Here is a 57671-nt window from a genome sequence, read left to right on the forward strand (position 1 = left end):
CCGCGCCTGAAACGACCCTTTCATCCCCGGCCCCAACGCCGTCCGCAAAACCCACCCAAATCCCCGACATGACACCGAAATCGCCCGACACTATTTTCAATGACCCGGACCAATCCCAAAACCCTGACGTCGCACAAACCAAGCCGACGTCCGACCAGCCCGCTGACCCGACCGCGCCTGAAACGACCCTTTCATCCCCGGCCCCAACGCCGTCCGCAAAACCCAGAAACGATCCCACGCGCAGCCGTCAAACCGACAGCGCCATGTCCCGCGCTGACCACGCAAAACCCACCCGAATCCCCGACATCGCGGGTCAGCCAACCGACCCGTCAACGCCTGACAAAGCACTGCCCCCCGCGACATCCACAGCCCGGACACAAGACGCTGCCACGTCGCAACCCAGACGGTCCGAGATCGCGGAAACTGTCCAGGAAAACGACGCTCCAACGCTGCCGACCAGCGATGTTGCGGCTCATCGGACTGGCGCTGACGCCAAGACGGCTCCGACACAGGCTGGTCCACAGCCCCCAAATGCCTCGCCCGATAGCCCCCGCTTGCCAGCTACGGCACGGGCTGCACCGTCCACTGACCGGCTGCAAGACGTTCCGCTCGTTGATGCTCCGTCAGATGACGACCGCGCGTTGGCTGAACAGCGGATGCAGGCGCTCTTTGCCAAGGTGACCGGCGACACCTATTCCACCGTTGCGCCAATGCTTGATCTGGTCTGGTCCGTGCTGGGCACCGGCCCGCATGTCAACGCCACCGACCGGGCGCAGTTTTGGGCCCTCGCCGTTGGCGCGGCTGCACAGACGACGCCGACAGCCGAAGATCAGGATCATATCATTGCAACTTTTGTGATGGCGGTGCTGCCCCGCCCGGACCACCGGATCGGCGCCTTGCGGGCCGCGATTGCGCGGCTTGGCTATGCGACAGGCGGCATCGCGCCCGGATTGCGGCATCAGGCGCGCGCGACACTGACCAAGGTCCTCGATCAGCTCAATACCCCACCCGCCGCACCGACCAAAACGACGACAAAAGCGCCCGTTGCCCGCGCAACAGCCACCCGCGTGATGACAGCGCAGTCCGGTCTGGTCCTGTTTCACCCCTACATCGCCATGTTGTTCACCCGGATGGAAATTGCCCGTGACGCCCGTGGGATCGCCCATCAGGACATGGGGCGTGCCGCCGCAGCGCTGTGGTGGTTGGCGATGGGGGCCGGCGCGCCGCCGAAACCAGCGGACCCATTGGTCAACTGCCTGCTTGGGCTGGCCTTTCACACACCGGCCCCGCCCGTTGTCACGCTTGATACTGACACGCGCAGCCTGATCGACGGGCTGATCCAATCGGTGATTGCACAATGGGCGCGGCTGGGGGGCACCTCTGCGGATGGGCTGCGTGCTGCGTTTGTGCAACGCGCAGGTGTCCTGCGCCAGGACGAGGCCGCGACGATCCTGACCGTGACACCGGGACCTTATGACATGTTGCTTGATAGCCTGCCATGGTCGATCAATATGATCGGCCTGCCGTGGATGCCCACGCCCCTGTCCGTCAAATGGAGAGGCAGCGATGACTGATCTGACCCCCACCGCCGATATCCACGCCCGCGCCGTGATGACGGAAATTGATTGGCTTTCCGACGTGATCGCGGCACGGCTGCGCCACTTCTTTGGTGCCGGCGATGCCCCGTTTGCGCCGCCCGCCGCGCCAACCCTGCCCAAAGGTGCCGCGCTCACGGACCTGATTACCGAAGCGGGCCTCGATACCTCTGCCCGACTGGTCCTTGCACTGGCGCTCGCCCCCCAAGTGAACCCAGCGGCACTGGACCCGTTTTTCGTGCGCAATACCGCCATCGACCGGCTGTTCTCGGAATTCGGTGCGGCCCGTCAGGACGGCACCAGCTTCGTGCCAAGCGCGGTGACCGCGCTATTTCTGCTTGGCGGCGTGGATACCGCCCGGCGCATCGCTGCGATGACCCTGTTTTCGCCCGACCATCCACTGCGCCGGATCGTGGGCCTTGTGCCCGGTCAATCGCATGATCCTGCCGCCGTGGCCTCGGGCACGCTTTATGCAGGACCGTTGACGCTGCCCGCATTCCGGGTCGCGACCCTGTGTTCCGGTCGCGCGCCAGAGCCTGATTTTTCGCCGCAATTCCCGGCCAAACGGCTGCGCAGCGGCATGAAATGGGATGATCTTATCCTCCCCCGCGAGGTCAAGCACGGCATTGATCACGTCTCGGCATGGCTCGAAAACCGGCAAACCATCTTGCACGACTGGGGTATGGAATCGCGGCTGGGCGCGGGGTTCAAGGCGCTGTTCTACGGCCCGCCCGGCACTGGCAAGACCCTGACGGCCACGATGCTGGGCCAGCGGACCGGGCTCGAGGTGTACCGGATTGATCTGGCCATGGTGGTGTCGAAATACATTGGTGAAACCGAAAAAAACCTGAGCCAAGTCTTTGATATGGCGGAACAACGCGACTGGATACTGTTCTTTGACGAAGCCGATGCGCTGTTCGGGGCACGCGGCGCGACCAGTTCCGCCAATGACCGCCACGCCAACCAAGAGGTGTCATATCTGCTGCAGCGGATCGAGGAATGTAGCGGGCTGGTCATTCTGGCCACCAACCTGCGCAGCAATATCGACGAGGCGTTCTTTCGGCGCTTTCAGATGGCTGTCGGCTTTCCGAAACCCGACGCGGCACTGCGCACCGAACTGTGGCGCAACATACTGCGCAGCGTCCCGCTGCAAGACGACGTCGATATCGTCGCCATCGCACGGGATCATACCCTTGCCGGTGGCGCGATCAACAATGTAGTGCGACATGCGGCAATTTCGGCATTGCGCCGCAACGCCACCCATGTCAGCGCACGCGATTTACAACAAGCCATCGCAGGCGAGATGCGAAAAGAAGGACGGACAGGATGAACGGACAGCGCAATAAGCTGATCAAATGGATCGCGACAGCCACGGTGGCGCTGCTGCCCTCACTGGGGCATGCCGCATGCACAGACCTGCGCACCGCTGTCATCCCGCCAGATCAGGCGGAAATCGGGCTGATCCAACGTGGCCTGCAAACCGCACTTGAGGATTCCAACCCGCTGTTGGCGGACAACCGGTTCGGGGCCTATACGCGCGTTCGACTGGTGCAGTTCTGTGGGCAATTCCCGCTGCCCGCCACAACCAACAGCGTGACCGGCACCGTGACGCTGGCTCAGGAATACGGCGAACTGGCAGGCGCGGTGAATGACTGGAAAATCCTCACCAGTGACGCGGGTTTTGCCTTTGACGTTCTGCCCTCTGATGACACGGCGACCAATGCGGCCATTCTTCCGCTTGTCGGGCCACCCTATGTGACGGCAACCGCACTTCGCGGGATCAAGGGTGCCACCGATTGCGCGGAACTGACCAATGACACCCTCGACCAGACGGCCCGCGCCGGGCTTTTGGCGCTATCCGCGATCGACCCGCCGCGTTGGCCGGATGCCATGGCCGTCTGCACCGATCTGGATCTGCCCGGCGGCGCCAATGATACCCGCGCCGTGTTGCGCAGTCTGGGCTATTTCGAAACCATGCTGGCCAGCAGCGTCAATCAGATGCTGGCCCCCGACTTTGCCCTGTGGCTGGGCGAAGAGATTGGCACGCGCGGTCCCCGTCTGGTGGGCAGCGATGACGCCGTTGTTGCCTTGGTCGCCGAATATCGCGCCGCCAACAGACCCGCTGCGCCACGTGACTTCAGCGCGCTCTATCAAAACCGGCCCCCCTCATGCGGGGGTGCGCCACAGGGCACGATCATTGATTACTACAGCTTTGATCAGGCCGCACTGGATGGCCTTGTTGCGCCCGTGGATGTGAACGGCCTGCTGGCCGGATTGGCAGGTCAGACTTTTCCAACCGCCACAGCGCTCAAAGACGCGGTCAATACCGCGCTTTCCGGTCAGGTCAGCGCCTGCACCCTTGACCAGATCAACATCGCCATCACCAGTTCGGATAATTTCGGACAGGCTTATATGCTGAACGCCGAAAAGACCGCCAATCTGGCCTTGGTGGAAAGCTTCGCAGACAGCGAACCGGTCGTGGCGCCTTTTGTCGGCCTCAGCGCCCAAAGCCGCGCCGGGCTGCTGGCGGGTATCCGTGCCGCCCTGCAAACCGCGACACAGGAACGGATATTGGCGCAGGTCGACGAGGCCGCAACTCTGCTTGCCCTCGCCGCCGAACCGCTATCCGACACCTTTGATACCCTGCCCGAAGGCGTCCCGGCCTTTGAAGAGGTCCAGATCAACCCCACCATCGGCGTCACCGAAGCCACTGACAGCGCGATCATCGCCACCGTGCAGGACCTCGACTTTCGCGCGGCCCTTCTGGGCACCAATTTCGCACCTGCTCCGAACCAGGAAGTGCTCAAGGCCAATGCCCGCAGCGTGCTTCTGCCGCTGGCTCAGGCCAAGGTCACCGCAATCGTGAACCGCGACATGATCCAGTTGCAGACCGCCGTCGACGCATCATGGGCCCTGACCCCCACGCTCAGTGCCGCCATCGCCGCAGCGCCAGCCGTGACCGCCCCGCAAGACACCGCACCCGTCGCCGACGGGCCCACCGCACTCGATACATTGGCGGGCATCGAATATCCCAATCCCCGCCTGTTCGAGGCCGCATTGGCACAGCTCACACCACCACCCGCACCAAGTGTCGTCGCGGATATCCGCACCAGTGCCCGCCAGACGGCCGCCAATCCATCCGCTGATCGCAACACCGCGATTGCCCTGCCCGATTGCGGCTGCGTGTCCAGCCGCGAAATCCGCACGGAAGTCTATGGTTTCTACCCATTCTGGTTTGCCGCCCCCCTGATCGACGCCGCTCTCGACCCCGCCGCGGCACCCGACACGGCACCTGCGGGCCGCCAGATCGACTTTGGGCTCGTCAGCCGCGCCGCGTTCTACGGCCTCGAGTTCGCGATCAGCGACGGCCCGAACGGCGCGTTGGTTTTGCGCAATGAGGCCCAGTGGACCACGGGCCAGCGCAATTTCGTCAACGCCGCCCACCAACATCGCGCGCAGGCCGATCTGGCCGTGCAACTGACCGGGTGGGCCGATTGGAGCGATATCCAAATCGCCACGGCCGTGCAGAAAATCGTCACCCTGACTGCCCCGTTTCCACGCACATCCAGCAGTGACCTGCGCGCGCTTTGGGCGGAATTCCCGACGGTTCTCGACCGGCCTCAGGTCGACGCCGTGACGCTGATCATCGGCGGCTACGACGGGACTGCGATCGAAGCGCCCGGCGCGGCGCGGCTGGTTTCGATGGTCACCCTGCTCAAGTCAGAGCTGGCCGCGCGCGACCAGACCATCAACCTTGCCTTTGATCTGGTCCTGAACAGCGATACCGAAACAGCCCCGCTGTTTCGCGATATCCGGGCGGTCATGATCGGCGGACAGCCCATCGTCGACAAGGTGCTGATCTTCCTTGAACGCCCCACCACAAATGCCAAGAAACTGCTGTACGCCCGCATGGAAGCCGGCGCATTTCAAGGGATTGACCGGGCGCGCGTCCTGCGCCGGATCATTCCCGTCATTCCCCCATCGGGGCATGAAAACGTGCTGCAAAATCGCATTGCCGCAAACGGCGACACCCCGGTGGCCAAGCCATTTAGCCAATTCCGCGATGATCTGGTCTATTTCCAGAACAGCTTTGCCGGGGTCGGCTTCTGGCCTGCCCCCGATCCCGCAGCCCCTGACGCAAACGACATCAAGGACATTTTGGCTGACGAATGGTTCCGTCCCACATTGCCCGTATTTCTTGCGTCATTCGAAGATGACGTGGACAAAGCCTGTACCGTTATCTGCCCAAACCGCACCTATGTTGCGGCCGGACTGGCGTTGATTTTCGCGCTGACGGTCCTTTTGGTATGGCGGTCCTTCTACAGCGGCTTCGTCGACAAGCTGGCGTTCAAACTGGGGCTGGCATGGGCTGCCGGCGCCGTATTGTTCGCGGGACTTCTGGCGCTGACCGTGTGTGACCACACATCGCTTCTGGCGCCGGTCTTGCTGTTTAGCATGGTGGCCGGTGTGATCTTGCTATTCGGCTTCTACATTTATCAAAGCGCGCGCAACGGGCCAAAACCCTAGGTGTGATCAAGGAGACTTATGATGTTAAAATCCAATATATTTACCACGCTTCTGTCGGTGGTCCTGTCAGTCGCAGCGATGTGGGTGATATCTGACAGCTGGCAGCAGCAAGGCCGCGAGTTTTCGAACCAGACGGTCGTTATCCCCGATCAAGCCGCGCTTGACGTATTCATCGCCGATGAAACTGCGTCCGCAAGGGCGTCAAATTTCAACGATGTCGAACGGATTGATATTCCAACCGGCGTGTTTATTCAGTCGCTGGTCTTCAACTCCAGCAGTGATGTGAACCTTACCGGCTATGTCTGGCAAAAATACCCACAGAATTTTGAATATCAAAAAGGCGTGATCTTTCCCGAGGAAATAAAGTCCAACAGCACGATTTTGCGCCGGGAATACGCCGATACCGTCGTCCATGACGGTGAAACCTACGACCTGATCGGCTGGTATTTTGACGTGACCGTCAGGCAATCATTTGACTACCGCCGCTACCCGCTGGATTTCCTGACGATCTGGCTGCGCATGTGGCCTGCGGATTTTGAAAACGACACCCGGATATTGCTGGTGCCTGACTTCGCCAGCTACCACGACAGCACCGCCGCCTCGTTTGGTCTCGATGCCGATATTGTGCAGGGCGAATGGGATATCGCCGAAAGCTTTTTCAGCTATCAGCGCATCCCCTACGACACGACATTCGGCTACCCGGCCCGGGCCGAAGGCGACCTGTATCAGGAATTCTTCTTCAATCTCGGTGCCGACCGCAAGTTCATCAACGCCTTCGTGATCAATCTGGTGCCCTTGCTGGTCGTGGCCGTTCTGCTATTCGCTGCGGTCATGACCATATCCAACGACAAAGAACAGGCCGGGCTGTTCGGATCAAGCACATCTGGCGTGATCGGCACCTGCTCGGCATTGTTCTTCGTTGTTCTCTTGAGCCATATTCAGGTCCGCAGCATGTTTGCCGGGTCAGGATTAGTCTATATCGAATATTTCTATCTGGTGATGTATGGCATGGTGCTGGCGACGGCGCTGAACGCCTATCTGTTTTCGCTCAAACGCATGCGCAATCACTGGCTGCTACACTACCGCGACAACTACATCGCCAAGGTGACGTTCTGGCCCGTCCTGTTATGGAGCACGGCACTGATCACCGTCTCTATGCTCTGACCGATCCGGGATTGCGGGGGTGCCGCCCTGCAATCCCGGCCCCGGCAACCTGCTCAGTATGCCACCAAGACAGCAAATAAACGGCCCAAAGCCATTGCGCTCTTCCACACGATCAAAGAACGCTTTAAACGCGGCGTTGATATGGGCAAGGTAAACGCGATGAAGATATTCCCCTACCTGAACGGCATGGCGCGCGCGCGCGGACAGGCCAGCGCACAGTTTCTTGCCACTGAATTTCGCGCGGATCGGGGCGCGATCCCTTCCGTATCCCCTCTCTGATCAGGAATAAATCTGTTGTTCGAAATCTCCATCTATCAGCTGTTCATACTGGCCTCGGGGTCTATTCTTTTTGGCCTGTACCTGCTGATCAAAGGCGGTGACTGGATGATCGACGCCGCTGTGTTCGTGGCCCGGAAGACGGGACTTTCGCCACTTTTCATCGGCGCGACGATCATCTCTTTCGGCACCTCGGTCCCCGAGCTGTTCACATCCGTCAACGCCAACCTGTCCGGCTTTCCCGGCATCGCCCTTGGCAACGTGCTTGGCTCCAACGTGGCCAATATCTTGTTGGTCCTCGGGGCGACAGCCATGATCTTTACGGTAACAGCGACAGCCAGGGACCTGATCAAAGACCTCTCCATGATGCTGCTGGCCACCGCGATCCTCAGCTATGGCATGCTGACCAACGTGCTGACGCCGACCTTCGGCCTGCTGATGTTCGCTGTCCTCGCGGCCTTTGTGTTCTACCAATATAAAACCGACGGCATCGAAATCCCGCAAGATGACGATGCAGGCGGCGGAACCATCGAAACCATGCAAGCGGCCCTGCTGATCTTGGTCGGCGGCGTCGTTGCACTGGCCATTGGCTCTGAACTTCTGGTGCAGGGCGCGGTCGCCGCCGGCACCGCCCTTGGCGTCCCCGAGGCCGTCATCGGCATGACCGTCGTGGCGTTCGGCACATCCCTGCCGGAACTATCGACCTGTATCGCCGCCGCCCGCAAACAATCCGTTGGGTTGATCTTGGGTAATGTCATCGGCTCGAACACCTTCAACATCCTCTCTATTGTCGGCCTCACCGCGATCATCAAACCGCTGGCGGTCGATCCGGTGCTGCTGGGCATCGAACTTTGGGTTACAATCGGCGTCACAGTCGGCTTTTCGATCTGGATGCTGACCGTTGGAAAACTGAACAAACCCGTAGGGGTCGTGATGGTCTGCGCCTACGTTCTCTTTATCGCGTTGCAGTATCTCGCGCCGGAACTCCTCATCTAGCAGACACCGGGGGGCAATGCCGTGCTTGGAACGCCCCTTCGCTTGACGTGATGATGCGCAGGCCGCCAACTCAGGCGGCATATGACAGACAGGACCCCGACCTTGGCCATTCAGCCTAGCAAACAAACCGGCACTATCGTGGCCTTCCGGGCCGACCGGCTGGGCGCGCGTCTGATTGCGATGGTCAACACGCTGCGCCTTGCTGCGCATCTGGATGTGCCGGGCAAGATGTATTGGACGATCACCGGGGGCATTGGTGTCGAACTAAACGACATCAACGAATTATTTGATTCAGCTTTCACCGACAAGCTATTGGTCACAAAGGAAGAATGGGTCAAGTTCCGGCAGAAATCGACCAGCATCGCCGATCTGAACAACCGCAGCACCGACCAGATGCGCAAACTGCTCCAAAGCGGGCGCGACATCCGTGTCGAAACCGCATTTGGCATGATATGCCTGACCGACGAAGACCCCGCCGATGTCGCGCGCCAGTGCCGCGACATCTTCCTCGGGCTGCCCTTTGCGGCCCCGTTGATGCCCTTGCTGTCTGCGGTACGCCAAGACCTCGAACAGGCCGTCGCCTATCATATCCGGCGCGGCGATCTGGTGTCAAACGTGCAAGCCATGAACAAAAGCTGGCCACATAAATTTGTGCCAGAGGCCTACTACCACGCCCACATGGCCCAGGAAATCGCGCAGAACCGCACCGTCATCGTCTTTTCCGACGAGGCCGAGACGATCGCCACCGCCAAGGCAAAATTTCCCGGCCTCAAGACAGTTGATGACTACGCCAACACCGCCGGGCTGACCCAATCGGCGCGCGATTTCTTTGAGCTGTATGCCATGTCCGCCTGCGCCAAAATCATCGCCCCCGAGGCGTCTGCCTTTTCGACCACTGCCGCCGATCTTGGCGGTGCCGCCCGCGCGGATGTCAAAGCCGATATGCCCGACGCCCGGCGGGCCGCATGTTCCGAAGCGCTCTATCGGCAACTGCGCGATGATCCCGATGCACTTGGCGCCACCGGCATCGTCGGGCAAACGCTGCCACATGCCTACGGATACCTGCTCGAACAGGGCCGCACAGACGACGCACTTGCGCTTTACGACGGGTTCACCGCCCGCAACATGCCGATTTCGTTCCTCTATTCCCAGCAGATCGAATTGCTGCTGGCCAGCGAACGCTACGATGACATTCTGACATTCGCCGAAGGTCTCGAACGCCGCCCGATGCACAACAAACGCGACCGTGATCGTTGTTTGGTCGCTGTGATGGTCGCCCAGTCCAAGCGCGGTCAGCATGATGCCTGCCGCCGCACCATGCTGCAGGCCTTTGCCCAGTCACCGCAAGCCGGAGAACTGAAAAAGACCGTGCCGCGCCTGTTGCTGAACGGCGGGTTGGACGCCCATAATTTCATGCCCTACTCGGCGGATGTGGTCTTTGGCTTTGGCAAGCGGCTGGGCTTGCCCGGCGCGGACCGCCCCGAAGGCGTGATCTATGCCGCGCTCACCCCCGCCGGTGCCGACCGCACCCTTCCACAAGGCCGCAATGGCACGATCGAACCGATCTGGTGGGATTTCTCGCCATTTCTGAACGGCAATCCGGTGTCATTGTCCGAACGCAAGGGCCTGATGGGCGAAGTCGCCTCCGCACTCAAGGCGCGCGGCCCGAAGAACCTGTCGCCTGACGAGGCCAGCACCCTGGCCATGATCACCGCCCATCAAGGTCAGGCAAAACGCGGCATGGACATGTTGCAGGCCATCGGCCCCAGCGGGATCGACAACGCCATGGTGCAGCACCGCAGCAGCTATATCTGCCAGATGCTGCGCGACTGGAAAGGTGCCGCACAACACGTCCGCGCCGCGGTGCAAATATCCGACGCGCCCGGACATCTGGCATGGGCTGGTGTTGCGCTGTTGCGCGAACGTGCGGCCGCCGCCGAAACCCGCGACCTGCTCACCACCGCGATTGCCGCGCCGCTGCCATTCTTTGCGGTCCCGCTCGCCCTTGGCCAGCTTGAGAGGCGCGAGAAGAATTTTGATGCGGCCCTTGCGGCGCTCGATCATGCGTTCTTGTGTTTTCCAAACGCGACCGAGGTCCAGATGGAGCAAGCCGAACTGCATATGGAAATGGGCAACACCACCGAAAGCAAGAAAATCTTTCACCAGATCTGGCAGGATGACCGCTTGCGCCTGAAATCCTATCGGCAGTTCGCCCGGCTGTTGATCCAGGATGGCGAACTGGCAACCGCCCGCGCGGTGATCGACGAAGCATTGCTGCAAAAGCCCGACAGGCCGGATTTGCTGGCGCTGCGCAAGCAGGCTCAGTAAAGCGATTGCCGCCATGCAAACGTACGTACGCCGTATTTACAAGGTTTGTACGGGATATTTATTGCCGTGACTTAGCCCAATGCATACCCGGCGCCACGCACGGTGCGCAACGGATCACTGCCGCCATGTTGGGTCAGTATCTTGCGCAGGCGCCCCACATGGACATCGACCGTGCGCGTGTCAACATAGATATCGCGCCCCCAAACCCGGTCCAACAGCATATCGCGTGACCAGACCCGGCCCGGCTTTTCCATGAACGTCGTCAGCAACCGAAACTCTGTCGGGCCAAGTTTCAAAGGGTTTTCGGCGCGCGTGACCCGGTGCGTTTCGGAATCAAGCACGATGTCATCATAGGTCAGAACCTGCCCAACCGTCGCTGGCCGCACCCGGCGCAATTGGGTGCGGACACGCGCCATCAGCTCGGACACCGAATAGGGTTTGACCACATAATCATCAGCCCCGGTTTCAAGACCGCGCACCATATCAACCTCTTCTGAACGGGCCGATAACATAATGATCGGAATCCCACGCGTCTCCGGTCGCATCTTAATCCGCCGACACACCTCAATCCCCGATAAATGCGGCATCATCCAATCCAGAACAATCACATCCGGTGTGTCTTCATCGACGCAGAGCAGTCCCTCTTCGCCGTTTTCCGCGCGGGTCACCCGAAAGCCTTCTGCCTCAAGATTATAGGCCAAAACCTCGCGTTGGGCCGCCTCATCCTCGACAATCAGAACATGTGGTTGTTGTGCCATTTGCCTAACTCGGGTCCGTCACATACGCGGTTTTGTCGCCTTTTGGCCGCGCCTCTTCCGGCATCTCTCCGGTCACCAGATAGATCACCTGTTCGGCCATATTGGTTGTCAGATCACCCATGCGTTCAATGTTCTTGGCCATGAAATGCAAATGCATACAGGATGTGATATTGCGCGGGTCCTCCATCATGAAGGTTAAAAATTCGCGGAACAGCGCATTGTACATCTGATCCACTTCATGATCGCGCTGCCGGACGTCTTCGGCAAGCGCGGCATCGCCACGGATATACGCATCAAGCGTGTCTTTCAGCATCGCCTCTACCTCGCGGGCCATCCGCCGCAATGCAGCATCGGCACCGCTGACGGGGCTCATTGCGACCAGAACGCTTGTCCGCTTGGCGATATTTTTCGCGTAATCGCCGATCCTTTCCAACGACGCAGCCAAACGTAGCACTGTAAGAAGGGACCGTAAGTCTTTGGAAACAGGGGCTCGCAACGCAATTGTCCGCGCGGCCTCTTCATTTATCTGCAACTCAAGCGCATCAATGGCCTTGTCCGCCCTGCGCACTTCATCGGCCAGTTCCACGTCGCGTTCCGCCAACGAATTCGCGGCTTTCAGAATGGCCTCTTCGACCAAGCCACCCATTTTCATGATCAGGGTCGAAATGGCCTCTAGATCGCGGTCATAGGCGGATGAAATATGTTCGTTCATCGGTCTCTCCTTACCCGATTCGGCCGGAAATATAGCTTTCGGTCCGGGGGTCTTGTGGATTTGTGAAAATCTTGTCGGTGTCATCAAATTCGACCAGATTGCCCAAGTGGAAGAACGCCGTTTTCTGGCTGACCCGGGCCGCCTGCTGCATCGAATGTGTAACGATCACCACGGAATAACTTTGGCGTAATTCATCAATCAATTCCTCGACTTGCGCTGTAGCAATCGGATCAAGCGCGGAACATGGCTCATCCATCAGCAGAATTTCAGGCGCTGTCGCGATGGCACGCGCGATACACAGTCGCTGCTGTTGCCCACCCGAAAGCCCGGTGCCGGGCGAATCGAGTCGGTCCTTGGCCTCGTTCCACAAAGCCGCCTTCCGCAGCGAGCTTTCGACAATTTCGTCCAACTCTGCCTTGTTGCGGGCAAGGCCGTGGATTTTCGGGCCATAGGCCACATTGTCATAGATAGACTTGGGGAACGGATTGGGCTTTTGAAACACCATGCCGACCTTTGCCCGCAACTGTACCGGATCTACCTTTGGGTCATAGATGTCTTCGCCATCGATCCTGATATCCCCTATGACCCGGCAGATATCAATCGTGTCGTTCATCCGGTTGATGCAGCGCAGAAATGTGGATTTGCCACAGCCGGACGGGCCGATGAATGCGGTGACTGTCTTGTCCTCGATTTCCACCGACACGTCCTTGATCGCATGCATGTCGCCATAATAGACGTTGACGTCGGTCGCCTTGATCTTGATATCTTGCAGGCCGTTCATCGCACGATCCATATGATACATATCTTCCATTGATTGTGCCCTCCGTTCTTACCAGCGACGCTCAAAGCGGCGGCGTAAAATGATCGCTATGAAGTTCATCGTCATGAGGAACAAAAGCAGAATGATGATACCACCCCAAGCGCGTTCATAATAGGCAGGGTCGGCACGTTTGGCCCATTCATAAATCTGGGCCGGCATCGCAGAGTTGGGATCAAGGAAGCCTGACGCCACGCCATCGGGATAATTTGTGGCGATATAGCCGACCATCCCGATCAGCAAAAGCGGCGCGGTTTCACCCAGCGCCTGCGCCAGACCGATGATGGTCCCGGTCAGAATTCCTGGCATCGCAAGCGGCAGAACATGGTGAAACACCGTCTGCATCTTTGATGCACCAACCCCAAGTGCAGCATCGCGGATAGAGGGCGGCACGGATTTGAGCGACGCACGGGTCGAGATCACGATGGTCGGCAGCGTCATCAATGTCAGTGTCAAACCACCGACAATCGGGGCCGACTGCGGCAAATGCGCAAACTGGATGAACACCGCCAGGCCAAGGATGCCGAAAACGATCGACGGCACAGCCGCAAGATTCGAAATATTCACTTCGATCAAGTCGGTAAACCTGTTCTGCTTGGCAAATTCTTCCAGATAGATACTGGCGGCGACACCAATGGGCAAGGCAAGAACCAGCACCACCAGCATCATGAAAAGCGAACCAAGCATCGCAACACCGATCCCAGCCTGCTCAGGGCGGCTTTCGGATGCATCCAAACCGGTGATGAAATCCCAGTTGAATACACGTTCGACGGAGCCTTCGTCCACCATCAGATCGATCAGATCAAGGTGGGCGGCATCAAGGTTCTTGTCGCGCACCAGATCTTCGCGCGACACGCGGCCCTTGAGGTAACCATCCACCCGCGACGACGCAAGAAATCTGAATTCGACCGACTGGCCGATCAAGTCGGGGTTGGCAATGACGCGGTCGCGCACTATCGCGCCGACTGACGACGACAGAATCTTGTCAAGTTCGCCCTCTTCAACCGCGGTCTGCATATCGGCTGTCGCACGGATCAGCGCGTCCTTGATCAGCGGATTGTAGCCAAAGGTCGATACCTTCTTGATGTCATCGATATTGCGGTTGCCGTTCTTGTCGAGCCGCGCCTCGTCCAGTTCCACGTTCAGATTGACGAAGGTTTGCGTGAACGCAGGCGCGCCATTCTGCACAATTGCCCAAAGAAGGGCTAACAGAAAGAACACACCGACCAGGACGGCGGCCAGACCATAAGCCTTGAACCGGCTTTCGGCGGCATTGCGTTTACGGGTTCTTTCATCGGCCTTCAAAAGCGATTTGCCCTTGGCGGGACGACCGGCCATCGGTGTCGTGGTCGCATCGGTCATTCGTACTGCTCCCGGTATTTGCGAACGATGTAAAGTGCGGCGACATTCAGTCCCAGCGTTATGACGAACAAGGTAATGCCCAAAGCAAAGGCAACCAGCGTTTCAGGGCTGTTGAATTCCCCATCTCCGGTCAACTGGGCGACGATCTTGGCGGTCACCGTGGTCATCGCCTCGAATGGGTTCAATGATAGCGACGCCGCCGCCCCTGCCCCCAGCACGACGATCATCGTCTCACCAATCGCGCGTGACGCCGCAAGCAGGATCGCACCCACGATACCGGGTAGCGCGGCGGGCAGGATGACCTGTTTGACCGTCTCTGAATGGGTCGCGCCCAGACCAAGTGACCCATCACGCATAGTTTGTGGGACGGCATTGATAATGTCATCGGACAGTGACGACACAAACGGGATCAGCATAATCCCCATGACCAACCCCGCCGTCATCGCAGCGGTTCCGCCTGACATCCAGTTTACACCCAAAATGCCGTCGTTGCCAAAGACATCCAGCAGCAATGGACCGACAGTCAGCAGCGCAAACAGACCGTAGACGATCGTCGGGATGCCGGCCAGCACCTCTAGCATCGGTTTGGCGATGGAACGCACGGTATTGGACGCATATTCGGACAGATATATCGCCGCAAACAGCCCAATGGGCACAGCAACCGTCAGCGCAATGAAAGAAATGAACAAAGTGCCCCATATCAGCGGCAAGAAACCCAGATCAGACGCGCCGCCCCGACCGGAAAAGCTCGGCTCCCAGCGGGTACCAAAGAAAAAGTCTGCGGTGGGAAAGCTATCAAAGAAGGCCAGCGTGTTGAAAATAAGAGACAAAATGATGCCTACAGTTGTCAGAACTGCGACAGAGGCCGAAGCAATCAGCAGCAGCATGACTGCGCGTTCGACATAATTGCGGGCGCGGAAATCCTTGTCGGTCATCCGGTAGGCGATGCTCAGGCCGATCACAGCGACTGCAATTACCACAATTGTTTTCAGTATGGCACCCAAGCGCGCATAATCGCGGTAGTCTTGTGCAAGACGCAGCGTGCGCGCGTCGACATCGGACCCCAAAGCAACTCCTACCGCACCAAGGCGTTCACGAATATCGTTGCTGTCGGCGCTTAGGTTGCTGGCTTCCCCGTCGGACATCACGCCTTGGGACACTGCAAGATCCAGCCCATCAGCGACCCGTCGCACGTCAGCAAGAACCAGCGACCGAGCACCGCGATCTTCGGCCGTAGCCGCAGGCAATTCAGCGCCAATAACGCGGTCGACGACAATAGGCTGCACAACCAGCCAAGCCGCCAACACGACAAGCGCGGGCACAGCTGCGGCCAGTGCGGCGTTTATGCCATAATAATTTGGTAATGAATGCAGGGTCCGGCGATCACCACCACCCGATGCAAGCGCCCTCTGCTTGGTTCCGAAAAATCCTAGCACCGCCAGCACAAGAACAATCAGGAAAATGAACGTAGAGGACATGGCCCGGCCTTTTCAAAACGTCTGGCGCGCCACGCAGTCATTCAGACGGCGTGGCGCATTTTTTTATGATGACCGCAAAGCCATCTTATCAAAGAGATTACAGGGTCTCTTCGTTCACGATAGCTTCTTGTGTCGCTGACAGCTCTGGATCGGAAACCAGACCATAGTTGCTCAGCGGGCCGTCGGGGCCAGCGATTTCATCAGAGACGAAGAATTCTGCGAATTCCTTCAGGCCGGGGATCACGCCGATGTGGGCCTTCTTGATGAAGAAGAACAGTGGACGCGACACTGGGTATACACCAGCCGCAATGGTTTCTGTATTTGGCGCAACACCACCGACTGTCGCAACTTTCAGCGAGTCAGTGTTGTTTTCGTAGAAGGCCAGACCGAACACGCCGATACCGTTGGGGTTTGAGGCAATGCGGGCCAGCGTTTCGGTGTAGTCGCCATCAATGTCGACGGTGATCCCGTTGCCACGCACTTCGATACATGCATCTTCGGCGTCATCTTCGGACATGCCACCATCGATCATTGCCTGCATGGCACCGGTGGTTTCGCAACCCTGCATAAGAACCTTCTCTTCGAACACTTCACGTGTGCCGTGCTTGGTGCCGGGGATAAAGGCAAGGATGTCAACGGCAGGCAGATCGCCGTTGAAGTCAGCCCACTGTGTGTGCGGATTGTCGACGATCGCACCATCTACAAGCACCTTCGCACCAAGTGCATTGAAGATGTCAGCGGCTTCGAATGCGGTGAATTCCGGGCCATCAATCTGGCTGGCAAAGACGATCCCGTCATAACCGATGCGAACTTCAATGATATCTGTCACACCGTTTTCGGTGCAAAGCGCGAGGTCACTTTCGCGGATCGGGCGGGAAGAGTTCGCTATATCAATGGTGTTTTCACCGACACCTTCGCAGAACCGCTTGAGACCGGCAGAAGAGCCGCCGGATTCAATGACGGGTGTAGGGAAATCAAAGTTTTCGCCAAAGGATTCGGCAACGATGGCTGCATAGGGCAGCACCGTGGAAGAGCCCGCGACTTGCACATTGTCACGTGCAAACACAGCGGTTGCGGAAAGGGCGGCAAAGACAGCAGTTGTAGCAGTCAGTTTCATGATCGACATCAAAATACTCCAGTCAGTCAAACACAGGTTTCGCGCGAACCGCGTCACCATTGCGGCACTCCTATGATAGCGACTCTAACCTTCTGTGACATTTCTGTAAAAGTTTTATGACACTCACGACGTCGGCAAGAAAACCGATACGTTGGTCCCCTGCCCGACCTCGCTTTCGATCACGAACCGTCCGCGGTGCCGGTTAACGATATGCTTTACAATCGCCAGCCCAAGCCCGGTCCCCCCCACAGCCCGCGAGCGGTGACTATCGACGCGGTAAAACCGTTCGGTCAGGCGGGCAATGTGATGCGACGCGATCCCTTCGCCCCGATCCGCGACCGTAATTTGCACGCCTTCGCCCCGCAGCCGTTGATGGACCGTCCGTGTGGACAGCGTCACGCTGACCTCACCGCCTGCTGCGCCATATTTGATCCCGTTCTCAATCAGGTTGGTAAAGACCTGACTCAACTGGCCCTCATCGCCGGGTACGGTTTCTTCTGTCTGGGGCAAATGCAGCGCCACCTTCACCTGCGCGGCCTCAGCCTGCGGCCCCAACCCCTTGATCACCGAACGCAGTGCGGCGCCCAGATGGACATTCTCCCGCGGCCGCACGCGCTCTTCCACTTCGACCCGGCTGAGCGACAACAAATCATCGACCAGCCGGGTCATCCGGCTCGCCTCATGCGCCATGATCGCCAGAAAGCGGTCGCGCGCCGCCGGGTCATTTCGCGCAGCACCACCCAATGTTTCGATAAAGCCCAGCAAAGCCGTCAGCGGCGTCCGCAACTCATGACTGACATTGGCGACAAAATCACGGCGCATCTGACCGACATCCTGCGCTGCCGTCTGGTCTTCGAAGGAAAGCACAACATCGGCCTCCGCGCGCGCCACGACGACACGATAAATCGTGTCCCGTGCGCCATCGCGGCTGGTATATGGCGCAATCACCGGCGTGGTGCTGCCGCGCGCCACGGCAATCGCGTCCAGAACGGCGGGCTGACGCAATGCCGTAATATGGTGTTTGCCCAGCAAATCCCCGCCCAGAATGGCGGTCAGCGGCGGATTAATAGCCTTGATGCGATCATCGGGGCCGACGATCAGGACAGGCATTGGCAGGGCATGAATAACCGCGGTCAGCGCTAGGGGGGTCAAAATCGTGTTCCTCATCCTTGAACCATGGCAATGCTTAGTGCCGATCGCAGCCGAGCGCCAAATAAATAAATCCTTAACGGGCGGAACATTTTCAACACGCCCAGCGTTTATTAATAGCAAGATTACTCAACTAAAAATAACGTAAGAATTGAGGCAGACATGTCAGGGCCAGCAAACCGCGATCAAATCGCGCAGTATCAAGGCGGCTCAAAACATACGGCAACTACGACTTTGATCATCGGCAATTCAGCACGTTGGAAAGCTGAAGGCCGATTGATACCCCGTTTGAAAGGCTTCCAATTTGTCGACATCGGCGACCTGACGCCGCAGATCGTGAATGAAGCCAGCCCCGATATGGTCCTGTCGCCCTTGATTGGCGATGAATTTGATGCGGTGGATCTGGCGATGAAATTGAACGAGCTTAACTATTTGGGGCGCTACCGGGCGATTGCAAATGATGTGCCTGATGTCGAATTAATCAGGCGAGAAGTGTATGGTGTTGCACCCCAGCTCGACTTTGATCTGTTGATTATGCCGGAACAAAAAGCGGGCTGACACGCTAAACCGGTTTCAGACCATCGCGGAATCGGGCGGCATTGTCCTGATAGTGCAAGGCCGATGTCCGAAGGGCGTTGATTGCAGCGTCGTCCAGCGCCCGCACGACCCGGCCCGGAACCCCCATGACCAATGACCCATCAGGAATTACCTTGCCTTCTGTAATCAACGACCCCGCGCCGATCAGGCAATGTGCGCCGATGATCGCGCCATTCAAGACCGTGGCACCCATCCCGACCAGCGTGTTTTCACCTATTGTACAGCCATGCAGCATGGCCTTGTGGCCGATCGTACACCCCGCACCAATAGTCAGCGGAAACCCGATATCGGTATGCAGGACGCAGTTTTCCTGAATGTTACTGCCCGCACCCAGTGTGATCGGTTCATTGTCACCGCGCAGTGTGCTGCCAAACCAGACAGATGATCCCGTCTCAAGCACCACATTGCCGATGACATGGCAACCTGGGGCAACCCACGCATCCTGCGCCACATCGGGCGTCACGGTTCCAAGGGCATATAGGGTCATGACATATCTCCGAATTCGCTCTGCAATCTGCGGACGTGAGTCACAAGATCCGGCTGCTGCGACCGGCGCAACCGTTCGGCGCTAATGATGGTCTCGAGCTGTTTTTCAGTCGCCGACAGGTCATCGTTGATCAAGACATAATCATATCCGTCCCAATGGCTAATTTCATCCCAGCTTTTTCGCATACGTTTTTCAATGACGTCTGGCGCGTCTTGGCCCCGGCTGACCAGACGCCGATGCAGTTCCGTGATTGAAGGTGGCAGGATGAAAATCGACAGCACATGTTCTTGCAGTGCCGAATTACTGATCTGCTGCGCACCCTGCCAGTCGACATCAAACAAAACGTCATGCCCTGCTTCCATCGCCGCTTGCACCGGCGCTTTGGGCGAGCCGTAGTAGTTGCCGAACACCTGCGCATGCTCCAGCATCTCGCCATAGGCCACCTGCCGCTGGAACTCCGGCACGGTCACAAAGTAGTAATCCTTCCCGTCCACTTCGCCTTCGCGCGGGGCGCGGGTCGTGGCCGAAACCGAAAACCGCAAGCTGTCATCCCAGACGCGCAACAATCCAGCCAACGTCGATTTTCCGGCCCCAGAGGGCGACGACAGGATGATCAAAAGACCGCGTCGGGTCATTGCGTCACTCCACATTCTGAACTTGCTCGCGCATCTGGTCAATCACCGCCTTGAGGTCAAGCCCGATCGCCGTTAACGGCCCAAACTGCGCCTTTGCGCATAATGTATTGGCCTCGCGGTTAAATTCCTGTGCAAGAAAGTCGAGCTTGCGGCCCGTTGGTTTTGGGTCGGCCACCAAATCGCGGGCTGCCTTGACATGAGCCTGCAACCGGTCGATTTCCTCGGTCACGTCGCCCTTTACTGCCAAAACGGCCAGTTCCTGCGCCAGACGGCCTTCGTCGACCTCGGCGATATCGTCAAGCACACGGCGCATGGCGGCAACCAGATTGTCCCTGACGATCGGCGCTCGGGCTGTTGCGGCGGTCCATGCCGCAGCAGTCAGCGTGTCAATTTGCTGCAACTGATCCACTAGCACATCACTCAGCGCGGCCCCCTCAGTCGCGCGCATCTCGACAAAATCGGCAATCAACGGGTCAATGTCCGCGATCAAGGCCTGTGCCAACGCCCCGGCATCATCATCAACGGCCCCTGCAACAAGGACCCCCCGGTGGGCCAGCACATCAGCAGCGGTCGGCTGTGCGAGTGTCACCCCAATCGCCGAGGCGCGGTCCTGCACCGCATCCAAGGCACGCAATACGCTATCCAACTGAGTCGCATCAATCGCCGGCGCCCCGCCGCGATCATCGCGGGTCAGGCGCAGGTTCACCGTGATATTGCCGCGCCCCAAGGCACGGGTCAGCGCCGCACGCAATGCCGCCTCCAACCCTTCAATTCCTTCGGGAAGACGCAGGCGCAGATCAAGACCGCGCGCATTGACACCGCGCATGTCCCAATTCCATGTGATCAGACCCATGGTTCCGGTCCGGCTGGCAAATGCCGTCATTGATTGGATCATCGTCACACCCTCGTCGTTTCACTGCCCGCACCTAAAGCCAAAGACAGTGGCGGGGCAAGTCCGTCAAATTTTCGCAAATTAACCCATTAACACTTTGTTAAGTGAATAATGTCGTAATCTTTGTTAAGTTCTGTTCAGAGATACAACGGACTTGCACCCACAGGGGCAGCCACAGCGAATGTTGAGGTCACTATGAAAATCATCGAGGATACCCCGCGGCGGCGGCGCGCGGACCTGCCCGGTGCAGACAGCCCCGTACTGCAAAGCCTTGAACGGTATTGGCAAACCCTGCGCCATGCGCAGCGGATCCCATCGCGCAACGATATCGAGCCAAGCCAGATTGACCGCGCGCTGCCCTATGCGTTTATCCTGCAGCGCGTCGCACCCGGCATCGCCCGGATGCGCGTCGCGAGCCAGCAATTGCATGATATCCTCAGAATGGACGCGCGCGGCATGCCGATCAGTTCGTTCTTCTTGCCGCAGGCCCGCGCGCAAATCGCAACCTTGATTGAATCCGCATTTACCGAGCCGGCGATTGTCTGCGTCCCGCTGGATTCACCCGGCAGTCTGGTGCGTCCGCATCTGACGGGGACGATGTTGTTGCTGCCGCTGAATGATGCAAACGGCAAGACCACCCGGATTCTGGGTGCGCTTGTCACCGACGGGCAGACCGGGACACGCCCGCGCCGGTTTGAAGTGCCACGAGGTGCGATAATCCGCCACGAGCCGCTCAGCCTGCAACTGGCCAGCGTGCAAAGCATCCCACGCCCCACCCAACAAAAAGGGCCAGACGTCCAGCGCCCGGCCCTTCGTTTGATCGTCAATAACGCCTGATCAGACCGCTTTGGCCTGCTGCATCGTGCTGCGGCGGGTCGAAAGCTCTTCTGACACCAAGAATGCCAGCTCAAGCGACTGCGATGCGTTCAGACGTGGATCGCATGCCGTGTGATAACGGTCTGACAGATCCTCGTCTGTCACGGCGCGCACGCCACCGGTGCATTCGGTCACGTCCTTGCCTGTCATTTCGAAGTGAACACCGCCGGGGATTGTGCCTTCGGCATTGTGTACGGCAAAGAATTCACGGACTTCGCGCAACACCGATTCAAACGGCCGTGTCTTGTATCCGGTCGTCGATTTGATGGTGTTGCCGTGCATGGCGTCACAGGTCCACACAACCTTGGCGCCTTCTTCCTCGACCGCGCGGATCAAACGCGGCAGGTGTTCGCCCACCGACCCCGCCCCGAAACGGGCAATCAGCGTCAGCCGCCCGGCTTCGTTGTCGGGGTTCAGCGACGCCATCAACGATTTCAGATGCCCGGATGTCATTGTCGGACCACATTTCAGACCGATCGGGTTCTGCACGCCCTTGCAGAATTCAACATGGGCACCGTCTGGCTGACGGGTGCGGTCACCGATCCAGATCATGTGGCCAGACCCAGCCAGCCATTTGCCACTGGTCGAATCCAAACGGCAAAGCGCCTCTTCATACTCCAGCAACAGCGCTTCGTGGCTGGTGTAGAAATCAACCGTTTCCAGCGCATGGGCCGCCTCTTGGCGGATGCCGATCGCTTCCATGAAGGACAGCGTGTCGCTGATGCGTTCCGACATTTCACGATATTTTTCGGCTTCGGGCGCACCGGTAAAGCCAAGCGTCCAGCCATGCACCTTGTGCACGTCGGCAAAGCCGCCCGTCGAAAACGCGCGCAGCAGGTTCAGCGTTGCAGCCGCCTGCAAATACGCCTGCAACATCCGTTCCGGATCAGGGTTGCGCGCGGCTTCGGTAAAATTAAAGCCGTTGATGATATCACCGCGATAGCTGGGCAGCTCGATCCCGTTCACCGTCTCGGTCGGGGCGGATCGCGGCTTGGCCATTTGCCCGGCCATCCGGCCCACTTTGACCACAGGCACCTTGGCACCATACGTCAGCACCATCGCCATCTGCAACATCACCTTAAAGGTGTCGCGGATGCCGTTTGCAGCAAATTCCGCAAAGCTTTCGGCGCAATCGCCACCTTGCAGCAAAAACGCTTCGCCGCGGCTGACGGCACCCAATTGCGCCTTGAGCTTGCGTGCCTCGCCAGCAAAAACCAACGGCGGATAACTGGCAAGACGGTCTTCAACAGCGCTCAGCGCGGCTGCATCGGTATAGTCAGGCATCTGCACCCGCGGCTTTGCGCGCCAGTCAGATTTTTGCCAGTCAGTCATTGTCTCGCTCCGTTTTCAGTTTGGTTAGCGGTATCAGGTGCCCGATATAACGCGGAGACCGCCCCGGGCCAATGGCAAAGTTGCACATCATGCACTCTGGTCCGTTTTGACAGCTTGCGACCATGCAATAAACGAAAACCTTTGGACTTTCCGCTTGAACGCAGGGTCTAAACCTGTTGAGGTCCCGCGACAATCCGTCCGTTAGGTCCCGCCAAATGTCTATAGAACCACAAATTGTGGAAGTCGATCACGCTGGCAAGCCACGCCGCTTTGTGTTCGTGCTGATGCAAAATTTCACGATGCTGTGTTTCGCCAGCGCTGTGGAAAGCCTGCGCATTGCAAACCGAACCGCAGGTAAGACATTGTATAGCTGGAAAATCATCGGCGAAGGCGGCGGCGATGCCGTTTGTTCAAACGGCTGTGCTTTTCGGCTTGAGGATGACCTGTGCGAATTGGACCGCAACGATACCGTCATGCTGTGTGGCGGAATTGACGTGCAGAAAGCCACGACCAAGAAGACGTTGAACTGGCTGCGCCGCGAGGCGCGGCGCGGTGTGATTGTTGGAGGGCTTTGCACGGCGGGCTATACCATGGCCAAGGCTGGCCTGCTTGACGGCAAGAAAGCGACGATTCATTGGGAAAATCAAGACAGCTTTGCTGAGGAATTCGAAGATGTCATTCTGACGAAGTCCGTATTCGTCGTTGACGGAAACCGGATCACGACCGCCGGTGGCACCGCGTCAATCGACCTGATGCTCAAGATCATCGCCGACGACCATGGCGAGGATCTTGCCAATGCCGTCGCTGATACACTCATTTATTCTGCCATCCGCACAGATCAGGATACCCAGCGCCTGTCGATCCCGACCCGCATCGGCGTGCGCCATCCCAAACTGTCGCGAGTGATCCAGATGATGGAAACCAACATCGAAGAACCGATCAGCCCTGCCACTCTGGCCCATGATGTCGGCATGTCCACACGCCAGTTAGAGCGGTTGTTCCGACGCTATTTATCGCGCAGCCCCAAACGCTATTACATGGAACTCCGCCTGCAAAAGGCGCGCAACTTGCTCATGCAGACAGATATGACCGTGATTAACGTCGCGCTGGCTTGTGGCTTTGCATCGCCGTCGCACTTCTCGAAATGCTATCGGTCACACTACAGCACCACACCCTACCGGGAACGCGGAACGCAAGCCTCACGGCTGTCCGTCTAGCTGTCAAGAACGCATCGTCACATGATGCGGAACGCTGAAGGCTGACCCAACAGGCCGGGCCAACCTGACAACTGCGCGCCGTCGGCCCCATTTTTCGCATTTTGCAGCCAAATAGACCGCAGATTACCGCAGTTTAAGGCGAAATGCCCAAGCGTTGTGGCTTCACATCCCGGTACGCCCTGTTAATGTCTTCGCTAGGATAAAAAATATCCATCAGCGGAGACTAAAAATGAAAAAACTACTTTTGGCGACAACCGCCATGGCGATGATGACTGGCGCGGCACACGCGGCAGGTCATGCGGAAGACGTAAAAATTGGTGTAGTCCTGGGTTTCACCGGCCCCTTGGAATCCATTACACCAGCCATGGGCGCTGGCGCCGAGATGGCGATGGCAGAAGTGACGGCATCCGGCGCGCTGCTGGGCGGTGCGACCGTCACATCCGTGCGCGGTGATAGCACATGCATCGACGCAGGTGCGGCCACATCCGCAGCCGAGCGTCTGGTCACTTCCGACGGCGTGAATGCGATTATGGGCGCAGATTGTTCCGGCGTGACCGGCGCCATTTTGCAGAACGTCGCCCGTCCGAACGGCGTCGTCATGATCTCTCCGTCCGCGACATCACCGGGCCTGTCAAGCGCTGACGATGATGGCCTGTTCTTCCGGACAGCGCCATCTGACGCGCGTCAGGGTGTGATCATCACCAACATCCTGCAGGACCGCGGTTACAATGAAGTCGCACTGACATATACCAACAACGACTACGGCAAAGGTCTTGCCGATGCGTTTCAGGCTGCGTTTGAAGCGGCTGGTGGTACGGTCACAATTTCGGCAGCCCATGAAGACGGCAAGGCCGACTACTCTGCGGAAGTCGGCGCACTGGCATCTGCTGGCGGCGAAGTTCTTGTCGTTGCAGGCTACGTCGACCAAGGTGGGTCCGGCGTGATCCGTTCCGCGCTCGACACTGGCGCATTTGATACGTTCTACGTGCCTGACGGCATGGTTGGCGCGAAACTGAATGAAAACTTCGGCGCAGAGATGAACGGATCGTTTGGTGCATACCCCGGCACAGACAGCCCCGGTGCGGCAAAGTTCGTTGAATTGGCTGCCGAAGCCGGTTTTGACGGAACAGGCGCGTTTTCACCTGAATCATACGACGCAGCGGCCCTGATCATGCTGGCCATGCAGGCTGCGGGTTCGTCTGCCTCGGCCGACTTCAAAGATCACGTTTTTGACGTGGCCAACGCCCCCGGCGTGGAGATTTTCCCAGGTGAGCTGCAGAAAGGTCTCGAGCTTCTCGCGGCGGGCACCGACATCGACTATGTCGGCGCATCTGCTGTTGAATTGATTGGCCCCGGTGAATCGGCTGGTAACTATCAGGAAATCGAATTTGCCGATGGTGTTTATTCGACAATCGGTTTCCGTTAATCGGCCCACTTGACGTTGAAACGGCGCAGGCGACTGCGCCGTTTCCCAAAATAAACGCATAAAAAACTGCGTACCCCAGGGGGACGGACATGATCGTTGTTGAAAATCTGGTGAAAACCTTTGGTGGTTTTCGCGCTGTAGATGGCGCATCTCTACGGATAGAGGAAGGTACAATCACCGGTTTGATTGGCCCCAATGGTGCCGGAAAAACCACCCTGTTCAATGTGATAGCTGGCGTTCTTAAGCCAACATCAGGTCGTGTGACCATGTTGGGCGAAGACATCACCGGCCTGCCGCCGCACGCGCTGTTCCATAAGGGTCTGTTGCGCACCTTTCAGATTGCGCACGAATTTTCGTCGATGACCGTGCGTGAAAATCTGATGATGGTCCCCGGCAACCAGTCCGGCGAAACGCTGTGGAACACATGGTTCGGCCGTAAACGCATCGCTGAGGAAGAACGCGCGCTGCAGGCCAAAGCCGATGAGGTGATCGAATTCCTGACGATCGAACACCTCAAGGATGAAAAAGCGGGCAACCTGTCCGGTGGTCAGAAAAAGCTGCTCGAACTGGGCCGCACCATGATGGTCGACGCGCGCATCGTATTTCTGGATGAGGTCGGCGCGGGCGTGAACCGCACTCTGCTCAATACCATCGGTGACGCGATCATCAGGCTGAACAAGGAACGCAACTACACGTTTGTCGTCATTGAACACGATATGGATTTCATTGGCCGGCTCTGCGACCCCGTCATTTGCATGGCCGAAGGTCATGTGCTGGCCGAAGGGACGCTGGACGAGATCAAAGCCAATGAGCACGTCATCGAGGCGTATCTTGGCACTGGCCTGAAAAACAAAGACAAGGTGGGCGCATGACCCGATTTATCCTTACCATCCTGCTGGGGATGATCCTGGGCGCTGTTTTAACGCTTTGGTTTATCTACCAAAATTACGCAGATTCGTCAGAACAAGCGCTGATGCGCGACACGTTGACGACCTATCTGCCCTTCATGTCGGAGTACTTTAACCCGTGAGTGATCCATTTTTGATCGGCGAGGCCATGACCGGCGGCTATGGCAAAGGCCCCGATATTCTTCATGGTTGCACGATTGCAGCCGAAAAAGGTGAAATTGCCGTGATCGTTGGCCCCAACGGCGCGGGTAAATCCACTGCGATGAAGGCTATCTTCGGAATGCTGAACGTCAACAGTGGCGCTGTGCGGCTGGACGGTGAGGATATCACCAAACTCACGCCGCAACAGCGGGTTGTAAAGGGTATGGGCTTTGTCCCGCAAACCGCGAATATCTTCACCTCGATGACGGTGGAAGAGAACCTTGAGATGGGCGCCTTTATCCGCCGCGACGATTTTCGCGATACGATGACACAGGTCTATGACCTGTTTCCTATCCTGAAGGAAAAACGCAATCAGCCCGCCGGAGAGCTTTCGGGCGGCCAGCGGCAACAGGTGGCTGTCGGTCGCGCGCTGATGACCAAACCAAAGGTGCTGATGCTGGACGAACCTACTGCGGGCGTCAGCCCCATTGTGATGGACGAACTCTTTGACCGGATCATCGAGGTTGCCCGCACCGGCATCCCGATTCTGATGGTGGAACAAAACGCCCGCCAAGCGCTTGAAATTGCGGATAAAGCCTATGTTCTGGTCCAAGGGCGCAACGCCCACACCGGCACTGGCAAAGAGCTATTGGCAAACCCCGAAGTCCGGCGGAGTTTCTTGGGCGGATGATGAAAAAAATTAACAGTGCGAATATGACAACGCCAACGCCACTGGGGACCTGCACATGGATTTCTTAAACGCCCTTGTGGCTCTTGCCAACTTCGTCATCGTGCCGGGCCTTGCCTACGGTGCCCAGCTTGCCATCGGCGCATTGGGCGTGACCCTGATCTACGGAATTTTGCGATTTTCGAACTTTGCACATGGCGACACAATGGCCTTTGGCACCGCCATGACGATCAAATTCACGGGCCTGCTTCTGGCGCTTGGCATTACATTTGGCCCCTTGCCGACGGCCCTTCTCGCCCTGCCCTTTGGGATCGCGGCAACCTGCCTGCTGGTCTTGTTCATTGATTGGCTGGTCTACCAGTTTTACCGCGACCAAAAGGCATCGCCGGTTATTCTGGTGATCGTGTCGATGGGTGTGATGTTCGTGATGAATGGCGTTGTCCGGTTTGCCATCGGGGTCCAGGACATCCGTTTTGCGGATGGCGAGCGTTTTATAATAACTGCCCGGGACTTTAAGACGATGACCGGCCTCGACGAAGGTCTTGCGATCAAGACCACACAGGCGATCACAGTGGTGGTGGCTGTTGTGGTCGTCGCGCTTCTGTTTTGGTTTTTGAACAAGACCCGCACCGGTAAATCCATGCGGGCTTTTTCGGACAATGAAGATTTGGCGCTGCTGTCAGGTATCAACCCCGACAAGGTGGTCAAGGTCACCTGGATCCTCGTCGCAGCACTCGCCACGACCGCCGGAGTGCTCTACGGGCTTGATAAGTCTTTCAAGGCCTTCACCTATTTCCAACTTCTGCTGCCTATCTTCGCGTCGGCCATCGTTGGTGGCCTTGGCAGTCCGTTGGGTGCCATCGCAGGCGGCTTCGTAATCGCCTTCAGCGAGGTAACGATTACCTACGCATGGAAAAAAGTGCTGGTTTATCTGATGCCAAGCAACCTTGAGCCGGACGCGCTCGTTCAGTTGCTGTCCACCGACTATAAATTTGCCGTCAGCTTTGCGATCTTGATTGTCGTATTGTTGTTCAAACCGACCGGCCTTTTCAAGGGACAATCCGTATGAACCCCGCACTGAAAAATTCCCTTCTTTTCGGCTTTGTCGGTCTGCTGATCATTGGCACCGGTATGGTCCAAGGCTGGAACTCTGCGCTCTTGATCGTGAACATGGGCCTGATTTCGGCCATCATGGCGTTGGGCGTAAACTTGCAGTGGGGCTTTGCCGGCCTGTTCAACATCGGGATCATGGGGTTCGTGGCTCTTGGCGGGCTTGCCACGGTTGTCGTGGCGATGCCGCCGGTAGGCGAGGCATGGTCCGCAGGCGGCCTGCGGGTGATCCTTGGCTTGATGATGGGCGCGGGCACTGTGATTGCAGCGGTATTTGCGCAAAAACGTCTCAAGGGGCGCAGGCGCACCTTGGTCACCATTGCTATCCTGATCGTTGGTTTTTTCATCTTTCGAGCTGTATTTGACGGCGGTGTGAACGCGATCGAAGCGGTTAATCCTGCATCAACCGGCTATCTGGGCGGGCTTAACTTCGGGGCGCAGATGCGTGCGCCAAGTGATTTGCCGCAACCCGATCTGTTCATCCTGCTCTCTTGGCCCGTTGGCGGCCTGTTTGCGGCTGGGGCTGCCTGGATCATTGGCAAAACCGCACTGGGTCTGCGTTCTGACTATTTGGCGATTGCCACCTTGGGGATTGCCGAAATCATCATCGCCGTGATGAAGAACGAAGACTGGCTCGCGCGCGGCGTGAAGAACGTGATCGGCCTGCCACGGCCCGTCCCCTACGAGGTCACACTCCAGCAAGACCCTTCGTTTGTTGAACGCGCCGCAGGTCTGGGGCTTGATCCGGTAACGGCCTCAACACTCTATACAAAGCTTGGCTATGCGGTCTTGTTTACCATTGTCTTGCTCATACTGCTTTGGCTGGCACAAAAGGCCCTCAACAGCCCGTGGGGCCGGATGATGCGCGCGATCCGCGACAACGAGGTCGCGGCCGAGGCGATGGGCAAAGATGTGACCGCACGCCACCTGCAAATTTTCATTCTTGGCTCTGCGATCTGTGGCATTGCGGGTGCGATGATGACGACGCTGGACGGTCAATTGACGCCGGGCACCTATCAGCCACTGCGCTTTACCTTCCTGATCTGGGTGATGGTTATCGTCGGCGGCTCTGGCAACAACTTCGGTGCGGTGCTGGGCGGTTTTCTGGTCTGGTGGCTCTGGGTTGAGGTGGAACCGATCGGGCTTGGTCTGATGAACCTGCTCAGCAGTGGCTTGGAAGACGGCAGTGCGCTCAAACTCGGTATGATCGAGTCGGCGGCACACATGCGGCTCCTCACGATGGGCGTGGTGTTGTTGCTGGTACTGCGATTTAGCCCACGCGGGTTGATCCCCGAACGCTAGCTTGTTCTTACCGTCCGCCTTGCTACAAGGGGCGGACGGGAAACATGGGGAACAATATGGCACTGATCTTTCGCTGGCTGGTGCGGCTGGCAACGACTTTGATCGTTCTGTCCGTTGCGGTGTTTGTGCTGGGCTATTATTTCGCCGCGCGATCCTTGCCCGATTACAACGCCCAAAGCACCGTCGCTGGCATTGGTGCCCCGGTCGAGATTGTGCGCGACAATGCAAATGTGCCACATATCTTTGGTGCCACTGATGATGATGTCTATTTCGCGCTTGGCTATGCCCATGCACAGGACCGCCTTTGGCAGATGACAATGCTGCGGCGCACCGCACAGGGCCGTCTGTCGGAACTGTTTGGGACGCGCACGGTCGGTATTGACGAAGTCCTGCGCCGCTTTGACTTGTACACGCTCGCCGTGTCGTCGGTCGCGGCACAGGATGACCAGACCAAAGCGGCGCTGACAGCCTATTCCGGCGGCGTAAATGCCTGGCTCGCCGAGGTGAACAACGGCGCGCGCGGTCGCGGTGCGCCGGAAATGTGGCTATTCAACCATCCCATTGCGCCTTGGCAACCCGCCGATTCCCTTGCGATTCTGAAACTGATGGCCTTGCAATTGACGTCGCATCTGGAAAATGAAGTCTTGCGCGCGCGGACATCGCTGCTGATCGGGAATGACAGGCTGAAAGACATCATGCCTGATGATCCGACCACCGGGGTTGCGGCACTGCCTGCCTACGCCAGCCTGATACATGACGTACCGATCTATGCCGAAAACACCCGTATGCCATTTGATCCGCTCTCGCCGATCAAGCCTATTGAACTCGCTGGGGCATCCAATGCATGGGCTGCCAATGCCCAGCGATCCGCGCGCGGTGCCACGCTTTTGGCGAATGATCCGCATTTGGGTCTGACGGCGCCGACAATCTGGTATCTTGCCCGGCTAGAGCTGTCGTCGGGCGGCGTTATCGGCGGGACCATTCCCGGCATGCCGGTGGTTTTGTCGGGCCGCAGCGCCGATCTTGGTTGGGGTCTGACATCTGCTTACGTTGACGATCAGGATGTTTTGATCGAGGAAGTCAATCCAACCAACCCAAACGAATACCGCAGCCCCGATGGTTGGGTTCCATTTCGCAGTCGTGACAGCATCATCACCGTCAAAGGCGCGCCCGCCGTGACGCTCCGCTTGCGGTGGACCGCCAATGGGCCTGTGATGCCCGCCAGCCAGTTTGACCTTGGCACGATCACGCCACAGGGCCACGTCACCGCTATCGCCTGGAGCGCACTGTCAGACCGCGACCCCAGCATGTCATCGGCCATGGCGATTATGCGCGCGCGTACTGTCGACTCTGCGATTGCTGCGGGCGAAACCTATATTGCGCCAGCGCAGAATTTGACCCTTGCGGATCGCAACCGGATTGCCATGAAAACCATCGGCGCCCTGCCCGCACGCGACGCCCAGCATCAAAGTCAGGGGCGGTTCCCATCATACGGGTATTTACCTGAAAACCGCTGGCAGGGCCGGTTTCCCTATAGCGCCAATCCAGAATTCAGGGACCCCGAAGGCGGCATTATCGGCAATACCAACAACAAAACGGTCGACCGGCCCTTTCCATTGCATGTCTCGTACCGCTGGGGCGACACGCAGCGGGTCAATCGTTGGCGTCGGCTGATGCAGGCACGCGAAGTACATACGCGCGACAGCTTCATCGAGGCGCAGCTTGATACCGTCAGCTTTACCGCGCGGAGCCTGCTGACATTGATGGGGGCCAACCTGTGGTACACCGGCGACGCAGCACCCGACGGAACGCCCGAACGACGGCGCCAGATCGCGCTTGATCTGTTATCAGCCTGGAACGGCGAGATGAACGAACATTTGCCAGAGCCCCTGATCTACGCGGCGTGGCTCCGCGAATTTCACAAACGGCTCATCCGCGATGAACTTGGGCCGCTTGCGCCCGAATTCACCCATGCCGACCCTGTGTTCATCGAGCGGGTCCTGCGTGACATCGACGATGCCGACGTATGGTGCGATGTCATCCAGTCGGCCCCGGTCGAGACCTGCACAGACATCGCCCGGCAGTCGCTGGACGATGCGCTGATCTGGATCATGGAACACCACGGCGCCGCGATAGAGGCAGTGCGCTGGGGCGACGCCCATCAGGCCACCCATGACCACCCGGTTCTGGGTGACACGCCGCTGTTGAACTGGTTCGTGAATATCCGGCAATCCACCAGTGGTGGCGATCACACATTGCAACGCGGCCGGACATCGGGCACCGGCCCTGCTCCGTTTCAGAACGTGCACGCCGCCGGATATCGCGGCGTCTATGATTTCGCCGACCCTGGCAGTTCTGTTTTTGTGACGGCAACCGGTCAGTCGGGCCATCCGCTGTCGCGCTACTACGACAATCTTGGCGAACTGTGGCGTCGCGGTGAATATATCCCGATGTCGCTTGATCCTGAACTGGCACGTGCCGCAGCCGTTGGTGTGACATGGCTACGGCCAGCCAACTGATTGTTCGTCTCCGTTAACGATTACGTAAGGTTTTTGCCGCTATTCATGTCTGACCATGCGTCAGTCATTGCTCATCCCCAAAGCCATTCCTTGGTTCGCGATCAGGCGGACCTGCGATTATGTGCTGAAACCGGGCGCAATCATGGTGGCTATCCATCTCCTGACATTTTTGTTTGAAGCTATTATCGTTGGGCCTGAGCATATGCTGCCGTTTGGCCAGCGGTTTTTGTTGTCCAACCTTGTGGCGGCACCGTTTGTTGGGGTCGCTTTCGTGCTTTTTACGTATCTGGATCGTCTGCAGCTAAAACTGGCCACGCTGGCCATGACCGATTTCCTGACGGAACTACCGAACCGCCGTGCCTTTCTTGAAAGAAGTACCGAAGCGGCAAGCGGCTACCTGCTTGTCATCGACGCTGATCATTTCAAGCTGATCAACGATACATACGGGCACGCCGCAGGTGATGCCTGCCTGCAGGCCATCGCGGACCAGTTGCGCAACATTACACGCGACACTGACATCATCGGTCGGATCGGCGGTGAAGAATTCGCTTCGTTCCTGCCCAATGCCACGGAACGGCAGGTTAGCGCCTTGGCCAAACGGCTCACCAGACCAATTATCGTTCCCATCGAAGACCATCCAATTCCGGTGAAACTGACGTTATCTTTGGGCGCCTCACTGCGGCGCAAGGACGAGACGAACGAAAACGCATTTAAGCGCGCGGATAGTGCACTTTACGTCGCCAAGAACACCGGTCGGGGTCGGTTGGTATTTTGGACCCCGGCCATGCAGGAATGCGCGGCCTGATCGCACCTACAACCGCGCAAAACGTTCCTTTTGCAGCGCCGTCCAAAGCACTTTGATGACATACCCATCATCGGTCGGCAGTTCGTCAGTGACAATACCCGCGTCAAACAGCCAAGCCCGCTTGCGCCCCTCACCAAAACCGATGGTCAGCACCTCTGCGGTACGCGGGTCCCGCAACTTTTCTGATATCGCATCAAGGAGCGCATCAATGCCTTCACCTGTCACTGCAGAGGTCGCAAAGATCGTATCTTTACGCTCAGCCGTGACAACAACAGACGCCCGGTCTTCATCGTCCAACAGGTCAATCTTGTTCCAAACCTCCAGCATTGGGGCGTCTTCCGGTACACCAAGACTGCGCAAAATCGCAGTGACATCCTGTGCCTGCTCATCACTTTGCGCGTGACTGATGTCGCGGACATGCACGATCAGATCGGCATCCAAGACCTCTTCCAACGTGGCGCGGAATGCAGCGACTAGTTCTGTCGGCAAATCGCTGATGAAACCCACCGTGTCGGACATGATCACCTCATCTCCGGCAGGTAACACGATCTTGCGCATCGTTGGGTCGAGCGTCGCAAACAGCATGTCCTTGACAAAAACATCTGCCCCGGTCAGCCGGTTGAACAAAGTGGATTTCCCGGCATTGGTATAGCCAACAAGCGCGACGATCGGGAACGGCACCTTGGCACGTCCCGCGCGATGCAAAGCCCGCGTTTTGACAACCTTGGCCAATTGCCGGCGCAAACTGCCCAGTTGGTCATCAATTGCACGGCGGTCCGCTTCGATCTGTGTCTCGCCGGGGCCACCCACAAACCCCAATCCACCGCGTTGGCGTTCAAGGTGGGTCCAGGCACGCACCAGACGCGTCCGCTGATAAGACAGCGCCGCCATTTCGACTTGCAACACACCTTCAGACGTCCGCGCCCGATCACTGAAGATTTCCAGGATCAACCCTGTACGATCCAGCACCTTGACGCTCCAGGCTTTTTCAAGGTTCCGCTGCTGCACCGGGCTGACCGGGCCGTCGATCAGCACCAGTTCCACCTCGGCTTGCGACATCGCCAGGCGCAGCTCTTCTATCTTGCCTTTGCCAAATAACATGCCGGCACGCATGCGCGGCAATCGCACGACCGTGGCCCCCACAACCTCTAGGTTGGGCAGCGCGGCGGCAAGCGCCACAGCTTCTTCCAGCGCAGGCTCGGATGCTCTGCGGCTTTGGTCGGACTTGAGCTCGGGGTGCAGCACCCAGGCCCGTGTTCTGGGCCTATCGTGTTCCATGGCGATTATTCTTCGCCTTCATACAGGCTTATGGGCTGAGCCGGCATGATTGTCGAAATCGCACTCTTATACACAAGCTGGGACTGACCATCGCGGCGCAAAAGCACACAAAAGCTGTCAAACCACGTGATAACACCCTGCAATTTCACACCATTAACCAGAAAGATCGTCACAGGCACCTTCGTCTTGCGGACATGGTTCAGAAAAGCATCTTGAAGATTTGCCTTATCGGCAGCCATAACGGACCCCTTTTTTTGTTCTTGCGGCCGCGTATCGGCCCCCCGTGTTCATCTTGTAGTATGTCGCGCCCTTTCAGGACTTTCCAGCCCAAAATAACTGCGTTCTTTCAGGGCACTACCGACGCCAGATTTCGGGATTAAACAGCGCGATGATTGCCAGCGTTTCAAGACGTCCAAGCACCATCGCTGCGGCAAGGACAATCTTTGCTGCATCAGGGATGCCGGAATACGAAATCGGCGTCTCAGCCGCGACAGCGGCCAGTGGCCCCGTGGTCGACAGCGCCGAAACAGCCAGCACCATTGATGTCTCAAACTGAACACCCGTCAGCGACAGCAGCAGCATGACAACAGCAATGCTGATCGCAAACAGCATAAAGAATATCCAGGAAATATAGGCACCCTGCTTGCGAATCCGTCGCGCCTCACGGCCACCACCACCAACGGATGAAGGATGCACCAACCGTTCCTGCTCGCGCTGGCCGTGCCGGAAAAGCGCGTAGATACGCAGCAGTTTCACACCGCCTGCCGTGGTCGCCACACCGCCACCAATCAGGGCCAGACCGATCAGAAACAGGCCCGGTGTCTCAAGTCCGGACCAGTTCGCGGCCCCGCCCCAGTAGTGCGATTCAAAACCTGTGGTCGTCAGAAACGACGTGACCGTAAACAAGGCCCCCCAAAGCGCCTGCCAACTGGCACCTAGGTTTGTTCCCGATGGACTATCAGCGGCACCGACAAAGTGCCTGATGAACAAAAGGGCCGTCACAGACCCGATCAGGAAGATCGCTGTCAAAAACTCCGGGTCGCGGCGCAGTCCCTGCCCGGCCTCGCCAATCAAACCACGGCTGAACGTCAGTCGTGAAAGCGCAAATGCGAAAAAGACAAAGACCAACAGTTCGCCCCAGAACCGCGATGCTGCGTAGTAAAGACCCCCAATCGGCGAGATCCCCGACGTCGAAAGCGTCGACATCGCATGGCACAGCGCGATGTACGGAAACTCGCCCATGATGACCAAGCCGACCCAAAGCAAAAACGTCAACCCAACATAGATGGGCGTCAGCGACAGCGTGTAGCGCACCATCCGTTCAGACGGATCAGCAATGCGTGCGATTTGCGTGAACGATGTACTGGACCCTTTGCCGATATTGGTCGTCGCGCGCACCTCAAAACCACCAAGGTTCATGGGCGCAAAAATCGACACCGCCGTCACCCAGACCAACAAGCCGCCCAGCCAACCCACGAGCGCCCGCCACAAGTGCAGTGAGGGGGTCAGCCGACCGGCGTTCTCATAGACAGAGGCCCCCGTGGTGGTGAAACTCGATACCATCTCAAACCACGCATCAAGATAGGTCGTATTGCCGACGGCCTCATAGAATGGCACCGCGAATATCATCGGCAATAGCGTAAAGGCGGACAGCAAACCGATTAATTGACTGCGCGCGACGTTTTGCGGTGCATATCCGGCCGTCGTCAAACCAACAATCAGCGTCAGGATTGAAAACAGGATAAACCCATAGAAGAACACGCGCATTGTGTTGAAGTCTTCCATGATGGCGCCGTGGATTGCGGGCACGATCATCGCAATCGCGCCAAGTCCCATCAGGACCACGAAAAAAGGCAGGCGCGTGATCCAACCCATCAGAAAAAGTCTATCGTGACCTGCAAGAGCCGTTCAACTTCGGGCACATCGTCGGCCATTGCAAAAATTGCAATCACATCCCCCTCGTCAATCCGGGTCTCGGCAGTGGGCTTGACAACTTTGCCCTGCTTCATGATCCCCCCGATCAGCGTTCCTTCCGGAAACGCGATCTCTTTAATCTTTTGCCCTGCGATGGGCGATGTGCCCAGCACTTGCGCTTCGATCAATTCCGCCTCGGCATCACCGATCGAATAAACGCCGCGCACGCGACCATGCCGGATATGGCGCAGAATTGAACTGACCGTAGTGGCGCGTGGATTGATATATGCGTCAATATCCAGCGGCCCCATCAGTGGCACCAAAGTTGGATCATTGATCAGGCAAATCGCCATCTTGCAGCCCATTTCTTTGGCCCGAACCGATGCGAGCAGGTTCGTCTTGTCATCATCGGTCACCACCAGAACAGCATCTGCCGTGGAAATATTCGCTTCTTCCAACAATGCACTGTCAAGCCCGTCACCATGCAATACGATTGTCCGGTCAAGGGCATCTGCGGCGCGTTCCGCACAGTCCCGCTGCTTTTCAATCATCTTGACCCGGACACGGTCGGTGCGCGCTTCGAGCGCCTTGGCCACGCCCAACCCGACGTTTCCGCCACCGATAATCACAATCCGCTCTTGTTTCGACTGGGTTTTTCCGAAAATCTCCAACGTGCGGGTCATATCCTCGGTATGGGTAAAAATATAACAATCGTCACCGGGGAATATCTGGTCACCCGCCGAGGGAACAAAAAGCGCGCCATCACGGCGGATGCCGACAACGATCGCGCGTAATGTCGAAAAGAGGTCCGTCAACTGCCGCAACGGTGTGTTGATCACCGGGCAGTCGTCGTCAATCGTGATCCCCAAAAGCTGCGCGCTGCCTTCCAGAAAGCTTTCCGTGTCGAACGCCGCCGGTGCTGCAAGCCGCTGCAACGCGGCTTCGGCCACCTCTTTTTCAGGTGAGATCACAACGTCAATGGGCAGGTGTTCGCGCCGATAAAGATCTGAATAAATCGCATCTAGGTAACTTTGGGCCCGCAGCCGTGCGATCTTGCGCTGGATCGAAAAGACCGAATGCGCGACCTGACAGGTGACCATGTTCACCTCGTCGGAATGGGTCGCTGCGATGATCATATCGGCGTCACGCGCGCCTGCCCGCTCAAGCACATCGGGGTGGCTGGCGAAACCAGAAATCCCCTGCACATCCAGCGTATCGGTCGCGCGCCGCACCAGTTCTGGGTTGTTGTCCACAACAGTGACATCGTTGTTTTCGCCCGATAGGTGGCGGGCAATCTGCCAGCCCACCTGCCCGGCACCACAGATGATCACTTTCATTATGCTTCGCCTTCAACATAGGCGACACGACCGCCCGCTTTATTTGTCGTCACGACACCTAACGACTTCAGCTTCCGGTGCAATGCCGAACGTTCCATTCCCACAAACGACGCCGTGCGGCTAATATTGCCGCCAAAGCGATTGATCTGCGTCAGCAAATATTCACGCTCAAACAGCTCGCGGGCTTCACGCAGCGGCAGGGTCGCAAGCCCGCCGGCCAGCAAAATCCGCCCCTCTTCGCCGCCAGACTCATCCGCAGCCGGCAGCTCTTTGGCGCAGATTTTACCGGTACTTTCTCCAAGGATAAGAACACGTTCGACAACGTTCTTCAACTGGCGCACATTGCCCGGCCACAGCATTGTCTGCAATAGTGCACGGGCGTCATCCGCCAATGCCCGCAGTGGCAGGCCCTGGACTTTGTTGAACACCTCAATGAAATATTCTGCGAGAACGGGAATATCCTCGCGCCGTTCGTCAAGCGAAGGCACCGGAATTGGAACGACGTTCAAACGGTTATATAGCTCTTCGCGGAACGTCCCGGCTTCAATAGCCATCGGCAGGTCGCGGTTCGTGCTGGAAATCACCCGCAGGTCGACCTGTATCTTGTCCGTCCCCCCGACCCGCTGAAACCGCTGATCCACCAGCACACGCAGGATTTTCGACTGGGTACCGATCGGCATGTCAGCGATTTCGTCAAAGTAGATCACGCCGCCGTTCGCCTCTTCCAGCAGTCCCGGCTCGATCCCGCGCCCGCTGTCCTCGCGACCAAACAACACCTCTTCCATGCGGTCAGGCGCAATCGACGCCGAATTCACCGTGATGAACGGGCCCGAAGACCTGTTCGAATGGGCGTGGATATAGCGCGCAGCGATTTCTTTGCCTGCGCCCGCTGGTCCGGTCAACATAACCCGGCCATTGGACTTCGTCACCTTGTCCAACTGCGATTTCAGCGTCCGGAACGCGGCACTATCACCCAGCATCTCGGTGGCGACCACTTCGCCACGTTTGAGTTCAATATTCTCCCGGCGCAGGCGTGATGTTTCCATCGCCCGCCTGATCACCACCAACAGCTGGTCAATATTGAAAGGCTTTTCGATGAAATCATAGGCACCCTGCTTAATCGCGGCGACCGCGATCTCGATATTGCCATGGCCCGAGATGATCACGATGGGGATGTCCGGATGGTCGCGCTTGACCGATTTAAGAATATCAATCCCGTCCATATTGCTGTCTTTCAGCCAGATATCCAGGATCATCAATGCAGGCGGCACACTTGCGATCTGCGCCATACATTCATCAGATGTCCCGGCAAGACGGGTTGTAAATCCTTCATCTTGCAGGATATCTGCAATCAGCTCTCGGATATCGCGTTCGTCATCGGTGATTAGAATATCGCCCATCATCGCCCTCATGCTGGTATTTTCGTGGCCTGCGCGCGCGCTGGCGCCACAGGAAGTTGGATCATTGCACAGGCACCGGCATGGTCCTGCCCTTCGAATATTTCTGCGTCGGTCAGCGTCAGCGTCCCGGCGTGTTCTTCGATAATTTTCTTGACAATAGGCAGGCCAAGCCCGGTGCCCTTGTCTCGCGTCGTCACATAGGGTTCGAACAGCCGCGCGCGGTCTTCGGGCAGTCCGATCCCGTTGTCTTGTATCGTGATCGTGACATGCCCCCCGCTTTGGGTCATCTGCACCCGGATCTGCGGCTGATAGTCCTCTGTTCTGTGTTGTCCGGCATATGTTTCGGTGGCCTCACCGGCGTTTTTGATCAGGTTGGTCAAGGCCTGACTGATCATCGTCCCGTCCAACTCTGCCAGCACCGCCTCTTTGGGCAGATATGCGGCAATGGTCACATCGGGCAAACCCGCCATCTGCAAGGCAACCGCGTCGGTGACCAGTTTGGTCAGATCACTCATTGTCAGGTGGGGCTCGGGCATCCGGGCGAATTTTGAAAACTCATCAACAATACGTCGCAGGTCATTGGTTTGACGCACAATAATATCTGTCATCTGCTCCAGCTTGTCGGAATCTGCACCGACCTGCCCGCTGAACTTGCGCTTGATCCGTTCTGCTGACAGCTGGATCGGGGTCAGCGGGTTCTTGATCTCATGCGCAATACGCCGCGCGACATCCCCCCAGGCGGCCATCCGCTGCGCGCTCACCAGATCAGTCACATCATCAAAGGCAACCACATATCCTTCAAGCGCGCCATCGGCATTGCGTCTTGGCGACATGCGCACCAGCAGACTTTCCTGCTGCCCCTTACGGACCAGATTGATCTGATCCTGCACGCTCTCGCTTTCCGCGCTGCGCACCCGCTCGAACAAGGCGGCAAATTCGGGGATCGCCACAGACAGCGCATTATCGGCCTGATCATGGCCCACCGATAACAACCGCCCGGCTGATGGGTTTACAAACGTCACCCGCCCGTCTTCGTCCAGACCGACAACCCCAGACGTCACCGAGCTGAGCACGGAGTCAAACAACCGCCGCCGACGTTCTGTCAGTCGATTGGTTTCCAACAGCTCGTCACGTTGCCCCTTCAACTGGCTGGTCATCTGGTTAAAATAGTGGCCCAGCTGTGAAATCTCATCGTCACCGTCATCCTCGATCACCCTGACATCAAGATCACCCGAACCCACCCGTTGTGACGCCAGCACAAGGCGTCCGACGGGCCGCGCCAGACGCTCGGCAAACCATAGCCCCAGCCAAATCGCGACAAGGATCAGGATCACCGCAAACCCCAGATAAAGGAGGCCAAACTGGAACAGCAACTGGCCCTGTGCCGTCGCCAGTTCTTCGTATTGGACGACGGTTTCCGTCGTATCGTCAAGCAAAGACAGCACATTGCCATCGACCTGACGCGTGACATAAAGATATCGGTCCCGAAACGCGGAAAGCGGGATCAACGCGCGGAATTCATTGTTCTCTAGGTCCTCGACAATGACCAACCCCGTGGCGTCAGCCTGCGCAAACACGGCGGGGCCGGGGCGTTCATAGGCAAATTCATACGATCGCGCCCCGCGGGCCGCAATATTGCCCAGACCATCAAGCACAAACGCTTCACTAAGCCCGCGTTCGATCTGGGCCTGCACATCGCCCAAGGCCCGGCGGACCTCTCCGTCATCCATGAAAAGGTTGGCCTGACGTTCATTGTTCAAATACCCGGCCAATGCACGCCCATCGCGGGTCAGCTCCTGGCGGTGCTCTTCTTCATAGGCTTGGGCGGTTGTCAGCGACGTTCGCAACACATTGCCAACCGGCTCTGAAAACAACCCATCCAGCGCGACCGAGATCAGCAACACAGAAAACACCGCGACCAGCACCGTCGGGATCAGCGCCGACAGGGCAAATACCCCCGTCAGCCGCAGGTGCAACCGCGACCCGGCAGATTTGGCCCGGCGTGCCGCGACCATCCGCGCCACCTGTCGCATCACGACAGCCGCCACGATCAATACATAAACAAGGTCCGCCAGCAGCACGAGCCGCAGTTCCGGCGATGATGCACCCCGGCCCAGCAGTCCCACGACTGCATATGTCAAAACGGCCAGCGCTGGCCCCAAGACCATCAGACCGACGGTCAGCGCGCTTTGCACATGGCGCTGGCGTTGCCAGCGACTAAACCGCGTTAAATTCAATCCCATAAGGGTACGGCGCACGCGCAAGGACCTGTCATTGGGGCGGGGTCACCCCCACGATACCGCTAATTTTCCATGATCCTGCCAAAGCAGTGACGCAATGCGGTCACGGTTCTGTTGCGGTTTTACATCAATTTGCGGCGGCGTGTCACGCGGATATCAAGGTCTGTGATCTTCTTGCGCAGGGTATTTCGATTAATACCCAATAAATCGGCGCATTTCGCCTGATTTCCGCCTGTTGCGTCCAACGCAATTTCGATCAATGGCCCCTCAACTTCCTTAAGTATCCGATTATACAGCCCCGGCGGCGGCAGCACACCCCCGTGCAAGTCAAAGTAGCGGCGCAAATGCTTGCCGACGCTTGCCGACAGTTTTTCACCCTCACTGCCCGACCGCAGCGGCTCAATCGCGGGCTGATTGCCCAAGACGGTTTCGACCTCGGACCGGGTGATTTCCTCTTCTGCGGACGTGAAAACCAACCGGCGCACCGCGTTTTCCAACTGGCGTACATTGCCCGGCCAGCTATAGGCACGCACCAAATCAAGCGCCGCATCGCCAAACCGACGTACCGGCGCACCATCGCGTTCGGCCCGTACCAGAAAATGTTCTGCCAAAAGCGGAATGTCGTCGACCCGTTCGCGCAATGACGGCACATCGACCGTCACCCCACTCAGCCGATAGAACAGATCCTCGCGAAACCGCCCCTCCTCCATGCGCGCCATCAGGTCCGACTGCGACGTCGCCATGATCCGCGGTGCGTTGTCGCCCAGACTATCAAGCATCCTGACGATCCGCGCCTGCGCGTCATCCGTCAAATCGCTGACCTCATCGAACAGAATCGACCCACCCTTGGCACGGCTCAGCACCGTCGAAGGCCCGTCCATCCCCGCAAGATCGCCCGCCGATACCACGATAAACGGCAGGCTGCGCCGATCGGAAAAATCATGTACCGCCCGCGCGATCAGTGACTTGCCAGTTCCGCTTTCGCCTGTAATCAAAACCGCCAGCTGCGTGTTCATCACCCGTGCAACCAGCCTGTACAGCGCCTGCATGACAGCCGTGCGGCCCACCAGCGGCAGGTCGCCCCCCTGCTCTGTTGCCCTGATATCCGGGCTGCGGGTGGTCGGTGCGCGGCGTTTCACCTCAAGCGCGCGGGCGGCGCGTTTCATCAGATCGGGCAGGTCAAACGGCTTGGGCAGATAATCATACGCCTCTGCTTCTGCCGCTTGAATGGCTGTCATGATCGTATTCTGCGCCGAGATCACAATCACCGGCAGTCCAGGGCGCGCAGCGGCAATCAATGGCAATTGCTCAAGCCCGTTTCCATCGGGCATCATCACATCTGATATCACCAGATCGCCTTTCCCCTCTTCGACCCAACGCATCAGCGTGACCAGCGAAGACGTGGCATGCACCTTGCACCCTGCGCGCGTCAGCGCCTGGGTCAGTACCGTCCGGATCGTGCGGTCGTCATCTGCAACAAGAACGGTCCCGTCCATTAGTTATCTCCTGTCTGAATGTCTTTGGGCGCCAGTGGCAGCGATATGCGAAATACCGTGCGGCCCGGCACGCTATCCACGGATATCCAGCCACCGACATCGCCGATCAGCTTTGACACCAGCGCAAGGCCCAGCCCCGTGCCGTTCTCCTTACCCGATACAAAGGGTTCAAAAATATCGTCGGCGATATCACGCGGCAGGCCCGGCCCGTCGTCGATAATCTCAACCTGCAAAGGCAGACGCGCCTGCGTGCCGTCCGACCGCCGCACCCGCAACGATGCGTCATAGAATGTGTGCAGCCGGATCGCACCACCGTGCTTGTTCGCCTCGGCCGCATTCTTGAGAAGGTTCAGGAATACCTGTAACAGCTGATCCCCATCCGCCATCGTCTGCGGCAGCGACGGGTCATATTCCTCGATGAACAGCATATGTGCACCAAAACCGACCGCCGCGGACTGCCGCGCACGATCCAGCACATCATGGATATTGACCGGTTTCAGAACAGGCGGGCGCAGATTGCCGAATTGCTCTACCTGCTCCAACAGCTTGACGATCCGGCGGCTTTCTTCGACGATCAAATCCGTCCATTCCTGATCTTCCGTGCTCAGCCCCATCGACAACAATTGCGCGGCCCCGGTGATCCCGGCCAGCGGGTTCTTGATCTCATGGGCCAGCATTTCCGCCATACCAATGGCCGATTTCGCAGCCTTGCCCGAAGAATGGTTCTGATTGATGCGGCTGGCAATCTCGCGGGGGCTGATCATCACGATCATCGCCCCTTCTGCCCCCTGCAGCGGCGCGAACTGGATATTGCACAGCATCGGTGGCCGCTCACCACTGCCCACATCCACATCATTCACAAACAACGAAGTACGGTTTTTGCGCGCCCTTGCAAAAGGTGCCTCAAGCGGCGCGTCGATCATCACCTTTTCCCAAAGCCGTTGGCCGGTCAGCGTCTTGGCCGACAGATTCAAGAACGTCTCTGCGGCCGGGTTGCTGGACACGATCAAATCATCACAGTCCAGCAGTAATGCCGGGACCGGCAGCGATGACCACAGGGCGGTATCAATAATCATGCCGCAGCCTCCGCGCACAAGGCATCGGCAAGATCACGCAGCACGTCGCGCGGATTTGCATGGGTCAGAATTGCCTTGCGCAATCCCGGCGCGGTTGCTGCATCGTCCATGTACCACCCCAAATGCTTGCGCGACACTTTGCGCCCCATTTCTTCACCGTAAAACGACAACATCGCCTCGTAATGCCCGCACACCATATCAATCAAATCGGGGCCGTGCGGCACATTTGGCGCCTGCGTGCCATGCAGCGCTGCGGCCACCTGCGCCAAAACCCAAGGCCGCCCCTGCGCGCCGCGCCCGATCATCACGCCATCCGCACCCGACAGGTCCAACGCTTGCCGCGCGGTGCCCGCATCCACGATATCGCCATTGGCAATCACAGGGATCGTCACCGCGTCCTTGATGGCACGGATCGCCGCCCAGTCAGCAGAACCTTTATAAAACTGGCACCTTGTGCGCCCATGAATGGTGACCAGCTTGATCCCTGCGTCTTGTGCCCGTCGCGCCACATCTGCGGCGTTCAGACAATCATCGTCCCACCCCAGCCGGGTCTTCAGCGTCACCGGTATATCAACGGCACTCACGACCGCCTCGATCAATGTCAGCGCATGGTCAGGCGTGCGCAACAGCGCCGACCCTGAATACCCATTGGTCACCTTCTTGGCCGGGCACCCCATGTTGATGTCGATCATCGCCGCACCGTTTGCCGCAACCATACGGGCCGCCTCGGCCATCCAGTAGGCCTCGCGACCTGCGATCTGCACCGCCGTACCGGCCTGATCGAACCCCAACTCTGCCCGCTCGCGGACGCCGGGTTTGGCCTGCACCATTTCCTGACTTGCGACCATCTCGCTGACCACCCAGCCCACACCAAAAGACGCAACCAACTGGCGAAAGGGCAAATCAGTAATGCCGGCCAATGGCGCCAGCGCGACTGGCGGCCGCAAGGCGAGGTCGTCAAGGAAAAGCGATTCTATTTTTGCCAACTGAATAATCATTCGCCTAAGGGGTGTGCGTTGCAGTAGACCTAGGGCGGTTTGGCAAAATCTACAACGAAACCCGGCCGCATAAATTCTCAAAAAATAGCATATGCCCATTAATTAGGCATATTGCGCGTTAAACTGACGAATTGCGCCGCCGCGCCCACCGCCCTACACCTGCTGATACGCAACAACGGGCATCCCATGATCACAGCCGCCATCATCGTCGCCGCTGGCCGCGGCACCCGCGCCGGAGGCGACGTCCCCAAACAATGGCAACAGCTTGGCGACCGAACCGTTGCCGCCCACGCGATACAAGCCTTTGCCGACCACCCCGGCATTGACCGATTGGTCCTTGTCATCCATCCTGATGATCGCCCGCCCATCCTTGGGGCGACAGTCGAAATTGTCATCGGCGGGGCGACGCGCCGCGAATCCGTTCTTGCCGGACTGACGGCAATCGAAGGCACGGTTGCGCGCGTCTTGATCCATGACGCGGCCCGCCCACTGATCAGCGCGCCGATCATCGACCGCGTCCTGGCCGCGCTCGATACGCACGCCGGTGCGGCCCCCGCTGTCGCCGTGACCGATGCGCTGTGGCAAGGCGCCGATGATATGGTGACCGGCGTCCAGAACCGCGACGGTTTGTACCGCGCGCAGACACCGCAAGGGTTCCACCTTGCCCCGCTCCTTGCCGCGCACCGCGCCAATGCCAATGAAGCCGCCGATGATGTCGCGGTTGCACGCGCTGCGGGGCTGGACGTCGCCATCGTGACGGGCGATGAAGAGAACATCAAAATCACCACGCCGGGTGACTTCGCCCGCGCGGCCAAACTGATGGGACTGGGCATGGATGTCAGATGCGGCAACGGCTACGATGTGCACCGCTTTGGGCCGGGCGATCATGTTTGGCTTTGCGGCGTCAAAGTGCCCCACGATCGCAGCCTGCAAGGCCATTCGGATGCAGACGTCGGCATGCATGCGGTGACAGATGCCATCTATGGCGCGCTGGGCATGGGCGACATCGGCCAGCACTTTCCACCGTCAGATCCCCAGTGGAAAGGCGCTGCCAGTCACATCTTCCTTGACCATGCCGTTGCCCTGGCCGCCCAACACGGCTACCGGATCAGCAACGCAGACTGCACTCTGGTCTGCGAATACCCCAAGGTTGGCCCGCACCAAACCGCAATGAAGGCGGCCATGGCGCAGATCATCGGGATCGGTGCCGACCGCATCAGCGTCAAGGCCACGACCTCGGAACGGCTGGGCTTTACCGGTCGCGGCGAAGGCATCGCATCCATTGCAACAGTAACACTGGTGAAACCATGACCCATCTGATCGCGACCTTCTTTTATGTCGGGCATATGCGCCCCGCCCCCGGCACATGGGGATCGCTCGCCGCATTGCCCGTCGCATGGGCAATCTATATCGTCGCGGGCCCCTGGGGACTGGTCGCGGGGGTTTTCGCCTCTTTCCTGCTTGGCCTCTGGGCCACACAAAAAGAGACCCACGGCAAAGACAACCATGACCCGTCTGAAATCGTCATCGACGAAGTCGCGGGCCAGTGGATTGCGCTTTTGCCGCTGGCATTTGGGGCCGCCAATAACGATGTCGCAATGACAGCGCTTTGGCCGGGTTGGATCGCGGCCTTTGCCTTGTTCCGCTTCTTTGACATCACCAAGCTTGGCCCCATTGGCTGGGCCGACCGGATGAACGGCGCGATGGGCGTGATGCTGGATGATGTCATCGCAGGTGTGTTTGCCGCCATCGGCGTTCTGGTGCTGGCTGGCCTTTACCACGGTCTGATGTGATGGGCGCAGACGCCCTCCTGCGGGCCGCCAAAGTGCGCGGCGTCATGATCGCCACCGCAGAAAGCTGCACAGGTGGCATGGTTGCGGCAGCGATCACCGATATCTCCGGCAGTTCGGCGATTTATGACCGGGGTTTCGTCACCTATACCAATGCAGCCAAGATGCAGATGTTGGGTGTTCAGGCTGCAACGCTTGATGCACACGGCGCCGTATCTGAACAGGTCGCGGCAGAAATGGCCACAGGTGCGCTGCGAAATTCCGACGCCCACATTGCCGTTGCCGTCACCGGCATCGCGGGCCCCGGCGGTTCCGCGCATAAGCCCGAGGGACGCGTTTGTTTTGGCATCGCCACACGTCAGGGCGTTCACTGTGAAACAATCGACTTTGGCGCGCGCGGACGCGCCCATGTGCGCCTTGCCGCAAAAGATCATGCGCTCCACTTGCTTCTGACCGCCGTAGATTCACTGGCGCCCAGAGATTAGGCAACTGGCCGGAAATACGCCCTAGATTACTGCATGATGCGAATTGCAACAAAGATAGGCGGCCTCAGACCCATTGGCCGCTTTTCTCAGCACATCGAATCCCTCCTAACCCCATCAACGAAAAAACCCAAATCAGGAGGGGACTATGAACGGAGCGGATACCGCGTGGATCATCGTGGCCACGGCGCTTGTTTTATTCATGACATTGCCGGGGTTGGCGCTGTTTTACGGCGGGCTTGTGCGCGCGCGCAATGTGCTCAGCGTGTTTATGCACTGCTACGCCATTGCCTGTCTGATGAGCATTTTGTGGTTCGCCTTTGGCTACTCCATCGCCTTTGGCAGCAGCGGCAACGCATTCTGGGGTGGTCTGGACAAGATGTTCCTGTCCGGCATCGACGCCGACACGCTGGCGGGCACCTTGCCTGAAATCCTGTTCTTTGCGTTTCAGATGACCTTCGCCATCATCACCCCTGCCCTGATCGTCGGTGCTTATGTGGAACGAATTGGCTTTGGATTTGTCCTGCTCTTTTCATCGCTTTGGATGCTGCTTTGCTATGCACCTGTCGTGCATTGGGTCTGGGGGGGCGGTTTTCTGGCTGATGGCGGGATATTTGGCGATACCGGCGTCAAGGACTTTGCCGGCGGTATCGTTGTCCACCAAACCGCCGGTCTCGCGGCGCTGATCCTTGTCGTTTTTCTTGGTCCTCGGCGCGACCCGTCCAAACCGCCGCACAATCCCGGCATGGTGATGATCGGTGCGGCAATGCTTTGGGTCGGCTGGTTTGGCTTTAACGGCGGCTCACAACTGGCAGCCGATGGCGGGGCCGCAATGGCAATCACAGTCACGCATCTTTCGGCGGCAGCGGCCTCGCTGACATGGGCGCTGTGGGAACGTGTGAAGTTCGGCAAATCGTCGCTCGTCGGCCTTGTCACTGGCACGATTGCCGGTCTTGCGTCAATCACACCCGCGTCCGGCTTCGTCAGCCCGGTTGAGGCGCTGATGATCGGCGGCATCGCAGGTATCTTGTGTCAAGAAGCCGTGGCGCTGATCCGCAGCAAAATCAAAATCGACGACACATTGGACGTTTTCGCAGTGCACGGCGTCGGCGGTATCTTCGGAACGATCATGATCGCGGCCTTCGGCGCAGGGTCATGGGTTGCGCAACTGGGATCACTGGCAATCGTGGGGGCGTTCACGGCGGTCGTGACCGTCACCCTCATCTTTATCTGCAAGGCGATCACGCCCATGCGCGTTGATCAAGAAACCGAAGTCATGGGCCTCGACATCACTGTCCATGGTGAACGCGCTTACGAATTCAACAGCTAGTCACGCCCAAGAAAAGCAGTCAGGTCGCCAATATCGCCTGACTGCACTGCGGCCCATAAATCATCCGCCAAGGCCCGCCCGACCACGGCGCGGGCCTTTTGCGTCAACCGTTCCGCGCGCTGGGCCAGTGGCAAAGGCACGTTCAAATCGTGGAACGCCTCCTGCGTGGTCCCATCAGAAAACCGCGCCGTCACACGCGCCTGCATCTCGGTCAGGCGATCATCGTCCTGCACCGTGACCCGATCCCGCAACGCAATCAATGCAGGGTCATTGGCCATGGTGTCGCTAAAGTTCGCGATACGTGCCGTATCAACGCCGGACAGACACATCGCGGCGGTCATGGCATAGGAGAATTTACACTCCAACCCGGTCCGTGGCGCTGGATTGTGGCACACAGTCAGCCAACGCGGATGGGTCGCAACGGTCACTGTGTCAATCTCTCCGGTGATCCCCGCAAGTGCCTCCAGCATCGCGTGCAAGCCATGGCAGCAGGCGTGAAACTTGTGACTGATACGGGCAATTTTCCAAATTTCTGACATATCCCATGCGGCCATATCAGCCCGCCCGGCATGGGTCGCGCCAAACCCTTACAGCCCCGACAGCCCGGCCGCGTCCGATGTCATCCCCGCCTGCGCCCATAGCGCCGCCTCGACCCCGCACCGCGCGGCAAGCCCGGCATTCAATGGCTTGCCCATCGTGCCAAACTGCCCTTTCAACCCCGACGCCCCCGTCGCGGCAAGGCCAATGGCGTGCCGGACCAAGGCAGGCGCAAGCCCTGACATCCGTGCCGCAGCCACGCAGGCCCCAAAAGCCCCTGCCGTCGCCGTTTGGTGAAATCCGATCTGGTAATGCCCGCGCCCCAGCCACAGCCCCACACGTACCGCCGCCTCCGACCCGACAACGGCCGCCTCAAGCAGGTCAGCGGTCTGTTGCACCGACGCAGCCCCAGCCATGGCAAGAACTGTCGGAAAAATCACCGCAGAGGTATGCCCGATATGATCAAAATGCGTATCATCGTAGTCAAGCGCGTGCCCGATCGCGCCATTGATCAACGCGGCCATCGGTGCGGGCGCGCGGCCACCTCCCACGACTGACGCGCTATTTGGCTGTTCATCATGCGAAAGCTGTGCCCGCAGCACACGCGCCACGGGTTCATTCCGTCCCGCTATGGCGCACACGGCCCAGTCAAACAGACACAGCCGCATCAGGTCCGTTGGCCCGACGCCGCCCTCGCCTTGGGACAGACGGATAAGATGCTGTTCAATACTCATGCATAAAGCTCGGACGCGCGGCGTTCAAATGACCGCACAACGCGCTGCATCGCATCGTTGAAAAACATTCCGGCAGCGCCCTGCAGCAACCGATTGCGAAACGCGAAATCGACGAAAAACGATACTTCACAACCGCCCCCTACATCCTTGAAATTCCACTGACTTTCCATGTGCTGAAACGGCCCATCCAGATATTCCGTATCAATCCGCTTGATCCCCGGCCACAGCGTGACCCGACTGCCAAATGTCTCCCGGAACACTCTAAAGGAAATAACCAGATCGGCCAGCATCACCTGCTTCTCGCCCGCATCGGTTATGCTGCGAATGCGCGCTGCCGCCGTCCACGGCAGGAATTTAGGATAGCTGGCAACATCAGCGACCAGATCATACATCTGCTGGGCAGTATATGGCAGAAACTTTGTCTCGGAATGGGTCGGCATAAACGGTCTTTCACGGGTGACTTCACGCACGGATGTCGTAAACTCTGCCCAGAAAATCAACCCTTACCTGAATCCGAGGCCCACATGCCGCAACGTCCCTATGTCATCGACGAAATGATCAGCGCCAAGGCGATTGCCGCAAGGATCGAAGATCTTGCGCGCGATATTCGCGGTGAATTCGCAGGTACCGACAAACTGGTCGTCGTCGGACTGCTGCGCGGTTCTTTCGTGTTTATCGCGGATTTGGTGCGCGAACTTGATCTCCCCGTGGAAGTCGACTTCCTCGAGGCATCAAGTTATGGCAACAGCACCGAAAGCAGCCGAGAGGTGCGTATTCTCAAAGACTTACGCGGTCAAATTGAAGGACGCGATGTGCTGGTTGTCGAAGATATCGTTGACACTGGCCACACTCTTTCGCACGTCACTCACTTCCTCAGCACCCGTAACCCGGCCCGTCTGCGCACGATTGCCCTGCTCGACAAGCCCGCCCGCCGCGAGGTCGATTTCAAGGCGCATTGGATCGGCTTTGAAATCCCCGATGAGTTCGTTGTCGGCTACGGCATCGACTTTGCGCAGCGCAATCGTAACCTGCCGTACATCGGCAAGGTCCGGTTCACCGATGACAGCCCATAAACCCGGACTGGCTTTTTGCATGTCAAAACTGGTCCCCGCACTGTGCTCTTTGTCTTCGATCTCATGGAATAATGCAGGAATTACGTCACAAATTTCATCAAATTGCCGCGTCACATGTAATGCAATTCCGCTGGCCCGTGACCTGCCGATCACCGGGGATTCTGGCGTCAAATCGCGCCAAAGGAAACTTCTTTTGAAATTGGCGCAAAATGATCGCCGAAGGGACAGCGCGTCCGCAGGAACACATGATACGGCGCGGTCTCGGTGTGAAACTTGGGCAGGGCTAACTTTTGCGCGCCCCGCCCCAGTTTCTCAATTCCGCGCACATCCCTAATGCTGGATTTGGCCGAGCTTTTTCAAGCGCGCCTCGCGCAGGCGCGCAAAATCTTCTCCAGCGTGATATGATGACCGGGTGAGCGGGGTTGCCGACACCATCAAAAAGCCTTTGCCAAATGCGGTTTTTTCATAGGCCGCAAATTCCTCGGGGGTGACGAAACGGTCAACCCTGTGATGCTTTGGCGTCGGCTGCAGGTACTGGCCGACAGTCAAGAAATCAATGTCGGCAGCGCGCATATCTTCCATCACCTGAAGAACGGCTTGTCGATCTTCGCCCAGCCCGACCATAATTCCGGACTTGGTGAACATTGTCGGGTCCAGTTCTTTTACCCGCTGCAACAAGCGCAGAGAATGGAAATAGCGCGCGCCGGGCCGCACCTCGGGGTACAGCCCCGGCACAGTCTCCAGATTGTGATTAAACACATCCGGCCGCGCGGCGACCACGACTTCCAGCACCGCCGGATCGCAACGGATAAAATCCGGTGTCAGAATTTCAATCGTCGTACCCGGTGACTGGCGCCGCACCGCCCGAATAGTCTGGGCAAAATGTTCCGCACCACCATCTTCGACATCGTCGCGATCAACGGATGTGATCACCACATGTTTTAGCCCCAGTTTTTTCACAGCATCCGCGACGCGGCCCGGTTCGAATACATCAAGCGCCTCGGGCGGCTTACCGGTCGCGATGTTGCAGAACGTGCAGGCACGGGTACAAACCTCGCCCATGATCATCATCGTCGCGTGGCCCTGCGACCAGCATTCTCCCACATTGGGGCACCCGGCCTCTTCGCATACGGTGACCAGCTTGTGTTCACGCATGATATCGCGCGTCGCTTTGTAACCGTCCGACGTCGGCGCCTTTACCCTGATCCAATCAGGTTTCTTGGGCTGCGGCGCATCCGGACGGCGCTGCTTTTCCGGGTGGCGTTGCGCGGGGATTTTAAGGTCGCGTGCGGGCATGTCGGCCTCCGATAGCTGTTGACCTTGTGTAGCCCCGCGAATGTCCAATGTCCAACGGTCACGCGATCATGCATGACGGCACTGCAGCCCATGCATGACCCTGCCGATATACCGCAGCTAGCCAATCAACGGACCATATCTTCCTTGGGTTTCATCATAGTGGCGCTTGAGCCGCTGCAGCGCGATCCGCAGAACAATCTTGCCCGACCGGGCCGACCACCCCATCGTCTTCTCGGTCTGTTCCAACCCTTCCAGAAAGCAGCAACACCGCAACACCACATCCCCCAGACCCGGACCCAGATCGGACAACGCGCTGCGCACACGGCGTCGGGCCGCCACCGCGCCGGATGGACCATCCGTCGGCTTGTCGACGACCCCGGCCGCCATGAACGCATCCCAGCTTTCGATAGCCTCCATCCCGACTTGGGCCAGTTCGAAATCTTCCCGCAGCCGCTCGCCAGCCGCAACGCAATCGCGCTTCAAGAATGGCTGGCCATCGCGATCTTTGCGGCGCGCCAACCCGACAAGCGGGCTTTCGGTGGCATGATATCGGCTGGATTGTCGTGGCACGCCTTCGACCGTCTCCAGATCCCAGCCAGCGTCGGCCTCAAAATGGGCGCGCCGTTCGCCAAAGCCACTGGCGCGGTTTTCATCCTGCGCTGTTAGGCGACGCAGGGCACTGCGCCCGCTGTTGGTAATAAAGTAGCGGGCAACACGGCTGTCAGGTGCGGGGCATGTGATCCAATCCTTCAACGCCATCGCCTGTGCAATCTCGCGATCGACAACCGCCGTGCGCAGATGTTCACCAGCCCCCGTTTCACGCACAACCACAGATGTCTCCATCTCGCGCGCGACCGCCAGCACCGCCCCCTGTTCGCAAAGCCGCCGCAAAACACGTTTTGCTTCTTGATCCATCCTTGCTTGCGTCAAGCCGGCAGCTTGGTTCGGCGCGCTTTTCCAACACTCTACATTCATGGTTCCCATATCCCTTTTGTGGCCAATATCGCGTTCCGAGACTCGGGCAGAAAGAGATGTGAGTGCGGCATCAATCAACGGATCATCACGGCGGCATTCAAAGCGGCGCACCTGACGCAGAACCGTGGATGGGTGACAGTCGCTGGCGCGGGCCAGCGCCCTGATCGAAAGGCCCGTTTCGGTGTGTACCAGATAGTGGCGGGCAGCATCCGGCACCCACTGCGGAAGCCTTCCGGACCCAACGGGTCCCTGTTGTGCAGTCATTACATTCGTCCTTTTACCGAAAGTCCCGACACACAAAGGCAGGATCGCCGGCAAGACAGCGCATCGACGATAAAGCCTAGGCATGTTTGGTTACTCAATAGTTAATTGCGTATTTGGTCCGTCAACTATTGTTTCTAAAAGATAAACAAGTCTGACCAGAGCGTTCTTAACTAATGCGGTTTCCGCAACGCCCGTTTGAGTTGTGTGATGATGTTTCGATCAGTCCAACATCAAGGAAACATGACAGATGCTCGATCTTAAAACCCGTATCGCCACACTGCAACGCCCCAGCCTGCTCGCGCGGGCCGCTCGTTTTGGTGTTGATGACTACCGCCGCGCGACACATCTGCGGCGCATCTTGCAGATCGACCCGCTGCCACGCCACGCGGACGCGCTGATGCGCCTGCTTGATCTGGAAGGCGAAACCAACACGTTGAGGCAGCAGAAATCAGGCAGCTACTCTCCGGCACGCCATGTCGAACTGCTGATCGCCATTGCAGGCGAGGCCCGCCTGCTACGCGAAACCGGGCCCCGTCTCACATGAATGCATCTGGCATGCTTGCCTTTTTATCGGCAACATAGGCGCGCAGCCGCGCCTCGATGTCCGGGTCCAACGCAGGCTGCTGGTAGGTGTCCAGCATCTTCTTGACCCGGGCGGTGGCTAGGGTCTGCGTGTCGCGCGCACCCTCTTCATCCCAGGTTTCAAAGGGTTTGTAGTCGAATAAATCCGACCGCCAAAAGGCTGTCTTGAAATTCTGCTGGGTATGCTCGCAGCCCAGATAGTGGCCACCGGGGCCCACTTCGGCAATCGCGCCCATCGCCTGCCCGTTGTCTGACATATCCACGCCGCGGGCAAAATGATGCAGCGTGCCCAACTGGTCCGCATCCATCACGAATTTCTCAAACGATGAGACAAGCCCGCCTTCCAGCCACCCGCAAGCGTGCAGCATGAAATTCACACCCGACAAAAGCCCCATCTGCAGGCTGTTCGACGTTTCATAGGCGGCCTGCGCATCGGGCAGCTTTGATCCACAGAACGATCCCGATGACCGATACGGCAGGCCCAGACGTCGGGCCAATTGCCCTGCACCATAGGTAATATGCGCGGCTTCGGGCGTGCCGAACGTCGGTGCGCCAGAGTTCATGTCGATCGACGTCACAAAGGCGCCAAAGATCACTGGCGCACCGGGACGGATCAGTTGGCTATAGGCGACACCGGCCAATACCTCGGCCAAGACCTGCGTCAGCGTCCCGGCCACAGATACCGGTGCCATCGCGCCACCAACAATAAACGGGCTGATAATCGACGCCTGATTATTGGCGGCGAACACCTCCAGCGCGCCCATCATGATGCCGTCAAACGTCAATGGCGAATTGATGTTGATCAGCGACGTCAAAACCGTGTTTTCCTGTACAAAGTCTTTGCCGAACAGAATTTCGCACATGTCCACGGAATCCTGCGCGCGGCTGGGTTCGGTCACCGACCCCATAAACGGCTTGTCCGACAGTACCATATGGGCCAGCAACATATCGAGATGGCGCTTATTCACCGGAATGTCTGTCGGCTCACACACTGTGCCGCCCGAATGGTGCAACCATTTCGACATATATCCCAGTTTCACAAATTTCTCGAAATCCGCCATCGTGGCATAGCGGCGCCCGCCTTCGGCATCGCGCACGAATGGCGGGCCATACACGGGGGCCAGCACCAAATTCTTGCCGCCAATCACCACATTACGTTCAGGATTGCGGGCGTGCTGCGTGAATTGCGCAGGTGCCGTGGCACAAAGCTTTCGTGCCAGACCACGTGGAATCCGCACCCGCTCACCATCGACCTCAGCGCCGGCAGCTTTCCAACGCTCCAATGCCGCCGGGTTCTCGACAAAGTTCACACCGATTTCGGCCAGCACGGTTTCGGCATTCGCCTCAATCACATCCAGCGCCTCGTCGGTCAGCACCTCATAATTGGGGATATTACGCTCAATATATTTGGCAGTCGCAACGCTGACCGCAGTCCGCTCTGCCCGGCGGACGCCACCGCCACCGCCCCTTGCCCTGCGCCCGGTTGTTGCTGGTGCATCAGACATAATCGTTCCCCTTGGTGCTTGTGTTGGGCTGTTCATATCGCCCCCGCACCCGGACCCCTGACCATTTTGCGCCGCTTGAGGCGCGAAAACGACATGAGGCATCTTTGAATGGGAATACTCCCGCATAAAAACACGCCCCAGCGGCGCTGGAATTCGTGTCCCCCTCTTGCACAACCCCGGCACGGGCTTTACCGAAGCGGCATGGAAAACATCACCCACGAACGCCTTCTGATCATCGACTTCGGCAGCCAAGTGACGCAGCTTATCGCGCGCCGCCTGCGCGAGCTGAACGTCTATTGCGAAATCCACCCGTTCCAGAAAGTCACCGACACATTCCTGGCCGAATTCGCGCCCAAGGCGGTGATCCTTTCGGGCGGCCCCGCATCGGTCTTCGATGAAGGCTCACCGCGCCCACCGGAATCGGTTTTTGACCTTGGCGTGCCCGTGCTTGGCATCTGCTATGGCCAACAGGTAATGATGCAAACCCTGGGCGGCAAAGTCGAACGTGGGCACGGCACAGCCGAGTTCGGTCGCGCTTACGTGACGCCGCAGAACAAGCTCGCGCTTCTTGAAGGCTGGTTTCTGACCGACAAGGAACAAGTCTGGATGAGCCACGGCGACCATGTCTCTGAAATCGCACCGGGTTTTTCCGTTTACGGCACCTCGCCCAACGCCCCCTTCGCGATCACAGCCGACGTGGCACGCAACTTCTATGCGGTGCAATTCCACCCCGAGGTCCACCACACACCCAACGGCGCAAAGCTTTATGAAAACTTCGTGCGCATTGCTGGTTTCTCGGGCGACTGGACCATGGGCGCCTACCGTGAACAGGCCATCGCCGCGATCCGCGAAACGGTCGGCGACAAACAGGTGATCTGCGGCCTTTCGGGTGGTGTCGACAGCTCTGTCGCCGCCGTGCTGATCCACGAAGCGATCGGTGACCAGCTGACCTGCGTTTTCGTCGATCACGGCCTGCTGCGTCAGGGCGAGGCCGAAGAAGTCGTCACCATGTTCCGCGACCATTACCACATGCCGCTGATCCACGCCGACGAACAAGAGCTGTTCTTGGGCGAACTTGACGGCGTCAGCGACCCCGAAACCAAACGCAAGATCATCGGGCGGTTGTTCATCGACGTTTTCCAAAAATACGCCAACCAGATCGAAGGCGCTGATTTTCTGGCCCAGGGTACGCTCTACCCCGACGTCATCGAAAGCGTCAGCTTTTCCGGCGGGCCATCGGTCACGATCAAAAGCCACCACAACGTCGGCGGGCTGCCTGAAAAAATGGGCCTGAAACTGGTCGAACCCCTGCGCGAACTGTTCAAGGACGAAGTGCGCGCGCTGGGCCGCGAACTTGGCCTGCCTGCGTCCTTTATCGGGCGGCACCCGTTCCCCGGCCCCGGCCTTGCCATTCGTTGCCCCGGCGAAATCACCCGCGAAAAGCTGGCGATTTTGCGCAAGGCCGATGCGGTTTATATCGACCAGATTCGCAAGCACGGGCTTTACGATGAAATCTGGCAAGCCTTCGTTGCAATCCTGCCCGTGCGCACCGTCGGCGTCATGGGCGACGGGCGTACATATGATTTTGCCTGTGCGTTGCGTGCAGTGACATCCGTTGACGGCATGACGGCGGACTACTACCCTTTCACCCACGAATTTCTGGGCGAAACCGCCACCCGCATCATCAACGAAGTACACGGTATCAACCGTGTGACCTACGATATCACATCAAAACCTCCCGGCACGATTGAATGGGAATAACCCGCGCGCTGTTCCGGGCTTGCAAATCCACATACCTGCGTGACTATGCCACGGCATAATACGTCGTGACGTGGTCTTGGTTCTGACGCTCACGGCCCGCGCGATAGGATCAACTTTGCCACATCAATCAGCAGCCCGGTGTCTGGTGTTCACGATGCACCCTATCAGCCACCGCTTGGCCATCCGATGAACGATACAGTGAAAGCCGCGCTGTGGATGATCGGCGCGATCACGTCATTCACGACAATGGCCATCGCCGGTCGTGCTGTCAGCCTCGAACTGGACACCTTTGAAATCATGCTGTTTCGCAGCCTGACGGGTATCGCCATCGTCCTGACTGCGGGCAAATTAGCGGGTACGCTTGGACAGATCCGCGCGCACCGGCTTGG

51 protein-coding genes (1 of these 51 running past the window's edge) are annotated in these 57671 nt (G+C 58.4%); 25 read left to right on the forward strand and 26 right to left on the reverse strand.

Translation table 11 applies throughout. The features are described 5' to 3' along the window. From QZ196_RS09465 to QZ196_RS09490, 6 genes are all read left to right on the forward strand, one after another. On the forward strand, positions 1-1574 hold a 1574-nt coding region (locus tag QZ196_RS09465; protein ID WP_296425808.1), incomplete at its 5' end, for a contractile injection system tape measure protein. After that, on the forward strand, positions 1567-2925 hold the full coding sequence (locus QZ196_RS09470; RefSeq protein ID WP_296425810.1) for an ATP-binding protein: 1359 nt from the start codon (positions 1567-1569) through the stop codon (positions 2923-2925). The genes QZ196_RS09465 and QZ196_RS09470, both read left to right, overlap by 8 nt. After that, the gene (locus tag QZ196_RS09475; RefSeq protein WP_296425813.1) at positions 2922-6122 is read left to right on the forward strand and encodes a hypothetical protein; all 3201 of its coding nucleotides are present in this window, start codon (positions 2922-2924) and stop codon (positions 6120-6122) included. The genes QZ196_RS09470 and QZ196_RS09475 overlap by 4 nt, the downstream gene beginning before the upstream one ends. Before the next feature lie 21 nt (positions 6123-6143). Then, positions 6144-7286: a hypothetical protein gene (locus tag QZ196_RS09480; RefSeq protein ID WP_296425815.1), complete on the forward strand. Its 1143-nt coding sequence runs from the start codon at positions 6144-6146 to the stop codon at positions 7284-7286. A gap of 294 nt (positions 7287-7580) precedes the next feature. Further along, positions 7581-8558 (forward strand): calcium/sodium antiporter, encoded by a 978-nt coding sequence (locus QZ196_RS09485; RefSeq protein WP_296425818.1) that lies wholly within the window; start codon positions 7581-7583, stop codon positions 8556-8558. 81 nt (positions 8559-8639) lie between these two features. Further along, on the forward strand, positions 8640-10886 hold the full coding sequence (locus QZ196_RS09490) for a tetratricopeptide repeat protein (RefSeq protein WP_296425820.1): 2247 nt from the start codon (positions 8640-8642) through the stop codon (positions 10884-10886). Between the two features lie 71 nt (positions 10887-10957). On the opposite strand, the gene phoB is transcribed toward QZ196_RS09490, so the two are convergent. The 7 genes from phoB to QZ196_RS09525 all read right to left on the reverse strand — a co-directional run bounded on the left by phoB (position 10958) and on the right by QZ196_RS09525 (position 18297). Then, positions 10958-11644 carry a phosphate regulon transcriptional regulator PhoB gene (gene phoB / locus QZ196_RS09495; RefSeq protein ID WP_296425824.1) on the reverse strand — a complete coding sequence of 229 codons (687 nt, stop codon included), beginning with the start codon at positions 11642-11644 and terminating at the stop codon, positions 10958-10960. Between the two features lie 4 nt (positions 11645-11648). Continuing rightward, positions 11649-12356 (reverse strand): phosphate signaling complex protein PhoU, encoded by a 708-nt coding sequence (phoU, locus tag QZ196_RS09500; RefSeq protein ID WP_296425826.1) that lies wholly within the window; start codon positions 12354-12356, stop codon positions 11649-11651. Positions 12357-12366: 10 nt separating this feature from the next. Next, on the reverse strand, positions 12367-13167 hold the full coding sequence (gene pstB, locus QZ196_RS09505) for a phosphate ABC transporter ATP-binding protein PstB (RefSeq protein WP_296425829.1): 801 nt from the start codon (positions 13165-13167) through the stop codon (positions 12367-12369). 18 nt (positions 13168-13185) lie between these two features. Then, positions 13186-14535 carry a phosphate ABC transporter permease PstA gene (gene pstA, locus QZ196_RS09510; RefSeq protein WP_296425830.1) on the reverse strand — a complete coding sequence of 450 codons (1350 nt, stop codon included), beginning with the start codon at positions 14533-14535 and terminating at the stop codon, positions 13186-13188. Then, a complete protein-coding gene (gene pstC, locus QZ196_RS09515; protein ID WP_296425831.1) occupies positions 14532-16013 on the reverse strand; it encodes a phosphate ABC transporter permease subunit PstC in 1482 nt (493 codons plus the stop codon). The genes pstA and pstC overlap by 4 nt, the downstream gene beginning before the upstream one ends. Positions 16014-16110: 97 nt before the next feature. Further along, positions 16111-17139, reverse strand: coding sequence for a substrate-binding domain-containing protein (locus QZ196_RS09520; RefSeq protein WP_296425881.1), 1029 nt, complete (start codon positions 17137-17139; stop codon positions 16111-16113). A gap of 114 nt (positions 17140-17253) precedes the next feature. Further along, a complete protein-coding gene (locus QZ196_RS09525; protein ID WP_296425832.1) occupies positions 17254-18297 on the reverse strand; it encodes an ATP-binding protein in 1044 nt (347 codons plus the stop codon). Between the two features lie 144 nt (positions 18298-18441). Here QZ196_RS09525 and QZ196_RS09530 point away from each other — a divergent pair, with 144 nt between their 5' ends. After that, positions 18442-18837 (forward strand): hypothetical protein, encoded by a 396-nt coding sequence (locus QZ196_RS09530; protein ID WP_296425833.1) that lies wholly within the window; start codon positions 18442-18444, stop codon positions 18835-18837. 4 nt (positions 18838-18841) lie between these two features. On the opposite strand, the gene QZ196_RS09535 is transcribed toward QZ196_RS09530, so the two are convergent. Genes QZ196_RS09535 through QZ196_RS09545 form a run of 3 tightly spaced genes read right to left on the reverse strand, consistent with a single transcriptional unit; the run spans position 18842 to position 20893 of the window. Then, positions 18842-19363, reverse strand: coding sequence for a gamma carbonic anhydrase family protein (locus tag QZ196_RS09535; RefSeq protein ID WP_296425834.1), 522 nt, complete (start codon positions 19361-19363; stop codon positions 18842-18844). Further along, positions 19360-19998, reverse strand: coding sequence for a guanylate kinase (gene gmk / locus QZ196_RS09540; protein WP_296425835.1), 639 nt, complete (start codon positions 19996-19998; stop codon positions 19360-19362). Before gmk ends, QZ196_RS09535 begins: the two co-directional genes overlap by 4 nt. Before the next feature lie 4 nt (positions 19999-20002). After that, complete coding sequence (locus QZ196_RS09545; RefSeq protein ID WP_296425836.1) at positions 20003-20893, reverse strand: YicC/YloC family endoribonuclease; 891 nt, start codon at positions 20891-20893, stop codon at positions 20003-20005. 192 nt (positions 20894-21085) lie between these two features. On the opposite strand from QZ196_RS09545, the gene QZ196_RS09550 reads away from it, so the two are divergent. Continuing rightward, positions 21086-21727, forward strand: coding sequence for a PAS domain-containing protein (locus QZ196_RS09550; RefSeq protein WP_296425837.1), 642 nt, complete (start codon positions 21086-21088; stop codon positions 21725-21727). On the opposite strand, the gene QZ196_RS09555 is transcribed toward QZ196_RS09550, so the two are convergent. Continuing rightward, on the reverse strand, positions 21728-23098 hold the full coding sequence (locus QZ196_RS09555) for a class II 3-deoxy-7-phosphoheptulonate synthase (protein ID WP_296425838.1): 1371 nt from the start codon (positions 23096-23098) through the stop codon (positions 21728-21730). A 215-nt stretch (positions 23099-23313) separates the two neighbouring features. Here QZ196_RS09555 and QZ196_RS09560 point away from each other — a divergent pair, with 215 nt between their 5' ends. The 9 genes from QZ196_RS09560 to QZ196_RS09600 all read left to right on the forward strand — a co-directional run bounded on the left by QZ196_RS09560 (position 23314) and on the right by QZ196_RS09600 (position 33214). After that, entirely contained in the window at positions 23314-24315 is a 1002-nt protein-coding gene (locus QZ196_RS09560) for a GlxA family transcriptional regulator (protein ID WP_296425839.1), read from the forward strand. 229 nt (positions 24316-24544) lie between these two features. After that, entirely contained in the window at positions 24545-25741 is a 1197-nt protein-coding gene (locus tag QZ196_RS09565) for an ABC transporter substrate-binding protein (protein WP_296425840.1), read from the forward strand. Between the two features lie 89 nt (positions 25742-25830). Then, a complete protein-coding gene (locus tag QZ196_RS09570; protein WP_296425841.1) occupies positions 25831-26613 on the forward strand; it encodes an ABC transporter ATP-binding protein in 783 nt (260 codons plus the stop codon). Continuing rightward, positions 26610-26771, forward strand: a complete 162-nt coding sequence (locus QZ196_RS09575) for a hypothetical protein (protein WP_296425842.1) — start codon at positions 26610-26612, stop codon at positions 26769-26771. Before QZ196_RS09570 ends, QZ196_RS09575 begins: the two co-directional genes overlap by 4 nt. Further along, the gene (locus tag QZ196_RS09580; RefSeq protein WP_296425843.1) at positions 26768-27481 is read left to right on the forward strand and encodes an ABC transporter ATP-binding protein; all 714 of its coding nucleotides are present in this window, start codon (positions 26768-26770) and stop codon (positions 27479-27481) included. The genes QZ196_RS09575 and QZ196_RS09580 overlap by 4 nt, the downstream gene beginning before the upstream one ends. Before the next feature lie 55 nt (positions 27482-27536). After that, complete coding sequence (locus tag QZ196_RS09585) at positions 27537-28547, forward strand: branched-chain amino acid ABC transporter permease (protein ID WP_296425844.1); 1011 nt, start codon at positions 27537-27539, stop codon at positions 28545-28547. After that, positions 28544-29890 carry a branched-chain amino acid ABC transporter permease gene (locus QZ196_RS09590; protein WP_296425845.1) on the forward strand — a complete coding sequence of 449 codons (1347 nt, stop codon included), beginning with the start codon at positions 28544-28546 and terminating at the stop codon, positions 29888-29890. Before QZ196_RS09585 ends, QZ196_RS09590 begins: the two co-directional genes overlap by 4 nt. A gap of 56 nt (positions 29891-29946) precedes the next feature. Beyond that, entirely contained in the window at positions 29947-32409 is a 2463-nt protein-coding gene (locus QZ196_RS09595) for a penicillin acylase family protein (protein ID WP_296425846.1), read from the forward strand. 55 nt (positions 32410-32464) lie between these two features. Then, on the forward strand, positions 32465-33214 hold the full coding sequence (locus QZ196_RS09600) for a GGDEF domain-containing protein (RefSeq protein ID WP_296425847.1): 750 nt from the start codon (positions 32465-32467) through the stop codon (positions 33212-33214). Between the two features lie 6 nt (positions 33215-33220). Here the strand turns inward: QZ196_RS09600 and hflX are convergent, their stop codons facing one another. From hflX to dusB, 9 genes are all read right to left on the reverse strand, one after another. Then, complete coding sequence (gene hflX / locus QZ196_RS09605) at positions 33221-34492, reverse strand: GTPase HflX (RefSeq protein WP_296425848.1); 1272 nt, start codon at positions 34490-34492, stop codon at positions 33221-33223. 5 nt (positions 34493-34497) lie between these two features. Continuing rightward, positions 34498-34731 carry an RNA chaperone Hfq gene (gene hfq, locus QZ196_RS09610; protein ID WP_007204924.1) on the reverse strand — a complete coding sequence of 78 codons (234 nt, stop codon included), beginning with the start codon at positions 34729-34731 and terminating at the stop codon, positions 34498-34500. A 115-nt stretch (positions 34732-34846) separates the two neighbouring features. Then, positions 34847-36367 (reverse strand): potassium transporter TrkG, encoded by a 1521-nt coding sequence (locus QZ196_RS09615; protein ID WP_296425856.1) that lies wholly within the window; start codon positions 36365-36367, stop codon positions 34847-34849. After that, positions 36367-37743 (reverse strand): Trk system potassium transporter TrkA, encoded by a 1377-nt coding sequence (gene trkA / locus QZ196_RS09620; RefSeq protein ID WP_296425859.1) that lies wholly within the window; start codon positions 37741-37743, stop codon positions 36367-36369. Before trkA ends, QZ196_RS09615 begins: the two co-directional genes overlap by 1 nt. After that, a complete protein-coding gene (locus QZ196_RS09625; protein ID WP_296425860.1) occupies positions 37743-39143 on the reverse strand; it encodes a sigma-54 dependent transcriptional regulator in 1401 nt (466 codons plus the stop codon). Before QZ196_RS09625 ends, trkA begins: the two co-directional genes overlap by 1 nt. A gap of 8 nt (positions 39144-39151) precedes the next feature. Further along, positions 39152-41386, reverse strand: coding sequence for a PAS domain-containing sensor histidine kinase (locus QZ196_RS09630; RefSeq protein ID WP_296425861.1), 2235 nt, complete (start codon positions 41384-41386; stop codon positions 39152-39154). Between the two features lie 119 nt (positions 41387-41505). Further along, positions 41506-42879: a response regulator gene (locus QZ196_RS09635; protein ID WP_296425862.1), complete on the reverse strand. Its 1374-nt coding sequence runs from the start codon at positions 42877-42879 to the stop codon at positions 41506-41508. Next, positions 42879-43955 carry an ATP-binding protein gene (locus QZ196_RS09640; protein ID WP_296425863.1) on the reverse strand — a complete coding sequence of 359 codons (1077 nt, stop codon included), beginning with the start codon at positions 43953-43955 and terminating at the stop codon, positions 42879-42881. Before QZ196_RS09640 ends, QZ196_RS09635 begins: the two co-directional genes overlap by 1 nt. After that, on the reverse strand, positions 43952-44953 hold the full coding sequence (gene dusB, locus QZ196_RS09645; RefSeq protein WP_296425864.1) for a tRNA dihydrouridine synthase DusB: 1002 nt from the start codon (positions 44951-44953) through the stop codon (positions 43952-43954). The genes QZ196_RS09640 and dusB overlap by 4 nt, the downstream gene beginning before the upstream one ends. 186 nt (positions 44954-45139) lie before the next feature. Here dusB and QZ196_RS09650 point away from each other — a divergent pair, with 186 nt between their 5' ends. The 4 genes from QZ196_RS09650 to QZ196_RS09665 all read left to right on the forward strand — a co-directional run bounded on the left by QZ196_RS09650 (position 45140) and on the right by QZ196_RS09665 (position 48555). Continuing rightward, positions 45140-46264 carry a bifunctional 2-C-methyl-D-erythritol 4-phosphate cytidylyltransferase/2-C-methyl-D-erythritol 2,4-cyclodiphosphate synthase gene (locus QZ196_RS09650; RefSeq protein WP_296425865.1) on the forward strand — a complete coding sequence of 375 codons (1125 nt, stop codon included), beginning with the start codon at positions 45140-45142 and terminating at the stop codon, positions 46262-46264. Then, positions 46261-46746, forward strand: a complete 486-nt coding sequence (locus QZ196_RS09655; protein ID WP_296425866.1) for a phosphatidylglycerophosphatase A — start codon at positions 46261-46263, stop codon at positions 46744-46746. The genes QZ196_RS09650 and QZ196_RS09655 overlap by 4 nt, the downstream gene beginning before the upstream one ends. Beyond that, entirely contained in the window at positions 46746-47228 is a 483-nt protein-coding gene (locus tag QZ196_RS09660; RefSeq protein ID WP_296425867.1) for a CinA family protein, read from the forward strand. Before QZ196_RS09655 ends, QZ196_RS09660 begins: the two co-directional genes overlap by 1 nt. Before the next feature lie 145 nt (positions 47229-47373). Next, complete coding sequence (locus QZ196_RS09665; RefSeq protein ID WP_296425868.1) at positions 47374-48555, forward strand: ammonium transporter; 1182 nt, start codon at positions 47374-47376, stop codon at positions 48553-48555. Here the strand turns inward: QZ196_RS09665 and QZ196_RS09670 are convergent. From QZ196_RS09670 to QZ196_RS09680, 3 genes are read right to left on the reverse strand one after another with little or no spacing between them, the layout of a single operon-like run. Continuing rightward, positions 48552-49094 carry a hypothetical protein gene (locus tag QZ196_RS09670; RefSeq protein WP_296425869.1) on the reverse strand — a complete coding sequence of 181 codons (543 nt, stop codon included), beginning with the start codon at positions 49092-49094 and terminating at the stop codon, positions 48552-48554. The genes QZ196_RS09665 and QZ196_RS09670 overlap by 4 nt on opposite strands. Before the next feature lie 48 nt (positions 49095-49142). Continuing rightward, the gene (locus QZ196_RS09675) at positions 49143-49826 is read right to left on the reverse strand and encodes an MmgE/PrpD family protein (RefSeq protein WP_296425870.1); all 684 of its coding nucleotides are present in this window, start codon (positions 49824-49826) and stop codon (positions 49143-49145) included. Further along, positions 49823-50266 (reverse strand): type II toxin-antitoxin system RatA family toxin, encoded by a 444-nt coding sequence (locus QZ196_RS09680; protein ID WP_296425871.1) that lies wholly within the window; start codon positions 50264-50266, stop codon positions 49823-49825. The genes QZ196_RS09675 and QZ196_RS09680 overlap by 4 nt, the downstream gene beginning before the upstream one ends. A gap of 84 nt (positions 50267-50350) precedes the next feature. Between QZ196_RS09680 and hpt the strand changes: the two genes are divergently transcribed. Next, positions 50351-50899, forward strand: coding sequence for a hypoxanthine phosphoribosyltransferase (gene hpt, locus QZ196_RS09685; RefSeq protein ID WP_296425872.1), 549 nt, complete (start codon positions 50351-50353; stop codon positions 50897-50899). 330 nt (positions 50900-51229) lie between these two features. On the opposite strand, the gene lipA is transcribed toward hpt, so the two are convergent. Together lipA and QZ196_RS09695 are read right to left on the reverse strand one after the other, a co-directional pair. After that, positions 51230-52195 carry a lipoyl synthase gene (lipA, locus tag QZ196_RS09690; protein ID WP_296425873.1) on the reverse strand — a complete coding sequence of 322 codons (966 nt, stop codon included), beginning with the start codon at positions 52193-52195 and terminating at the stop codon, positions 51230-51232. Between the two features lie 117 nt (positions 52196-52312). Further along, positions 52313-53434 carry a DUF6456 domain-containing protein gene (locus tag QZ196_RS09695; RefSeq protein WP_296425874.1) on the reverse strand — a complete coding sequence of 374 codons (1122 nt, stop codon included), beginning with the start codon at positions 53432-53434 and terminating at the stop codon, positions 52313-52315. Between the two features lie 247 nt (positions 53435-53681). On the opposite strand from QZ196_RS09695, the gene QZ196_RS09700 reads away from it, so the two are divergent. Next, positions 53682-53978, forward strand: coding sequence for a DUF6477 family protein (locus QZ196_RS09700; protein ID WP_296425875.1), 297 nt, complete (start codon positions 53682-53684; stop codon positions 53976-53978). On the opposite strand, the gene QZ196_RS09705 is transcribed toward QZ196_RS09700, so the two are convergent. Beyond that, the gene (locus QZ196_RS09705) at positions 53971-55521 is read right to left on the reverse strand and encodes a trimethylamine methyltransferase family protein (RefSeq protein WP_296425876.1); all 1551 of its coding nucleotides are present in this window, start codon (positions 55519-55521) and stop codon (positions 53971-53973) included. The genes QZ196_RS09700 and QZ196_RS09705 overlap by 8 nt on opposite strands. Positions 55522-55722: 201 nt before the next feature. Between QZ196_RS09705 and guaA the strand changes: the two genes are divergently transcribed. Further along, complete coding sequence (gene guaA, locus QZ196_RS09710) at positions 55723-57282, forward strand: glutamine-hydrolyzing GMP synthase (RefSeq protein WP_296425878.1); 1560 nt, start codon at positions 55723-55725, stop codon at positions 57280-57282. 186 nt (positions 57283-57468) lie between these two features. Further along, positions 57469-57671 carry the 5' portion of a DMT family transporter gene (locus QZ196_RS09715; protein WP_296425882.1) on the forward strand. Its footprint extends 664 nt past the window's final position, so the window shows 203 of its 867 coding nt (coding positions 1-203); its start codon is at positions 57469-57471; the stop codon falls past the right edge of the window.

This window comes from Yoonia sp., from assembly GCF_017854565.1.
Taxonomy (GTDB): Bacteria; Pseudomonadota; Alphaproteobacteria; order Rhodobacterales; family Rhodobacteraceae; genus Yoonia.

What these genes read in the sequence shown, in the direction of transcription:
- pstA (WP_296425830.1), bottom strand. Translation starts at nt 14,535, where the DNA reads ATGACCGATGCGACCACGACACCGATGGCCGGTCGTCCCGCCAAGGGC.
- guaA (WP_296425878.1), top strand. Translation starts at nt 55,723, where the DNA reads ATGGAAAACATCACCCACGAACGCCTTCTGATCATCGACTTCGGCAGC.
- dusB (WP_296425864.1), bottom strand. Translation starts at nt 44,953, where the DNA reads ATGATTATTCAGTTGGCAAAAATAGAATCGCTTTTCCTTGACGACCTC.
- QZ196_RS09595 (WP_296425846.1), top strand. Translation starts at nt 29,947, where the DNA reads ATGGCACTGATCTTTCGCTGGCTGGTGCGGCTGGCAACGACTTTGATC.
- QZ196_RS09660 (WP_296425867.1), top strand. Translation starts at nt 46,746, where the DNA reads ATGGGCGCAGACGCCCTCCTGCGGGCCGCCAAAGTGCGCGGCGTCATG.
- QZ196_RS09635 (WP_296425862.1), bottom strand. Translation starts at nt 42,879, where the DNA reads ATGGACGGGACCGTTCTTGTTGCAGATGACGACCGCACGATCCGGACG.
- QZ196_RS09490 (WP_296425820.1), top strand. Translation starts at nt 8,640, where the DNA reads ATGACAGACAGGACCCCGACCTTGGCCATTCAGCCTAGCAAACAAACC.
- pstB (WP_296425829.1), bottom strand. Translation starts at nt 13,167, where the DNA reads ATGGAAGATATGTATCATATGGATCGTGCGATGAACGGCCTGCAAGAT.
- QZ196_RS09475 (WP_296425813.1), top strand. Translation starts at nt 2,922, where the DNA reads ATGAACGGACAGCGCAATAAGCTGATCAAATGGATCGCGACAGCCACG.
- gmk (WP_296425835.1), bottom strand. Translation starts at nt 19,998, where the DNA reads ATGACCCGACGCGGTCTTTTGATCATCCTGTCGTCGCCCTCTGGGGCC.
- QZ196_RS09615 (WP_296425856.1), bottom strand. Translation starts at nt 36,367, where the DNA reads ATGGGTTGGATCACGCGCCTGCCTTTTTTCGTGGTCCTGATGGGACTT.
- QZ196_RS09625 (WP_296425860.1), bottom strand. Translation starts at nt 39,143, where the DNA reads ATGGGCGATATTCTAATCACCGATGACGAACGCGATATCCGAGAGCTG.
- QZ196_RS09520 (WP_296425881.1), bottom strand. Translation starts at nt 17,139, where the DNA reads ATGTCGATCATGAAACTGACTGCTACAACTGCTGTCTTTGCCGCCCTT.
- QZ196_RS09565 (WP_296425840.1), top strand. Translation starts at nt 24,545, where the DNA reads ATGAAAAAACTACTTTTGGCGACAACCGCCATGGCGATGATGACTGGC.
- QZ196_RS09560 (WP_296425839.1), top strand. Translation starts at nt 23,314, where the DNA reads ATGTCTATAGAACCACAAATTGTGGAAGTCGATCACGCTGGCAAGCCA.
- QZ196_RS09675 (WP_296425870.1), bottom strand. Translation starts at nt 49,826, where the DNA reads ATGAGTATTGAACAGCATCTTATCCGTCTGTCCCAAGGCGAGGGCGGC.
- phoB (WP_296425824.1), bottom strand. Translation starts at nt 11,644, where the DNA reads ATGGCACAACAACCACATGTTCTGATTGTCGAGGATGAGGCGGCCCAA.
- QZ196_RS09600 (WP_296425847.1), top strand. Translation starts at nt 32,465, where the DNA reads ATGCGTCAGTCATTGCTCATCCCCAAAGCCATTCCTTGGTTCGCGATC.
- trkA (WP_296425859.1), bottom strand. Translation starts at nt 37,743, where the DNA reads ATGAAAGTGATCATCTGTGGTGCCGGGCAGGTGGGCTGGCAGATTGCC.
- QZ196_RS09590 (WP_296425845.1), top strand. Translation starts at nt 28,544, where the DNA reads ATGAACCCCGCACTGAAAAATTCCCTTCTTTTCGGCTTTGTCGGTCTG.
- QZ196_RS09650 (WP_296425865.1), top strand. Translation starts at nt 45,140, where the DNA reads ATGATCACAGCCGCCATCATCGTCGCCGCTGGCCGCGGCACCCGCGCC.
- hpt (WP_296425872.1), top strand. Translation starts at nt 50,351, where the DNA reads ATGCCGCAACGTCCCTATGTCATCGACGAAATGATCAGCGCCAAGGCG.
- hfq (WP_007204924.1), bottom strand. Translation starts at nt 34,731, where the DNA reads ATGGCTGCCGATAAGGCAAATCTTCAAGATGCTTTTCTGAACCATGTC.
- QZ196_RS09680 (WP_296425871.1), bottom strand. Translation starts at nt 50,266, where the DNA reads ATGCCGACCCATTCCGAGACAAAGTTTCTGCCATATACTGCCCAGCAG.
- pstC (WP_296425831.1), bottom strand. Translation starts at nt 16,013, where the DNA reads ATGTCCTCTACGTTCATTTTCCTGATTGTTCTTGTGCTGGCGGTGCTA.
- QZ196_RS09655 (WP_296425866.1), top strand. Translation starts at nt 46,261, where the DNA reads ATGACCCATCTGATCGCGACCTTCTTTTATGTCGGGCATATGCGCCCC.
- QZ196_RS09480 (WP_296425815.1), top strand. Translation starts at nt 6,144, where the DNA reads ATGTTAAAATCCAATATATTTACCACGCTTCTGTCGGTGGTCCTGTCA.
- QZ196_RS09575 (WP_296425842.1), top strand. Translation starts at nt 26,610, where the DNA reads ATGACCCGATTTATCCTTACCATCCTGCTGGGGATGATCCTGGGCGCT.
- QZ196_RS09705 (WP_296425876.1), bottom strand. Translation starts at nt 55,521, where the DNA reads ATGTCTGATGCACCAGCAACAACCGGGCGCAGGGCAAGGGGCGGTGGC.
- lipA (WP_296425873.1), bottom strand. Translation starts at nt 52,195, where the DNA reads ATGCCCGCACGCGACCTTAAAATCCCCGCGCAACGCCACCCGGAAAAG.
- phoU (WP_296425826.1), bottom strand. Translation starts at nt 12,356, where the DNA reads ATGAACGAACATATTTCATCCGCCTATGACCGCGATCTAGAGGCCATT.
- QZ196_RS09555 (WP_296425838.1), bottom strand. Translation starts at nt 23,098, where the DNA reads ATGACTGACTGGCAAAAATCTGACTGGCGCGCAAAGCCGCGGGTGCAG.
- QZ196_RS09670 (WP_296425869.1), bottom strand. Translation starts at nt 49,094, where the DNA reads ATGTCAGAAATTTGGAAAATTGCCCGTATCAGTCACAAGTTTCACGCC.
- QZ196_RS09585 (WP_296425844.1), top strand. Translation starts at nt 27,537, where the DNA reads ATGGATTTCTTAAACGCCCTTGTGGCTCTTGCCAACTTCGTCATCGTG.
- QZ196_RS09640 (WP_296425863.1), bottom strand. Translation starts at nt 43,955, where the DNA reads ATGATTATTGATACCGCCCTGTGGTCATCGCTGCCGGTCCCGGCATTA.
- QZ196_RS09535 (WP_296425834.1), bottom strand. Translation starts at nt 19,363, where the DNA reads ATGACCCTATATGCCCTTGGAACCGTGACGCCCGATGTGGCGCAGGAT.
- QZ196_RS09630 (WP_296425861.1), bottom strand. Translation starts at nt 41,386, where the DNA reads ATGGGATTGAATTTAACGCGGTTTAGTCGCTGGCAACGCCAGCGCCAT.
- QZ196_RS09545 (WP_296425836.1), bottom strand. Translation starts at nt 20,893, where the DNA reads ATGATCCAATCAATGACGGCATTTGCCAGCCGGACCGGAACCATGGGT.
- QZ196_RS09550 (WP_296425837.1), top strand. Translation starts at nt 21,086, where the DNA reads ATGAAAATCATCGAGGATACCCCGCGGCGGCGGCGCGCGGACCTGCCC.
- QZ196_RS09470 (WP_296425810.1), top strand. Translation starts at nt 1,567, where the DNA reads ATGACTGATCTGACCCCCACCGCCGATATCCACGCCCGCGCCGTGATG.
- hflX (WP_296425848.1), bottom strand. Translation starts at nt 34,492, where the DNA reads ATGGAACACGATAGGCCCAGAACACGGGCCTGGGTGCTGCACCCCGAG.
- QZ196_RS09525 (WP_296425832.1), bottom strand. Translation starts at nt 18,297, where the DNA reads ATGAGGAACACGATTTTGACCCCCCTAGCGCTGACCGCGGTTATTCAT.
- QZ196_RS09570 (WP_296425841.1), top strand. Translation starts at nt 25,831, where the DNA reads ATGATCGTTGTTGAAAATCTGGTGAAAACCTTTGGTGGTTTTCGCGCT.
- QZ196_RS09695 (WP_296425874.1), bottom strand. Translation starts at nt 53,434, where the DNA reads ATGACTGCACAACAGGGACCCGTTGGGTCCGGAAGGCTTCCGCAGTGG.
- QZ196_RS09530 (WP_296425833.1), top strand. Translation starts at nt 18,442, where the DNA reads ATGTCAGGGCCAGCAAACCGCGATCAAATCGCGCAGTATCAAGGCGGC.
- QZ196_RS09665 (WP_296425868.1), top strand. Translation starts at nt 47,374, where the DNA reads ATGAACGGAGCGGATACCGCGTGGATCATCGTGGCCACGGCGCTTGTT.
- QZ196_RS09700 (WP_296425875.1), top strand. Translation starts at nt 53,682, where the DNA reads ATGCTCGATCTTAAAACCCGTATCGCCACACTGCAACGCCCCAGCCTG.